Raw genomic sequence first — 57,244 nt, 5'->3', positions numbered from 1 at the left:
CGCCCGGTCCCATTCCGAACCCGGAAGCTAAGACCTGGCACGGCGATGGTACTGCACCCGAGAGAGTGTGGGAGAGTAGCACGCCGCCGCATCCATACGATAAGGAAGGCCCTTGGTCGAGCAACAGCTCCCAAGGGCCCTTCCGCATATTCCAAGACACACGCACGCGCACGCGCCACGAGCCACCCCCACGCCCCGCACGCGTCACCCCCCTCAGCCCGCCTCCGGCGGACAGCTCCCCCTCACAAGGGGAGCAGAGGCAAGGCATGCGCCCCCTTCAGGGGGAGCCGGCGGCCGTAGGCCGCGGGAAACTGAATCGGCCTTCGGCCGATACGATTTTTCCCGCGGCCTGCGGCCGCTCTGGTCTCTCCCCCACCCGGCTTCGCCGGGAGCCCCCTCGTCAGAGGGGGCTTATGCGAACGAAGCAGGGCTTAGCCTATCAATCACGCGGCGTTGATGCGCCCTAAGGCTATGGCGGTGGTCAGCACGTATGCCTCGCGCGGGTTCGTCGCATCCCAGCCGGTCGTATCGGCGGCGCGCTTGAGACGGTAGCGCACTGTGTTCGGATGCACGTTGAGCGTGCGCGCCGTGGTCTCCAGCGATCCCCCGGACGAGAGGAACGTGGACACCGTCATCATCGTCGGATCATCCGCGCCGTGACCGGCCAACGAACCATACACCACATCCACGAGTTCGCGCCGCGCATCATCATCGCCGAGTAGCGCGCGTTCCGGCAGTGCATCCTCGGCACGCAATGGTGTGAGCATCCGTTTGCGCGCGAGCGTCGTCGCACCGGAATCCTTGGCGGCCGCGGCGCCCGCGGCCGGCGCGCCCGCACCATGCCCGACGACCAGCGCGGGGGCCGCGCGCAACGTCGTCAATGCGGCGATCAACGTCGCCGTCGCACCGGAGACGCCGTGACGCACCGGTCCGAGGCACAACGGCGTCGTCGTCGCATCGAACGCGCCCGCGACCGCCGTACACGTCACATCGGGACTGACCGCCGCCTCCACGCGAATCAACGCGGCGACCACGCCGTCACGCACGCCGACCAGCGGCAGACCGCCGCCCAGATCGACGACCGCCTTCGTCACACCGCGCATCGTCGCCTCGACGGTGGCGGCGGGGCGTCCCGCAATCGCGAAACACGCGAATCCGCCGTCGAAACCGAGCACACGCAGCAACGACGCGACGCGATCGTCGGACAATCCGGACGTCAGGGATTCGAACGCGACGCGCTCCACGCGGGCGCGGGCCGAACCGTCACCATCGTCGGCTTCGGCGGCGCTCGTCAGCAGGTCCAGGAAATCAGTCATATCTCCAGTGTAGTGAGTGCGGGCGTGGCGCAGACCCCCTCAGTCGGCCTTTGGCCGACAGCTCCCCCTCACAGGGGGAGCAGAGGGAATCGCCGATTCCGCAAGGGGGAACAGGGGAATCGGCAATCAGCGGGTCTTGAAGTAGCGGAACAGGTGACGTTCTCGGATCAGGAGTGCGCCGATTAGCGCGCCCGTCATCACTCCCGCATACCCGGCGGCCGGCACGCGCAACAATGCCGTGGTGAGCACCGCCGCGTCGGTGCGCGTGTTCTCCAGCCATGTCCAGGCGAACTCCACCACGCTCATCAGCGTCGCGGCGGACGCCCACGCAGCCGTTTCGACGAGGGTCTGCACGACCATCGCCGGTTTCGGCACGCCGCAATGCAACGCGGACGCGAGCTCCAACCGTCGCCGCCATATGGAGACGAATCCGGCGATCAGCGCGACCACGCCGGCCACGATCGGTGCCCATACGGTGAGTCGCCCGCGGTACATCGCGGCCGCGTCGAACGTGCGTCCGCGCGACGTGTTCAATTGCGAGACCATCGGACGTTCCTGCGTGCCCGTCGCATCGCCGACCGTCGTGACGCGCAGCAACGATTCGATGTTCTCCGGGACCGGCCACGATTTCACCCAACACTGGTCGAACAGGCCGCCGTACCCCGCGGGGACGGGCGTGACCGCCGCATACGAGTAGCCGCTCTGCCGCCCGTCGTCCGGCCAGTCGTAGACGCCGGCGACGTCGAGCGTCCGCTCGTCGCGCAACGCGAGACGGCTGCCGGCGTGGGCGGCGAGCGGCGCCGCCGCCTCGCCCGACAGCCATACGCCGTTCACGTCGTTCAACGTCGTGGGTCTCGCTTCGCGCGCGTTCGCCGTGCTGTTGCGGAACACGCCGATCGCGCCCGGCGTCGCCTCATACGTGGGCACGCCGGTCGACGGCAACGCGGCGAACGTGAGTTTCGTCTGCGAGGCGCGCGTCGCGCCGGCCGCGATGACGCCGTCGAGCGAGGCGAGACGGTCGCACGCGGTGCCGTCGATGCGGCCCGTATATGTGATGACGGTGGTGGAACCGCCCGCGGCGACGAACGTGTCCGCCTCGCGCTGGATCTTCGTGATCGCCATGAGGTCGGCACCCGCGCACAGGAGCAGCAGGAAGGCGAGCGTCAGGGCCATCCCGCACGCGTGCGACGTGCCGGTTGCGAGATTGCGCACGGCCTCGTCGAGGACTCCGGCGAGGCGCATGCGGGGATGGGACCGTTCGCGCTGCTTCCGCGGTTGTCGTCGCGACTGCTTCGGCTGGTTCATGATGATGCTCTCCTGCTGCCGGTTACGGCCGGTTACTGCCAGTCGCCGAGATCGATGAGGTCGGTGCATGCGTCGCGCGTGCGCGGATCGTGCGTGGCGACCACGACGATCGCGCCGCCGAGCGACAGCGCGTGAAGACGCTCGTTCACCGTGGCGGCGGTGGTGAGGTCGAGTTGCGCGGTCGGCTCGTCGACGAGCATCAGGTCGGCGCCGCTGGCCACGCCGCGGGCGAGCATGAGTCGTTGCGCCTCGCCGCCGGACAGGTCGCTGAACGGTTTGCAGGCGAGTCGCGTGAGACCGAACGCGGAGAGCAGGTCGAGTGCGTGCGATTCGGCGTCGTGGCGGCTTTCGCCGCGTGCGATGAACGGGAGTGACACATGGTCGATGGCGGTGCGGTTGGCCACGCCGTGCGGATTCTGCAGCACCCAGTTGACGCGGTCACAGCCGATGCGCTCCACCGTGCCTTGCGCGGGCGCGGTCCAGCCGGCGATGATCGACAGCAGCGTCGACTTGCCGGAGCCGGACGGGCCGGTGAGCGCGTACACGTGCCGGGGGAGCAGCGTGACGGTGAGATGCCGGAAGAGCATGTCCTCGCCGGTCGGGTCGAAGGTGTGGCCCACGTCGGTGAGGACGACGCGCTTGGCGGGGGTGATGGAGTCGGTGCTGTCGGTGACGTCGGTGCTCATGGCGCTACTCCCGGCACGGCTTGCTGGTGGTGGGGGCGACGTCGACCGTGGTGAACGGGTCGACGCCGTCGGGCGAGACCATCGTCTTGCCGAGCTGCGAGGCGATGATCGTAATCGGCGTGGGCTCGCCCTTGACGCTCACGCACGCGGTGACGCCCGACGCGCGGTAGAGCGCGGACGGCGGCACGGTGATCGACTCGATCGGATTCGCGAGACGCCACGTGAACGAGACCTGGAGCGTGCCGCCTTCGCCGGTTCCGGTGCCGCCGCCGGTGCCGCCTCCGCCGGAACCGCCGCTGAGCGAGGCGAGACGGTATTCGGTGCTGGCGGCGATCGCGGCGAGCGTCGCCGCGTCGGTGATTTCGGTGGTACCGGCGGCGACGGGGAAGTCCTGGCCGTTCACGGTGAGGATGCGGTCGCCGGCGACCGCGCCCGACGATTGCGCGCCGGACGATTGCGCGCCGGACTGGGACGCGGGCAACGTGGCTTTGACGGGCGCGCCGGACGTGGCGAACAGGTCCGCGCCCTGCGTGGCCTGCCGGCCGACCGCGATCCGGCAGTCGGCGACGGTTACGGCGGAGGCGGGCAGCCAGATGAAGAACGAGGGGTCGATGGCCCAGCCGTCGTCCTTGGTGATGCGGCGTGCGCCCACATTGCCGGCGAGCGCGTTGTAGGCGACGATCGAATCCCAGACGAACCAGTCGGAATCGGGGGCGGCGTAGCCGAGCGCGCGCAACGCGTCGTTCAGCGCGCGGGCGTCCGGTCCCTGCGTGCCGCTCGCGAGACGGCGGTACGGCGGGGTGGCGGTGTTGAGCGCGAGCAGGGGGACGGCGTCCACGGCGAGCGGGGTGCTGCCCGATGCGACGGTCGCGTTCGCCGCGCAATCCGACGAGGTGACCGTGCCGGACACGGGCGAGGTGACGGTCGCGGAGGCGCCGAGCGTCAGCGTGAGCTGGACGGAACGGGAATCGTCGAACCGGGTGGATGCGACCGTCATCGAGCCGGCCGGCGTGGAGGACTCCAACGACTGGGGGATGCGCGAGCGGGTGAGCAGGAACCCGCCGGCCACTCCTGTCGACAGCAGCAGCGCCGCCAGCAGGACGATCACGGAGACGGTGACGCCGGTGCGGGCGGACTTGGACGTGGCGGCGGAGGAGGTCTTGGAGGTCGTGTTGGAGGTCGTCTTTCTGCGCATCGTGGGTGCCTCCTTGCTGATGGTCGATTCCACTGTATGGCGTTCCGGTCGTCCACCGGGAGGGGATACGTCATCCGGGAGACGACATCATCTCCTGACTGGCTGACTTAGCCGGTCAGGATCGGCATTGGCGAAGTTTGCTTTGGTAGGAGGCATCGTCGTTCTTCTCCGCGGAGAAGGGACCGGATTGGTCGGCGAGATCGGTGTCGTAGTCGTTGACGGTGTAACCGCCGTCCACGAGCCCCTGCTCGATGAGACAGGTGACGATGGTCTTGCGGATGTCCTTGTTGTCCGGATTCATCCGGACCGAAGCGACCAGGCCTCGGATGGCCGCGGTGCCGTTGCGTCGGTCGCAGGTCTGTTGGACCGTGTTGGTCCGCTCGCCCCAAGCCTTGCTTTCTTCTTCGGATAAGCCGGACGGCGGATAGACGCTTCCGGCACCGGTGGTATCGAAGTCGAAGGATCCGGGGTCGTATCCGTGGTCGATGAAGCATTGGTCGTATTGCTCTTTGAGCTCGTTCAGCTCTCCCCCGGTCACGACACCATCCTCGAGGATCGACAGACCCAGCCGATTGTCGTCGTCATTGCCGGCATCGCGCAATTCCGACCTTACGGTGTTCAGTTCCGCGGAATAACCGGTGTTGAGATCGTAGCCGTCGGTCGCCGTGGCGTTCGTGCCCGTATCGTGCCCGCCGGCCGCATTCACGGAGCAGCCGGCGAGTGTGGCGATCATGCAGATCGTGCAAAACGGCGACGGCCGCGCCATTGGAGAGGATGCTGTTCATATGCCACCCGTTTCCCGTGATGCTTCGTTGCATCACCATGCTCTCAGACGGGAGACATGACGGGAAGCGAAAACGTAATCCACTGGACGACGGGCGGACCTGACGGGCGGGCCCGACGCGCGGATACGCCTATACGCCTCTATGCCTATGGGCGAGCTCCGGCGGCGGCGATGGCGCTGCTGTCCGTTGCCGTTCCGCGTGAATCCCTTCGGAAGGTGAGGCAGAGGAAGGCGAAGCAGAAGGCGACGGGGAGCATGTGACGTTCGAAGTTGTTTGCCGGCGCGGTGATCATCACGCCCATGAGCAGCAGCAGCGGCAGATGCCAGGCGAGCGAGCGCCACCGTTTCAGGATCACCTCGGCCGCGCCGATGAGCAACGTCAGAATCACGTAGAAGTTGCCGTGCGTCACCCAGCCGAGCACCGGGATCGCGCCCCACGAGTCGGCGAACGTGGCCACGCGTTCGCGCCAGTCATGGTTGACGTATTTGAGCCACGTCGAGTTCTTCTGCACGTAGTCGCTGTCCACGTAGTAGTTCATCGACACGTACGGCAGGTCCGCGATGTCGAAGTAGCCGTAGCATTTCGCCATCAGCGCGTCCATCGCCACCACCGGGTTCGCCTTGACGATCTCGAGCCACGCCTTGTTGAAGCTCTTCATGTCGTCGGGTTTGACGGAACGCCAGCGGTAGCTCACCTTCTTCGACTGGATGCCGGAGGATTTCACCGGGTCCGCGTCCTGCGGGAAATACGCGTCGGCCATCTGGTCGAGGTTGAAGACGGGGGCGAGCTCCTTGCGCGCCGATTCCGGGATCGTCTCCGGAGCGCGTTCGGCGACGCGGGCGATCATCTGCAACTGCACGCCGTGGCTTTCGATCGGGTCGCCGCCGATGATCGCGCCCGACGAGATCGCCATCGAGATACCGCCGTGGATGAGGATCGTCGGCAGGAGGATCGCGACCACGTAGGTGGCCCAGCGGCGGCGGTCGGCGGCGATGGCGAGCACGAACTCGAAGAGCAGCACGTACCACGCGTATTTCGCGGAGATCAGCATGACGGCGTTCGCTGCGGCGAACGCGACGAGCGTGCGGCGGGGGAGACGGAGGATAAGGGGCTTGCGGGACCCCCTCAGTCCGCCTGTGGCGGCCAGCTCCCCCTCCCGGGGGGAGCGGGGGGACGAGGCGGCATTCCGGGGGGAACGGGGAGCGTCGGTTCGGGAGGCATCGGTGAGGGCGTGGAGCTCGTACCAGAAGCCGAACGCCCAGAGGAACGCGAACGCGAACAGTGGGGATTTCGTCAGCGAGATCGTCGAGAACACGGCCATCGGGCAGACGAGGAAGAACACGATCACCGCGAGACGCACGCCCGCATGAGCCGCCTCGGGCGGCAACGCCGGGCGCACGCCGCGTTCGGGACGCGCGAACGCGCGCGGGCGGAACCGGCTGCCGCGCTCCGGATGCGCGAAATCGCGCCGCGCCGTGCGCACGTCCGACCGGCGCAGCCACGGCAGGTTGAGGAACCGGTGCGCGGTCGCCGCCGTGCAGCAGACGGCGAACAGGAACTGGGCGGCGGCGAGCGCGATCACGCCCCAGTCGTTCGACCCGGTCAGATACCGGCTCGCGGCCATCGTCGACCCGTAGAAGAGGGTGAGCACGATGTTGTGCTGGTCGGTCAGATACGTCGGGTCGGCGGGCCACAGGTAGTGGGCGGTCGGGTAGATGTCCATCGGGGCGAACGAGAAGAAGCCGATGTATGGCTGCTTCAATCCGGTCCACTGGTTCCACGCCCAACTGAACTCGCGCGCCTGGCTGCGCAGGTCCGCGCCGAACGCGGCGAGCAGCGTGGTCGGCGCCCACAGCCAGCCGACGAGGAAGACGGTCCACAGCTTCCAGCGCCGGTCGGTGAGACGCACGATCCAGCGGGAGAGGAACGCCCGGGCGTGCGCCGCGATGGTGCGCACACGGGCGCACCATCGCGCGCGACGGGTGGTCGGTGCGGTTGCGGACGTCACGTCGGTGGGAACGTCGGGACGATTGCGCCGACGCAACGGCAGGATGCGGCGCGGCGTGCGCTCGCCGGTCGCGCGGTCCGTGCGCCAGCCGAGCAGCGGCTCCCTCCTGCCCACGCGCACCAGCGCGACGATGATGGCCATATAGATGACGAAGGCGAGGACACCGTACAGCGCGTTCAGCCAATGGAACGCGGCGATCGAGGAATCCGCCCAGTACAACGGGCCGACGGCCGTGCACCAGGAGAGCCACAGCACCGCCGCCACGGCCAGCGCCCACCGCGCCACGGCGCCGATGCGGTCGATGGGGCGGTACGACGTGCCCGCTGGTCCCGCGGATGCGTGGGTTCGGGACGTCGCCGATTCGGCCGGGGAAGGGGGATTCGCTGTGACATCGCTCATAGGGCAGTATTCTAGCGTCGCGGTCACCTCGCTCGGTCGGCTGCGCCGACTGTCTCTCCCTCCGCCGGCTGCGCCGGCACCTCCCTCGTCAGAGGGAGGCGGAACGGCGGGCGACCGTCAGGGCGTCGGACGGACGTCTCTCGTCAGAGGGAGGCGGGCGAGGCGGGAGGGTTTGGGATAGGCGGGGCGTATGGTGGTGGGCATGATTTCACTGTTGAAGGTCGCAGCATCGGAGCTGGAGCATACGAGGCGCATCGCGGACAAGGTCGTATCGGTCGCGGATATGGATTCGACGCACGCCGAGGCCCGGCGCATGCTCGAACGCGGCGAAATCGTGTTGGAGCGCGGCGAGGGCGAGCTGCCGGTCACCGTGATCACCGCCGACTATCTGAGCAACGCGCTGGTCAGGTTCGGACGCCAGTGGATCACGGCGCCGGGCAAATCGTTGGCGGCGACGTTCGTGAGCGTGATTCCCGAGACGGTCGCGGACGACGAGATGGTCAACGGGTGGCTGGCGATGATCGCCGAGCTGTCCCTGTTGGACGCGCTGGAGGGCGCGGTCGACGACTGCGGCGCCCGCCCGTACGACGATGAGTGCGGCTTCCAGCTCAAATGGCCGAACGACCTGTACTGCCACGGGTTGAAGCTGGGCGGCACGGTCGCCGAGGTGATGCCGCTGCACGGGGATTCCGAACACAAGGCCATAGTGTTCAGCGCGGGATTGAACCTGTTCATGCCGGCCGACCATCTGCCCACGGCTCAGGCCACGTCGTTGCAGATGAACGTGGGGCCGCTGCCGCCGGTCGACGGATTGCGCGACCTCATCATCGCGCGGTTCGTCGAGTCGATGCGGTCGCGGTTGGAGGCGTTCGTCGCCGCGCCGCTCGTGCAGTCGGGACGGTTGCGCGCCGAGATGCGACACGTGTGCTGGATGATGGGGCGCACCGTCGACGCGCAGCTCATCGACGGCAGCGCCGTGCGCGGCGAAGTGGTCGCGTTGAACGATGACGCGTCGATCAGCGTGCGCACCGAGGACGGCGAGGTGCGTGCCCTCCTCGCCAGCGAAGTGGGCTTGCTGCAGTAAGCGGTATATGACTAGGCCCCCTCTGACGAGGGGGCTGTCGAACGTAGTGAGACTGGGGGAGAGCAGAGGAGAGGCCGTAGGCCGCGGGGATATCGCATCGGCCTACGGCCGATTCCGTTTCCTCCAGCCTGCGGCCGCGGTCTCTCCCCCACCCGGCTTCGCCGGGAGCCCCCTCGTCAGAGGGGGGCCGATGCCAATGGGTGTCAGCGGAGCTTGGCGAGGCCGGCGGCGACGAGGGAGGCAACGGCGGCCTTGACGATGTCGCCGATCACGAAGCCCATCGAGGCGATGGCGACGGCCGCGATCGGCGCGCCGGTCAGCGCGGACTGGATGAGGAATCCGAACGCGTAGACGGCCACGACGCCGCCGAGGAACGCGGCCGCGAAGTAGCGCAGCGCGCCGAGGAGCGTCGCCTTGACGCCATGTTCGCCAGCCTTGCCCTTGAGCCACGCGATGACGACCACGCCCGGCAGGAAGCCGAGCAGGAAGCCCGCGCTCGGGCCGACGAGCGCCATCGTGGAGGTGCCGCCGGCGAACACCGGCAGGCCCGCGGCGCCGGCCGCGAGATACGTGGCGACCGCGGCGCCCGCCTGACGCCACGTGAGCATGAGGCCGGCGAGCATCACGACGAACGTCTGCAGCGTGATCGGCACCGGCGTGCCCGGAATCGGAATCTCGCCCGCGGCGGCGGAGACCCACATGAGCACGGCGAACAGCACCGGCTTCCAGGAGACGGCGGCGACGCGGCGCGCGATGGAGACGGACTTGGCGGCGGACGATTGCGCGGCGGGCGTAGGGGTGTTGGACTGCATGAGATGATTCCCTTCTCGTGAAAACGCGGATCCGAACGAGGGATTCCGCCCGGCCGCCGGATGGTCCGCGGCCTTCCCGGCGTTACGGTCGCGGCCCGAAACGAATACGGGATGCCGCGGCTCTCCGCCGGCGTTGACATCGAGGATAGAACCGTCAAGCTACGGTGACGTTTGTGGAAGGTGACAAAAGTCCGCGCCGGGTTTTGTGGACGTTTCGATTGAAACCGTCAGTTTTGAAGAGCAGAATCTGACGTCATGGGGCAATCCGTCAAGAAACTACTCATCGCCAACCGCGGCGAAATCGCCATGCGCGTGGTCCGCACCGCGCGTGAGATGGGCATCGCCACGGTGGCCGTCTACGCCGAACAGGACCGCGAGTCGCAATACGTGTCGCTCGCCGACGAGGCGTACCTGCTGCCCGGCGACACCTACCAGGACACGTATCTCAACGAGGACCGGCTCATCGACATCCTGAAGCGCTCCGGCGCGGACGCCGTCCACCCCGGCTACGGCTTCCTGTCCGAAGTGCCGTCCTTCGCCGCCAAGGTCGAGGAGGCCGGCGCGATTTGGGTGGGGCCGCACCACACCGCGCTCACCGAGCTCGGCGACAAGATCACCGCGCGCCGCGTCGCGCTGCGCGCCAAGGTGCCGCCCGTGCCCGGCCTGTCCGAATCGGTCAAGGACATCCGCACGCTGCTCGACTTCGCGCACACGCACGGCTACCCGATTATGATGAAGCGCACCGACGGCGGCGGCGGGCACGGCATCACCGTCGTGCGCGACGACGAGGAGCTGCGCCGCTTCTACACGAACCACGACGCGCTCGAAGGCGGCGACCTCGACGAGTACTTCATCGAGAAGTTCATCGACAAGGCGCGCCACGTCGAGACCCAGTCGGGCCGCGACAGCCACGGCAACTTCACCGTCTACTCGACGCGCGACTGCTCGCTGCAGCGGCGCAACCAGAAGCTCGTCGAGGAGGCGCCCGCGCCGTTCCTGACGGACAAGGTCGCCGAGACGCTCGTCGAATACTCCCGCCGCCTGTTCACCACCGTCGGCTACACGGGACTCGGCACCTGCGAGTTCATGGTCACGCCGAACGGCAAGGTCTACTTCCTCGAAGTGAACCCGCGCCTGCAGGTCGAACACACCGTCTCCGAGGAGGTCAGCGGCCTCGACCTCGTGCGCGAGCAGCTCAACATCGCCGCCGGCGGTGAGCTCACGCCCGCGCCCGAACCGCGCGGCCACAGCTTCGAACTGCGCATCACCTCCGAGGATCCGGCCACGAACCTCACGCCGTCCTCCGGCACGCTGGAGCGCATCGTGTGGCCGTCCGGCCCCGGCGTACGCATCGACACGGGCGTCACGCAGGGCGACACGGTGTCGCCGAAATTCGATTCGATGATGGGCAAGGTCATCGTCACCGCGCAGGACCGCGCCGCCGCCGTGGCGCGCGTGCGCCGCGTGCTCGACGAGATGGTCATCGAAGGCGTGCCGACGCCGATCCCGCTGTTCAAGGAGATCTTCCGCGACGACGCGTTCACCGCCGAACACGGCCACGCGTTCGACGTGAGCACGAAATGGCTGGAACGCACGTACCTGAACCGCGAGGCGAACGCGGCGCGCGGCGGGCAGCCGGCGTCGCTCGCCGGCGCGCCCGGCGCGGACGCGAAGGTCGCCTCCGAGACGTTCGTCATCGAGATGAACGATCGTCGCGTCAAGCTCACCGTGCCGCTCGACGTCGTCGAGAACCTGACCGGCGGCGCGCGCGCACGCGGCGCGAAACGACCCACGCAGCCGCTGCGCGGGTCCGGCTCGCACGCCGGATCCGTCGCACGCGGGCCGATCGACGACGGCGCGAAGTCCGGCGTCATCGCCTCGCCGATGCAGGCCGTCGTCACGCGCGTCAACGTGGCGGAGGGCCAGGAGGTCGCGAAGGGCGACCTGATCGTCGTGCTCGAATCGATGAAGATGGAGAACTACGTGTACGCGCCGGCCGCGGGCACGGTGAAGAAGATCTTCGTCGGCCCGGCCGACGGCGTCGAAGCCGGCGACACGCTGGTCACGCTGGACGTGGTTGGGGCGTCCGGCTCGGCCGGCGACGCCGAGGACAACGGGAAGGAGGCCACGGAATGACCGACATCGTGGAGATGCCCGCCGTGCGCGACGCCGTGAAGCAGGCCGCCGGACAGGGCGGCGCCGGCGACGGCCGCCAGCCGCTGCGCGCGGCCGTCGTCAAGGCCGCCGAACTCGCGCGTGACGCCGAGAACCGCGCGCGCGACAAGCAGCACGCCAAGCACAAGAAGACGGCGCGCGAACGCCTCGACCTGCTGTTCGACACCGGAACCTTCGAGGAGATCGGCCGCTTCCAAGGCGGCGACATCAACGCCGGGAAGGCCGGTGCGGCCGTCATCACCGGCTTCGGCCTCGTCTACGGGCGCAAGGTCGCCGTCTACGCGCAGGACTTCTCCGTCAAGGGCGGCACGCTCGGCACCGCGGAAGGCGAGAAGATCTGCCATCTCATGGACATGGCCATCGCGCTCAAGGTGCCGATCGTCGCAATCGTCGACTCCGGCGGCGCGCGCATCCAGGAAGGCGTCGCCGCGCTCACCCAGTACGGCCGCATCTTCCGCAAGACGTGCGAGGCGAGCGGCTACGTGCCGCAGATCTCGCTGATCCTCGGCCCGTGCGCGGGCGGCGCCGTCTACTGCCCGGCCCTGACGGACCTCATCATCATGACGCGCGAGAACTCCGACATGTTCGTCACCGGACCGGACGTCGTCAAGGCCGCGACCGGCGAGACCATCTCGATGGCCGACCTGGGCGGCGGCGAGGTCCACAACCGCAAGTCGGGCGTCGCGCACTACCTCGGCGCCGACGAATCCGACGCGATCGACTACGCGCGCACCGTGCTCGCCTACCTGCCGTCCAACTGCGACGAACAGCCGCCGGTCTACGCGTACGCCGCCACGCGCGCCGAACGCGAGACCGCGAAACGGCTCGCCACGCTCGTGCCCGACAACGACCGCCAGCCGTACGACATGCTCGACGTGATCCGCTGCATCGTCGACTACGGCGAGTTCGTGCAGGTGCACGAACTGTTCGCCGCGTCCGCGCTCGTCGGCTTCGCGTGCGTCGAAGGCCGCCCGGTCGGCATCGTCGCGAACCAGCCGAACGTGAACGCCGGCATCCTCGACGTGGACTCCTCCGAGAAGATCGCCCGGTTCGTGCGCCTGTGCGACGCGTTCAACCTGCCCGTCGTCACCCTCGTGGACACGCCCGGCTACAAGCCCGGCGCCGAACAGGAGCACGCGGGCATCATCCGCCGCGGCGCGAAGGTCATCTACGCGTACGCGAACGCGCAGGTGCCGCTCGTCACCGTCGTGCTGCGCAAGGCGTTCGGCGGCGCGTACATCGTGATGGGCTCCAAGGCCATCGGCGCCGACATGAACTTCGCCTGGCCCTCCTCGCAGATCGCGGTGCTCGGCGCGGCCGGCGCGGTGAACATCATCCACCGCCACGACCTCGCCAAGGCCAAGGCGTCCGGCAAGGACGTGGAGGCGCTGCGCGCGAAGTACATCGCCGACTACGAGGAGACCACCGTCAACGCGAACCTCTCGCTCGAACTCGGGCAGATCGACGCGATGATCGACCCCGAGCAGACGCGCGAGGCGATCGTCGCCTCGCTCGGCACGCTCGCCACCAAACGCCGCGTCCGCGCGAACGACAAGCACCACGGCAACCAGCCGCTCTGATCGGTCCGCTCGGCAGACCGATCAGCGCGAGGAGGAGGACAGTCCAGTGGACTGTCCGACGACGGAGCCATCCGCATAACAGAACGTAACCACAGACTTACGTAACGCAACAACAGACAAGGAACAAGCAATGAGCACATTCTTCCTCGACCAGCTCGCCGCAGGCGAGACGCCGCACGCGCTCGCCTTCGCGGGCCAGTCCACGCCGTGGCCGGTCGCGCTCGCCGACCAGACCACCGATCCGACGCTCGCCGAGGCGCTGCACGCGCACGTCGACGCCGCCTACACAAAGCTCACGCCGGTGAACGCCGACCTGCTCGCCACCACCGGCCGCCCGGTCGACCTGTTCGGCTTCACGCCGAACCCGGCCCGCCTCGGCGCGGCCGCCGACGCCACCGCCTCCGTCGAAGGCATCGCCCTCACCCAGCTTGGCGCGCTCATCGACCTCGAACACCTCGGCTACACGCTGCCCTCCGCCAAGCCGGCCGCCGTGCTCGGCCACTCGCAGGGCGTGCTCGCCGTCCACATGGCCAAGGCCATCGAACGGACCGGCTCCATCGAAGCCGCCCGCGACCAGATCGACGAGATCCTCGCCACCGCCGCCCTGATCGGCGCCGCCGGCACGCGCGCCGCCCGCGAACTCGCCCTGAACCCGCTGCACGGCGAGGCCACGCCGATGCTGTCGGTGCGCGGCGCCACCCGCGCCCAGGTCGAGACGCTCGCCGCCCGCGTCAACAACCCGCGCGGACCGATCGCCATCGCCGTGACCAACTCGGACGACCACCACGTGATCTCCGGCTTCCCGGACGACCTCGCCGCCTTCGCCGTTGAAGTCGCCAAGGAGCACAAGAAGCAGGCCGCCCTGCGCGAGGAGAAGGTGCGCGGCGGCGCCGTGTTCGCGCCCGTGCTCGAGTACCTCGACGTGACCCTGCCGTTCCACTCCCCGCTCATGAAGCCCGCCGTCGACCAGACGATCGCCTGGGCCGAGGCCTGCGGCTTCGACACCGACCGCGCCCGCGCGCTCGCCGAGGAGGTGCTGCTCAACCATGTGGATTGGGCCGCCCGCGTGCGCGAGGCCCTGACCGACACCGACCCGGCCAAACTGTGGATCGTGGACATGGGCCCGGGCTCCACGCTCGGCAAGCTCATCGGCAACGTGGTCGAAGGCACCGGCGTGGGCGTCGTCGAAGCGACCACGCTCGCCGAGCGCGCCGCCCTCTCCACGCTCGACCCGGCCGAGGCCGAGACGCTGCGCACCCAGAACTGGAAGGCGTTCGCCCCGCGCGTGGCGCACACGCCCGCCGGCGACCGCCTCGTCACCAAGTTCTCCGAGCTCACCGGCAAGCCGCCGGTGCTGCTGCCCGGCATGACCCCCACCACCGTCGACCCGGAGATCGTCGCCGCGGCGGCGAACGCAGGCTACTGGGCGGAGCTCGCCGGCGGCGGCCAGGTCACCGCCGAGGTGTTCGACCGTCACGTCGCCAAGCTCGAGGAGCTGCTCGACGAAGGCCGCACCGTCGAGTTCAACGCCATGTTCATGGACCGTTACCTGTGGAACCTCCAGTTCGGCTCCTCCCGCATCGTGCCGAAGAAGCGCGCGTCCGGCGCGCCGATCGACGGCGTCGTCGTCTCCGCCGGCGTGCCCGAGCTCGACGAGGCCGTGGCGTTGGTCGCGCAGCTCAAGAAGGACGGCCTGCCGTACGTGAGCTTCAAGCCCGGCACCGTCGACCAGATCCGTCAGGTGATCCGCATCGCCAAGGCCGTCGCCCCGACCGTCATCCTCATGCAGGTCGAAGGCGGCGCCGCCGGCGGCCACCACAGCTGGGAGTCGCTCGACGACCTGCTCACCTCCACCTACGCCGAAGTGCGCGCCTGCGACAACCTCGTGCTCGTCGCCGGCGGCGGCATCGGCACGCCGGAACGCGCCGCCGACTACCTGTCTGGCCAGTGGTCGCGCGCCTACGGCCTGCCCGACATGCCGGTCGATGGCGTGCTCGTCGGCACCGCCGTCATGACCGCCAAGGAGGCGCACACCAGCCCCGAGGTCAAGCAGCTGCTCGTCAAGACCCCCGGCATCACCGCCGAGACCGTCGCCGCGTCCGGCGCGGCCGACGACCCGTTCGCCCCCGCCGGCGAGCGCTGGGTGCCGTCCGGCAAGTCCGTGGGCGGTGTCGCGTCCGGTCTGAGCCACCTGCACGCCGACATCTACGAGGTGGAGAACGCCTCCGCCGTGTGCGGCCGTCTGCTCGTGCGCGTCATGAAGCACCCCGAGGAGCTCGAGTCCCGCCGCGACGAGATCATCGCCGCGCTGGACCGCACCGCCAAGCCGTACTTCGGCGACCTGGCCTCGATGACCTACCTCCAGTGGGCGCAGCGTTTCGCCGATCTCGCCTACCCGTGGGTGGACGACACGTACGCCGACCGTTTCCTGCACCTGCTGCACCGCATCGAGGCCCGTGTGGCCGACGTGGACTCCGGCGAGTTCGATTCGAAGCTCGACGTGACCCGCGACGACGTGATCGCCGATCCGGCGCCCGCGCTCAAGGCGCTGGCCGCCGCCTACCCGCAGGCCGCCGAACTCAAGGTCACCCCGGCCGACGAGGCGTGGTTCCCGGTGCTCGTGCGCGAATACCCGAAGCCGATGCCGTTCGTGCCGGTCATCGACAACGACCTGCTGCGCTGGTGGGGTCAGGATCAGCTCTGGCAGTCCGAGGACCCGCGCTATTCCGCGGATTCCGTGCGAGTCATCCCCGGCCCGATCTCCGTGGCCGGCATCACCACCGTCGACGAGCCGGTGGCCGACATCCTCGGCCGCTTCGAGGCCGCCGCGCTGGAACGCGCGAAGGAGTCCGGCGCTGAAGCCGAGGACGAGTACGCGACGCTCGGCGAGGCCGAAAACGCCGAGGACTTCATCCGCAAGTCGCCGAACATCTCCTGGGTGGGCCACGTGACCGACAACCCGGCCTACGGCACCAAGCTCGGCGACAAGGACTACGAAATCCGCGCCGTGGACGCCGCGAACGGCGAATACGACCTCGACATCCATCTCGACACGTATTGGGACGACGATCCGGACGGCGGCAAGTCGAAGCACGCCGTGCGCGACATCGTCATCCCGCTCACCGTGCCGACCGACGCGACCGGCGGCATGCCGATCGTCAACCGCGAACGGCTGATTCCGGACGTGTACGCGATGCTCGCCGCCACCGCCGGCATCGGCAACACCGCCATCACCGGCGACAAGCTGACCGCGATGCCGGAGATCGACGGCACGCGCGACGCCGACCGTCCGTTCGGCGAGGCGCACGCCACCTACACGTTCTCCGCGAACCTCGGCTACGACCATGAGGCGGCTACCGGCGGCGCCCTGCCGGGTACGCTGCGCGCCTCCCGCATCGCGCCGGACGCGCTCGTCGGCCCCGCCTGGCCGGCGATCTACGCGGCGCTCGGCTCCGTGTCCGTGAACGGATACCCGGTCATCGAGGGCCTGCTCAACGCCGTCCACCTCGACCATCTCATCGAACTCGAGGAGACCGAGGACGAACTGCTCAAGCACGTCGGCGAGACCGTCACGCTGACCTCCTGGGCCGAGGACTACTTCGAGTCCGCGTCCGGCCGCGTCGTCACCATCCACGTGACTCACACCGCCGCCGACGGCACGCTGCTCGCCCGCGAGACCGAACGTTTCGCGATCCGCGGCCGCGTCTACTCCGACGCGCTGCCCGTCGACTCCCCGGAGTTCGGCGACGCGAAGCACGACGAGATCGAATCCACGCCGAGGCGTCTGCTGCGCCGCGTCAAGGTGACCGCGCCGAACGACATGACCGCGTTCGCCCGCACCTCCGGCGACTTCAACCCGATCCACACCTCCAAGCGCGGCGCCGCGATCTCCGGCCTCGCCGCGCCGCTCGTGCACGGCATGTGGCTGTCCGCCACCGCCCAGCACGCGGTGCAGGCGGCCGACGAGAAGGGCGCCCACTACGAGATCGCCGGCTGGACCTACAACATGTACGGCATGGTCCAGCTGAACGACGAGGTCGAGATCTCCGTCGAACGCGTCGGCAAGGTGCGCCACGGCGGCATGGCCCTCGAGGTCACCTGCCGCATCGACGGCCAGCTCGTCTCCCGCGGCACCGCCCTGGTGCGCGCGCCCGAGGCCGCGTTCGTCTACCCCGGCCAGGGCATCCAGAAGCAGGGCATGGTGTTGGACGAGCGCGCCAAGTCGCCCGCCGCCCGCGATGTGTGGGAGCGCGCCGACAGGCTCACCCGCTCCAAGCTCGGATTCTCGATCCTCGCCCTCGTGCGCGACAACCCCAAGGAGCTCACCGCCAACGGCGTCACCTACCGCCACCCGGAAGGCCTGCTCAACCTCACGCAGTTCACGCAGGTCGCGCTCGCCACCGTCGCGTTCGCGCAGACCGCGCGCCTGCGCGAATCCGGCAGCGACATCTGGCCCGCCTACTTCGCCGGCCACTCGCTCGGCGAATACAACGCGCTGTCCGCGTTCGCCGGCGTGATCCCGCTGGAGACCGTGCTCGAACTCGTGTTCCACCGCGGCTCCACGATGCACCACCTCATCCCGCGCGACGCGCAGGGCCGCTCCAACTACCGCATGGGCGCGCTGCGCCCGAACCAGTTCGGCGTGGGCGACTCGCAAGTGAAGGCGTACGTCGAATCCGTGTCCGAGAAGACCGGTGAGTTCCTGCAGATCGTCAACTACAACCTGGCCGGCGCGCAGTACGCGGTCGCCGGCACGATCGCGGGCCTCAAGGCGTTGCAGGCCGACGCGAACCGCCGCGCCAAGGAGGCGGGCGGCAAGCCGGCGTTCATGCTCGTGCCCGGCATCGACGTGCCGTTCCACTCCACGCTGCTGCGCAAGGGCGTGCCCGAGTTCCGTGACAAGCTCGACGCGCTGCTTCCCGCGCACATCGACTACCGTGGCCGTCTCGTCGGCCGCTACATCCCGAACCTCGTGGCCACGCCGTTCGAAATGACCAAGGAGTTCGCGGCGAAGATCCTCGAGGTCGTGCCCTCCGAGCGCATCCGCGAGGCACTGGAGGACCCGGCCGTGTGGGACTCCTACGCCGCCGACGACCAGAAGCTCGGCCGCCTGCTGCTCACCGAACTGCTCTCCTGGCAGTTCGCCTCCCCGGTGCGCTGGATCGAGACCCAGTCGCTGCTCTTCCACAAGGCCGCGCAGGGCGGTCTCGGTGTGGAGGAGTACGTGGAGGTCGGCCTCGGCAACGCGCCGACCCTCGCCAACCTCGGTGCCAAGACCCTGCGTCTGCCCGAGTTCGCCGGCACCGACGTCACCGTCTACAACGTGGGCCGCGACGAAGGCCGTGTGTACATGACCGATTCGGACAGCCTCGTGCCCGAGGCGGAGCCGGAGAGCGCTCCGGCCGCTTCGGCCGCCGTCGAGGCGGCCCCGGCCGGCGGCTCCGCCGTCGCCAAGCTCGGCTCCGGCGCGGCTCCGGCTCCTGCCGCGGGTGCCGCCGCTCCGGCCCCGACTTCGGTTCCCGCCGTCCCTGCGCCCCCGTCATCGGGGGAGCTGCCGGCGCAGCCGGCTGAGGGGGCATCCGGTGCGGACGTGCCCGACCTGCCGTTCAAGGCCGCCGACGCGATCGGCGTGCTCATGGCCTACTCGGCCAAGGTGCGCCTCGACCAGATCGGCGCCTCCGACACCACCGACACGCTCACCAACGGCGTGTCCTCCCGCCGCAACCAGCTGCTCATGGACATCAGCTCCGAGCTGGGCGTGGCCAGCGTGGACGGCGCCGCCGAGGCGACGCTCACCCAGCTCGCCCAGATCGTGAACAAGGCCGCCCCGAACTACAAGCCGTTCGGTCCGGTCCTCTCCGACGCGATCCGCGACCGTCTGCGTGCCCTGTTCGGCGCGGCCGGCGTCAAGCCGGCGCACATCCGCGAACGCGTGACCGGCGTGTGGCAGCTCGGCGAAGGCTGGGTGGCCGCCACGACCGCCGCGCTCCTGCTCGACACCCGCGAGGGCTCCAGCTCGCGCGGCGGTGACCTCGCCAAGCTGCCGACCGGCGCCGCCGCCAACGCGGCCGCCGCCGACAAGCTCATCGACGACGCGGTCGCCCTCGTCGGACAGACCAAGGGCGTGGCCGTCTCCAAGCCGTCCGCCGGCGGTGCCGCGGGCGGTGCCGTGGTCGACTCCGCCGCGCTCGACGCGTTCGCCGAGAAGGTCACCGGCGCCAACGGCGTGCTCGCCGCCACCGCACGGTTCGTGCTGAACGAGCTCGGCGTGGCCGCCCCGGCGCCCGAGACCGGCGAGGACGAGAACGCGGCCGTGGTCGCGGCCGTCAGCGCCGAACTCGGCTCCGACTGGCCCAAGCAGGTCGAGCCGCGCTTCGACGCGAACAAGGCCATCCTCTTCGACGACCGTTGGGCCTCCGCCCGCGAGGACCTCGCCCGCGCCTACTACGAAGGCGACGTGGACGCGCTCGCCGGCAGCTTCATCGGCCTCGGTAAGGCCGTCGCCGCCGAAGCCCGGTGGTTCGCGGCGAAGGCCGATGACGAGACGCTCAAGTCCGCGTTCGACCGCATCGCCTCCGAGGCGCTCGAGCCGGCCTCGTCCGACGCGCAGGCCTCCCGCTTCGCGGGCGACGTGGCCGTGGTCACCGGCGTGAGCCCGAACTCGATCGCCGCCCAAGTGGTCGAGGGCCTGCTCGCCGGCGGCGCCACCGTGATCGCCACCTCGCACAGCTTCAGGCCGTCCATCAAGGCGTGGGGCCGCCAGGCGTACCGCGAGCACGCCACCGGCGACGCCAAGCTGTGGCTCGTGCCCGCGAACCTGTCCAGCTTCCGTGACGTGGACGCGCTCGTGGACTGGGTGGGCAACGTCCAGAAGAAGACGACCGGTGCGACCACCACGATCCTCAAGCCCGCCTACGAGCCGACCCTGTTCTTCCCGTTCGCCGCCCCGCCGGTGCACGGCACGCTCGCCGACTCCGGCGAACTGTTCGAATCGCAGGCCCGCCTCATGCTGTGGGGCGTCGAGCGCGCGATCGCCGGACTGGCGAAGATCGGCGCCGACACCGACGTGCAGCACAAGCTGCACGTGGTGCTGCCCGGCTCTCCGAACCGCGGCGTGTTCGGCGGCGACGGCGCGTACGGCGAGGTCAAGTCCGCGTTCGACGCGATCGTCAACCGCGCCCGCGCCGAACGCGACGCCTGGTCGGACCGTGTCACCTTCGCCCACCCGAAGATCGGCTGGGTGCGCGGCACCGGTCTGATGGGCGGCAACGACCCGCTCGTCGCCGTCGTCGAACGCCACGGCATCCACACGTACTCCACCGCGCAGATCGCGGTCAAGCTGCTCGACCTGTGCACCGCCGACTCGCGCAAGGCGGCCGCCGAGGCGCCGCTCGACGTGGACCTGACCGGCGGTCTCGGCAGCGAGCCGATCGACATCAAGGCGCTGAGGGCGGAGGCGGAGGCCGACGCCGCGGCCGCCGGTTCGGCTCCCTCTGATGAGGGAGCTGGCGCGCGCAGCGCGACTGAGGGAGAGACCGCGCCCCGTGGGCAGCGGATCAAGGCCCTCCCCACGCCGCACGTCCCGCACCAGCCGCACGTGGACCTCGCCGACTGGGAGGGCGTGACCGCCCGTCCGGAGGACGAGATCGTCATCGTGTCCGTCGGCGAACTGGGCCCGTGGGGCTCCGGCCGCACGCGCGCCCAGGCCGAACTCGGCATCCACCCGGACGGCACCGTCGACCTCAACGCCGGCGCCGTGCTCGAGCTCGCGTGGAACATGGGCCTGCTCACGTGGGCCGACAGCCCGAAGCCCGGCTGGTACGACACCGACGGCAACCTCGTGCCCGAGGAGGACATCGCCGACCGCTACCACGACGAGGTCGTGGCCCGCTCCGGCATCCGCCCGTTCGAGGAGGGCATGGGCGACGACTACAAGGACGGCGCCGACGAGGAGGAGGCCGAGGTCTACCTCGACCACGACGTCACCTTCTCCGTGCCCACCGAGCAGGTCGCCCGCGAGTACGTCAAGCTCGACGAGGCCCACACGTCCATCGCCCGCGACGACGAGTCCGGCGAATGGAACGTGACCCGCCACGCCGGCTCGATGATTCGCGTGCCGCGCCGCGCCGCCATGACCCGCACGGTCGGCGGCCAGTTCCCGAAGGGCTTCGACCCGGTCAAGTGGGGCATCCCCGCCTCGATGGTCGGCGACGTGGACCGCATCGCGCTGTGGAACATCGTCACCACCGTGGACGCGTACCTGTCGGCCGGATTCAACCCGGCGGAGATCCTCCAGGCGATCCACCCGTCGCTTGTCGCCTCCACGCAGGGCACCGGCTTCGGCGGCATGGCCTCGATGCGCAAGCTCTACCTCGACCGCTTCCTCAACCACGAGATTCCGACGGACATCCTGCAGGAGGCGCTGCCGAACGTCGTCGCCGCGCACGTCATGCAGAGCTACATCGGCGGCTACGGCAACATGATCCAGCCGGTCTCCGCCTGCGCCACCGCCGCGGTGTCGCTGGAGGAGGGCGCCGACAAGATCGCGCTCGGCAAGGCCGACTTCGTCGTCACCGGCGCGATCGACGACATCGGCGTGGAATCGGTGATCGGCTTCGGCAACATGAACGCGACCGCCAACTCCGCCGAGATGTACGGCAAGGGCATCGACGCGCGCTTCTTCAGCCGCGCGAACGACCGTCGCCGCGGCGGCTTCCTGGAGTCCCAGGGCGGCGGCACGATCCTGCTCACGCGAGGCGACATCGCGTTGAAGCTGGGCCTGCCGGTCGCCGGCGTGATCGGCTTCATCCACTCCTACGCGGACGGCGCCCATACGTCGATCCCGGCCCCGGGCCTCGGCGCCCTGGCGGCGGGCCTCGGCGGACGCGACTCGAAGCTGGTCCACGACCTCGCCAAGCTCGGCGTCACGCCGGACGACATCGCCGTGGTCTCCAAGCACGACACGTCCACCAACGCGAACGATCCGAACGAGTCCGAACTGCACAACACGCTGGCGCACGCCATCGGCCGCACCGACGGCAACCCGCTGTTCGTCATCTCGCAGAAGACCGTCACCGGACACGCGAAGGGCGGTGCCTGCATCTTCCAGGTCAACGGGCTGACGCAGCTGTTCGCCTCCGGCGTCATCCCGGCGAACGCGGCGCTCGACTGCGTCGACCCGAAGCTCGCGAAGGACGACCACATGACCTGGCTGAGGAAGCCGCTGCGCATCGGCGGCGGCGAGGACGTGTTCGGCCGTTCCGCGGCCGGCCAGCCGGTCAAGGCCGGACTCGCCACGTCGCTCGGCTTCGGCCACGTCTCCGGCTTCGTGGCGCTCGTGCACCCCGGCGCGTTCGAGGCGTCCGTCGCGAAGGTGGACGGCGAGGCCGCGCTCGAGGCGTGGCGCGAACGCGCGAACGCCCGTCTCGCCGCCGGCCAGCGCCGACTCGAGGAGGGCATGATGGGCCGCGCCGCGCTCTACGAGCCGATCGACAACCGCCGCTTCCGCGAGGACGGCGTGAAGCTCGCGGGCGGCGGCCGCTACGACGCCCATGAGGTCGAGAAGGCCATGCTGCTCGACCCGGACGCCCGCCTGAACGCCTCCGGCTACTTCGAGGCGTGATCCGGTGACGCCGTCCGGCCCCTTGGCTGAGGGGCCGGACGGCGTCGCGTCGACATCGTGCCTAGCCGTTGTGATCGGCCCCCTCTGACGAGGGGGCTGTCGGCGAAGCCGACTGGGGGAGAGACAGCGGAGTTCCCGCGGTCTCTCCTGATTGTCGTTTCGTGATATCGCCTCCTTCGTCAGAGGGAGGCTTTTTCATATTCGTACATATTCATGCATATTCGTATGCGTATCGATTCGCATGCACATCGATGGGAGGTCATCATGCCGGTGCTGGGACTCGGCCATGACGTGGTCGACGTGGCGGCGTTCGCCGAGCAGCTCGCGTTGCCCGGATCGCGCATGCGCGCGCTGTTCTCGGTGCGCGAGACGCGCCAGGCCGCGGCCCGCGCGGCGGCGAAGCACGACGGCGAGGCCGTGCATCTCGCCGCCAAATGGGCCGGCAAGGAGGCGGTCCTCAAGACGTGGTGCGAGGCCGTGGGGGAGGGGCCGTTGCCGTACACGATCGACGATTTCCCCTGGTCCGGCGTCGAGATTCTCGACGACGCGCACGGCCGCCCGCACGTCGCGCTGCGCGCCGACGTCGCACGCGCGTTGCGCGAGTCCGTGCCCCAGTCCTCCGCCTTCCGCTGGCATGTCTCCCTCACCCACGACGCCGGCGTCGCCTCCGCCGTCGCGCTCCTCGACTCATAACCCCATGGTGCGGTGAAATCCCCATGGTGCGGTGCTGCAAAACGGCCATTTTCCAACGATATGGAGATTGTGTGTTGCCGCACCATGGGAGTGATGGGCGATGGCGGACGGGCGTGGGGTGCAAACGCTGTTACCGTTGCGGCGACGCGTCTCGAAACGGTTTGACACGCCGGTTATCGAACCGGTTTGATAACACGCGCGCGCGACGATACACTGGACACCGTCATCGCATACAACCAACGACGAAGTTAGGCATCGCAGCTAAAAGGAGTCACAGATGGCCGAAACCACCGCAACCAAGTCCGCCCCCGCGACCGACGACGTGTTCGCCGCGCGACTCGCCCGCCATCACGACGAATTCGAATCCCTGTTCCGCATGCTGTACGGCGACTCGCCGGAGCTCGCCGTCTTCGAGCGCGCCATGGCCGAGGCCTACGCCGAGCGCCCCGCCGACCTCAAGGCCCTCGACATCGAGCGCGAGAAGGACCCCGAGTGGTACAAGCGCGGCGACATGTTCGGCATGACCATGTACACCGACCTGTTCGCGGGTGACCTGAAGAAGCTCGCCGGCAAGATCGACTACCTCAAGGAGCAGAAGCTCACCTATCTGCACCTCATGCCGCTGCTGAAGATGCCCCACCCGGACAACGACGGCGGCTACGCCATCGAGGACTTCGACACCGTCGACCCGTTGCTCGGCTCCAACGAGGACCTCGCCGCCCTCACCAAGAAGCTGCGCAAGGCCGGCATCAGCCTGTGCCTCGACTTCGTGATGAACCACACCGCCTCCTCCCACCGCTGGGCGAAGGCCGCCGAGGCCGGCGACCCCGAATACCAGGACTACTACTTCTGCTACGACGACCGCACCATCCCCGACCAGTACGACGCCGTCGTCCCGCAGGTCTTCCCGAACACCGCGCCCGGCAACTTCTCCTGGAACGAGAAGATGGGCAAGTGGGTCATGACCCAGTTCTACCCGTTCCAGTGGGACCTCAACTACCGCAACCCGAAGGTCTTCACCGCGATGATGACCTCCGTCATGCACCTCGCCAACCTCGGCGTCGAGGTGTTCCGCCTCGACGCGGTGCCGTACATCTGGAAGCAGTTCGGCACCAACTGCCGCAACCTGCCGCAGGTCCACACCATCGTGCGCATGATGCGCATGATGCTCGAGATCGTCTGCCCGGCCGTCGTCCTCAAGGGCGAGGTCGTCATGGCCCCCAAGGAGCTCGCCGCCTACTTCGGCACCCCCGAGCGCCCCGAATGCCACATGCTGTACAACGTGTCCATCATGGTGAACCTGTGGGCCGCGCTCGCCAGCGGCGACGTGCGTCTGCTCAAGCGCCAGGCCGACAAGCTCAACGCCCTGCCGGACAACTGCTGGTTCGTCAACTACCTGCGCTGCCACGACGACATCGGCTGGGGCCTCGACGAGGACGAGGAGGTGCGCCTCGCCATCGACCCGCTCAAGCACAAGGAGTTCCTGTACCACTTCTACGAGGGCACCGTGCCCGGCAGCTGGGCCATGGGCGAGCTGTACAACTACGACGAAGCCACCAAGGACGCCCGCAGCTGCGGCACCGCCGCCTCCCTGTGCGGCGTCGAGAAGGCGCTCATCACCCACGACAAGCCCGCCTACGAGAAGTCCATCGACCGCGACCTGCTGCTCCACCGCGCGATGGCGTTCCTGCGCGGCTTCCCGATGCTCAACTGCGGCGACGAGATCGGCCAGCTCAACGGTTGGGACTACAAGGAGGACCCGGACCGCGTGGCCGACAGCCGCAACCTGCACCGCAGCAAGTTCGACTGGAAGAAGGCCGCCGAACGCCACACGTCCGGCACGCTCCAGAACCGCCTGTGGGAGGGCATGGAGTCCCTGCGCGAGATGCGCGACGACCCGTGCTTCGGCCCGGACGCGTGGGTGACCACGTGGGACACCCACGACGACGCGATCCTCGCCGTCCTGCGCAAGGAGGGCGAGCGCACGATTGTCGGCCTGTTCAACTTCACCGACGCCGACACCTACGCCGTGCTCGACAGCACCGCCGACGTCACGCTCCCCGAGCGCGTCGACCTCAAGCCCTACGAGGCGAAGATCATCGTCGCCCACGAGTGAGCGCTCCCCGAATCGTCGTCGCGGGGTGACGCCGCACGCGCCGCTCCACGACGTACCATCATCGGCATCGTGTCCTGTTCCTCTCGGACGCGATGCCGTCCCACCTGTGGCCCCGGCCGCGCGGATCCCCTTCCCGCGCGGCCGGGGCCATCCATATTCCGGCGGCGATCCGGGCGGCGGGTCCGGCGATCCCGCGACGGTGGAAGAACCAGGTCATCGCCCGTCGCCGCGCGCTACAGTCGCGTACATGGGAATCATCGGGAACGATGCGCGCATGCCGCGCACGGAACAGGTCGCCGACCGCGTCGTCGCCGTCGACGAGACCGGATCGACGAACACGCTCGCGCGCGAGCTGGTCGCGTCGGGGAAATTCGCCGGGAAGACCGTCACCGTCGTCGCGGCCGACCGGCAGACCGCCGGACGCGGCCGCCTCGACCACACGTGGGAAAGCGCGCCGGGAGAGTCGTCCACCGTATCGTACGTCGTGACCGTGCCACGCGCGCTCGCCGTCGACGGGACGGTCAACGGCTGGCTGCAGATGACCGCCGGCCTCGCCACGCTCGACGGATTGCGGGCAGCGCTCGCGGAGGTCGGCGCGAAGCCGTTGCGCGATGCGGAATCCGGCGACGACGACGGTGACGACGGCGGTGTCGCGGCCGCCGGCCGTCTCGGACTCAAATGGCCGAACGACATCTTCGTCGGCGGCCTGAAACTCGGCGGCATCCTCGCCGAACTCGTGCCGTTGCCGGAACGTCCCGGAATCCCGGAATCCGACGACGTCGCCATCGTCTTCGGCGTCGGACTGAACCTCGCCGTGCCCGCCGACTGGCTGCCCACGCCGCAGGCCACGTCGTTGCAATTGCACTACGCGCCGTTGCCGTCGGGGGAGGAGATGCGCGACCGGATCGCCGCCGGGACCGTCGTCGCGCTGCGCCGCCGTCTCGCCGCGTTCGCCGCCGGGCCGCGCGACGCGGCGGCGGCGTTGCGGCGCGAGACGGCCGGCGTGTGCGTCACGCTCGGACGCCGCGCCGTCGCGCACTTCACCGACGGAAGTTCGCTGGAAGGCGAGGCCGTCGCGCTGAACGACGACGCGTCGCTCACGATCCGCGACGACGCCGGCGTGACGCACGTCGTGCGCACCGCCGACGTCGGCGTGCTGCCCGCGTGACCTGTGACGACGACACGACGGTGCCGCGCGGGTTGTGCGTCGCGCGGCCTTGTGTATAATGGCACGAGTTGTTTTATCGGAGTGATTCGATGAGACGATGCGCGGATGTAGCTCAATGGTAGAGCCTCAGTCTTCCAAACTGATTACGCGGGTTCGATTCCCGTCATCCGCTCCACTAAGAGCCGACGGGATTCCGCCGGCTTTCTGCGTTGTGAGGGGTGCATTCGAACTGTTCCGAATGCGTATCTTTGTTGCGAGGGGTACCTGATTCCGGATATCCCGGGTACGTGTGGCTTTATATCGGGGTTCATACTCGGGAAACTGGTCTGGAGGCACCCCTCGTAAGCCAGATGGATGTCCGTGACGCGTTCTTCTCCGGCGGCTTGCAGTATCGTGGACGGAAGAAAAACGGCGCGCGCCGTGGTCGGGCGCGACGGATGTGAAGGAACGACGGCAAGCGAGGCGGTATATGGCGGACGAGAGCGAACGCAACGAGGCCACCGAGATCGTGGACGGCAGGGTCGAGACGGTCGAGGTGTCGAAGCATCCGGAGGCGACGATTCCCGAGACCGACCTGTCGCTCGCGGACATCGAACGCGGACGCTCCCACCCCGTGCGCTGGGCCGTGTACGCCGTGGCCGTGCTCGTCGCGATCATCGCGCCGTACTGGTACGGGCGCGCGCTCGCCGTCAACGACACCGCGTGGCTGACCGCGCACCTCGACGAGTTCACGCCGCAGGGCATGACGTTCCTCTCGTGGACGGTCACCCTGACGGCCATCGCCATGCTGGGCGTCGCGATCGTCGACTCCGGGCGGTGGATCTGGCGCATCCTGTTCGTGATCGGGCTCGCCGCCGAACAGTTCGTCGCCGGCGTGGCGCTGCTCAGACTTGACTTCTGGTATTCGACGTACGTCGTGTACGGCGAATCGGCGACCGTCGCGAACGCGGCCAACCTCGGCATCATCGCCGCCGGATTCGGCGTGGCCGTGTTCGCCGTGATCTGGGTGGGTCTGCTCGTCGTCATCAGGAAGGAGTCGCCGCTCAACGTGCTCACGCGCAGCTGGGCGTCGTTCATCCTGTTCTTCGTGATCGAGGTGGCGGCGCTGCTCGTCGTCATGTTCGGCGGGCTGCTCTCCACCGTCGCCGCGTGATTCGTGGCGCGGACGGGCGAGGCGTGTTCGCCGTGCGCGTGACACGCACGTCCGCGCCGTGTCCTATAGTTTCCATTTGGCGTAAATCGCCCGCGGATAGAGAGCGCTCCACGCACCGAGCATGGGGCACCGCGCAACGACCATAAGGAGGATGCCGTGGCACTTACGGCTGAAGAGAAGTCCCAGATCATCAACGAGTTCGCGACGCACGAGGGCGACACCGGCTCCCCGGAGGTCCAGGTCGCGCTGCTCTCCAAGCGCATCTCCGACCTGACCGAGCACCTGAAGAAGCACCAGCACGACCACCACTCCCGTCGCGGCATGCAGATGATGATCGGTGACCGTCGCTCCCTGCTCGACTACCTCAAGCGCAACGACATCAACCGTTACCGTGCGCTGATCGAGAAGCTTGGTCTGCGTCGATAGTACAGACTTCCGCCCGGGCGCCTTACGGCGTTCGGGCGTTTTACATACGCCTGCCAAACGGCAACACAACCGAAGAGGGGACGGATTCGAGAGGACGGGCCGCAAGGTGCGGCCGACGAGAGAATCCGGTTTACGAATCGTGAGTTGACACGAGGGCGCGGCCGGGGGTCGCGCATGGCGACGGCGGGAGGCTCGATCGGAGGTCCGATCGGATGGGGCCGCGCCGCCGGAACGAAAGCGAATGTAAGAGCCTGGCCCGGCTGAAGATGGGCCGCATGGTTGTAGGAAAAGACAAGACAAAGGAGGAACCCTGATGGAGGGTCCCGAAATCAAGGCCGCAGAGGCCATCATCGACAATGGGTCGTTCGGTAAGCGCACGCTGCGCTTCGAGACCGGCCGTCTCGCCCAGCAGGCTGACGGCGCCGTCGCCGCCTACCTGGACGACGACACCATGGTGCTGAGCACCACCACCGCCGGCAACAGCCCGAAGGAGAACTACGACTTCTTCCCGCTGACCGTCGACGTCGAGGAGAAGATGTACGCCGCCGGCAAGATCCCCGGCTCCTTCTTCCGCCGCGAAGGCCGCCCGTCCAACGACGCGATCCTGGCCTGCCGCATCATCGACCGCCCGCTGCGCCCGCTGTTCCCGCACACGCTGCGCAACGAGGTGCAGGTCGTCGAGACGATCCTGTCCGTCAACCCGGACGACGCGTACGACGTGGTCGCCCTCAACGCGGCCTCCGCCTCCACCATGATCTCCGGCCTGCCGTTCTCCGGCCCGGTCTCCGGCGTGCGCCTGGCCCTCATCGACGGCCAGTGGGTCGCCTTCCCGACCTGGTCCGAGCGTGAGCGCGCCGTGTTCGAGATCGTGGTCGCCGGCCGCGTGATCGACAACGGCGACGTCGCGATCGCCATGATCGAGGCGGGCGCCGGCAAGAACGCCTGGCACCTCATCTACGACGAGGGCCAGACCAAGCCGGATGAGACCGTCGTGGCCGAAGGCCTCGAAGCCGCCAAGCCGTTCATCAAGGTCATCTGCGAGGCCCAGAACGAGCTCAAGGCCGCCGCGGCGAAGGAGACCCGCGAGTTCCCGCTGTTCCCGGAGTACACCGAGGACCTCTACAACCGCATCGACGAGATCGCCCACCAGGACCTCGACGAGGCGCTGACCATCGCGGAGAAGCTGCCGCGTCAGGAGCGCATCCACGAGATCAAGGAGCACGTGCGCGAAATCCTCGCCAACGAGTTCACCGACATGGACGACGCCGAGAAGGACAAGGAACTCGGCAACGCGTTCAAGGAGCTGCAGCGCCAGATCGTGCGCCGCCGCATCCTCACCGAGGACTACCGCATCGACGGCCGCGGCCTCAAGGACATCCGCACCCTGTCCGCCGAGGTGGACATCGTGCCGCGCGTCCACGGCTCCGCCCTCTTCCAGCGCGGCGAGACCCAGATCCTGGGCGTCACCACGCTGAACATGCTCAAGATGGAGCAGCAGCTCGACTCCCTGTCCGGCCCGCAGTCGAAGCGCTACATGCACAACTACGAGATGCCGCCGTACTCCACCGGCGAGACCGGCCGCGTCGGCTCCCCGAAGCGCCGCGAGATCGGCCATGGCGCCCTCGCCGAGAAGGCCCTCGTGCCGGTGCTGCCGAGCCGCGAGGAGTTCCCGTACGCGATCCGCCAGGTCTCCGAGGCCATCGGCTCCAACGGCTCCACCTCCATGGGCTCCGTGTGCGCCTCCACCCTGTCGCTGCTGGCGGCGGGCGTGCCGTTGAAGGCCCCGGTCGCGGGCATCGCGATGGGCCTGGTCTCCGGCGACGTCGACGGCCAGCACATCTACAAGACCCTGACCGACATCCTGGGCGCCGAGGACGCGTTCGGCGACATGGACTTCAAGGTGGCCGGCACCTCCGAGTTCATCACCGCCCTGCAGCTCGACACCAAGCTGGACGGCATCCCGGCCGACATCCTCGCCGCCGCGCTGCAGCAGGCGAAGGACGCCCGCACCACGATCCTCGAGGTCATCAACGAGTGCATCGACGGCCCGGCCGAGATGAGCGAGTTCGCCCCGCGCATCATCACCACCTCCGTCCCGGTCGAGAAGATCGGCGAAGTCATCGGCCCGAAGGGCAAGATGATCAACCAGATTCAGGAGGACACCGGCGCCGAGATCGCGATCGAGGACGACGGCACCGTCTTCATCTCCTCCGAAGGCGGCGAGGCCGCCGAGAAGGCGAAGCAGATCATCGACTCCATCGCCAACCCGCATGTGCCGGAAGCCGGCGAGACCTACAACGGCAAGGTCGTCAAGACCACGTCGTTCGGCGCGTTCGTGAACCTCACGCCGGGCACCGACGGCCTGCTGCACATCTCCCAGATCCGCAACCTCACCAACGGCGAGCGCATCGACCAGGTTGAGGACGTGCTCAAGGAGGGCGACACCGTCGAGGTCGTCGTCCAGGGCGTCGACGACCGCGGCAAGATCTCCCTCGCGATCCCCGGCTTCGAGGATCAGGAGAACAACGCGCGTCGCGGCGGCGACCGTCCGGCCCGCGGCGAGCGCGACGACCGTCGCGGCTCCCGCGGCCCGCGTCGTGACCGTGACGACCGTCGCGACCGCGACGACGATTTCGATGATCGTCCGCGTCGTCGCCGTTCCGACGACCGTGACGACCGTCGCGATGATCGTGATTACGATGATCGTCCGCGTCGCCGTCGCGCCGAGCGTGACTACGACGATCGCGATCGTGATTACGATGATCGTCCGCGTCGTCGCCGTTCCGACCGTGACTACGATGACCGCGACGACCGTCGCGTCTCCCGCGCCGACCGTGATGACGATCGTCCGCGTCGTCGTCGTTCCGATCGTGATGACGACCGTCGCTCCGACCGTGACGACCGTCGCGGCGGCCGTGGCCGTGGCGGCTACGACCGCAATCCGCGCTACGCGACCGACGAGAACTATGACGAGTACCACGCGGACCGCATCGAGCGCACCGAGCGCCCGCGCCGCCGCGTCCGTCGCGACTTCGATCCGTTCGAGGACTGATTCGGACTGATCGGACTGTGGTCGCTGGTTCTCTCTCGGCCCCCCTCTGACGAGGGGGCTGTCAGACGAAGTCTGACTGGGGGAGAGACCTGAACGCAAAACGAGGGGTGGATGCCGACCCATATGTGGACCGGCATCCACCCCTCGTTTGTTCTCCCGCGTATGTCGACCGCGCTACAGCCCGGCCTCGGCGAGGGCGTGGTCGATGTCGCGGATGAGGTCGTCGGTGTCTTCCAGGCCGACGGCGAGGCGGAAGAATCCGCGATGGAACTCCTCCGGGTACAGGTACTGACGTTCGTCGTCCTCGCCGAGGAACACGATGAGGCTTTCGTCATGGCCGAGCGAGACGGCGGACGTGATTACGTTGAGCTTGCTGACGAACCGGTTGTGCCCGTCATGGTCGGTGTCGAGCCCGAACGAGAGGACGCCACCGAAGCCCGCGTCCGGGCGGGCGAGCTGTCGCGCCGCCACGTCGTGGTGCGGATGCGATTCGAGTCCCGGATAGGCGACGAACCGCACTTGCGGCAACGATTCCAGATGTTTCGCGATGGCCAGGGCGGAGGCGTTGTGCTGGCGCATGCGCAACGGCAGCGTGACGGATCCGCGGTTGATGAGCCACGCGTTGAACGGCGAGATGATGCCGCCGTAGTTCACCTGGTAGGTGAAGCGGATCTGGTCGGTGAGCTCCTTGCAGGTGGCGATGGCGCCGCCGAGCGCGTCGCCGTGTCCGTTGATGTATTTGGTGAGGCTTTCGATGACGATGTCCGCGCCGAGGTCGGCGGGGCGCACGTTGAACGGCGAGTTGAACGTGTTGTCGACGGACAGCAGCGCGCCGGCGTCGTGCGCGAGCTTGGCCGCCGCCTCGATGTCCGTGACCTTGAGGGTCGGGTTGGCGGGCGTCTCGATGTGCACGAGCTTCGTGTTCGGGCGGATCGCGTCCGCGATGTTCCGCGGATCGGACGTGTCGACGATCGACGTCTCGATGCCGTACTTCTCCGGCAGGATCTGGTTGAGCAGACGGTAGGCGGCGATGTACGTCGTGTCGGAGAAGATCGCGTGGTCGCCGCGGTTCAGCAGCGTGGTGAACGTGGCGGCGAGGGCGGCGACGCCGGAAGCGAGCACGACCGCGTCCTCCGTGCCTTCCAGGTTCGCGAGCTTCGCCTCCAGATAGCGCTGGTTCGGGTGGCCGTTGCGCGTGTACAGGTTCACGTCGGAGCTGGACCAGTTGATGTCGGAGGGGTCGTAGGGCAGGGCGTAGGCGTTCGCCAGCGTGATCGGACGGCGGATCGCGCCGGTCTCGGCGTCGACCCCGTTGCCGAGGTGGATGGATTTGGTCGCGAACCCGAGGGGCGTGCCGTCGAAGGATTCGCCATGATGTACGAGATCTGAGGTCATGGTTTCGGTTTACCAGCCGCTCGTCTCCCGCGCGAGTGCGCGTGGTCGGCGGGAATCCGCGGAATCGCAAGGTTTGATAGCCTCCCATAGGAAGAACCGTGCCCGATTGCGGTGCTCGCGCTTCTCCACGCGGGGAATCCCTCGCGCTCCGGGCCCATGGTGCGGCGAAAACCCCATGGTGCGGAAAACCGCTCATGGTGCGGTGGCGGGAAACGTTGGTATTCCGCCGTTATGGAGATTATGTGTTGCCGCACCATGGGAGTGTGGTCGGCGGTGACACGCCGGGCGGGGCGATGACCGGTGGATATCTACCGGTTTGTTGCGGGGCGTGGAAGAATGGGTGCAAGCGGTTACGGATGATCGCGGACGATTTGCGGGACATGGGCGCGTGGGTGCGGCCGTGTCCCCCGAGCGAAGGAGCGGGCCATGGGCGGTGCAGCGGTGGCGATAGTGATTGTGGTGGTGATTCTGGCGGTCGTCATCGGACTGGTCGCGTGGACGATCGCCGCCTATAACGGCCTCGTGCAGTTGCGCAATCGGGTCGGCAACGGCTGGGCGCAGATCGACGTGCAGCTGAAGCAGCGCGCCGACCTCATCCCGAACCTCGTCGAAACGGTGAAGGGGTATGCGGCGCACGAGTCCGGCGTGCTCACGCAGGTGACGGCCGCACGCGCCGGCGCGATGGCCGCCGCGGCCCCGGGCGCCACGATCGCCCAACGCGCCGCCGCCGAGAACCAGCTGTCGCGCGCGTTGCTCAACCTTACGGCCACGGCCGAGGCATATCCGCAGCTGCAAGCCAACCAGAACTTCGTGAACCTCCAGAACCAGCTGCAGGCGCTCGAGCAGAAGATCGCGTACGCGCGCCAGTTCTACAACGACGTGGTGATGAAGTACAACACGCGCATCGAGACCGTGCCGAGCAACATCATCGCGGGACTCTTCCACTTCACGCAGGCGCAGTACTTCGCCGCCGACGAGGCGAGCCGCGCCGTGCCGCAGGTGAGGTTCTGACCGGCGGCCGTACGGAACGGGGCGACAAGCTCGTGAAAGGAGGTGGACGACGATGCGCAGACGACTGATCAACGCCGTGTTCGGCGCGCTGATCGCCACGGCCGTCCTCGTGGGCATCCTCGTCATCAGCCATGTCGGCGGCGTCGACGGTGCGACGATGAGCTACCGGACCATCGACTACACGGCCGTCGCCACCGCCGACGGCGATCTCAAGGTCACCGAACACCTCGACTACAAGCTCAAGGCGCGCGAGGACGAGGACGGCCACACCAAACGCTGGAAGCAGCTCTACTGGCAGTACACGCTCGACCCGGAAAAGCTCACCGACATCACGGACATCAGCGTGCGCAACGCCACTACCGGCGAGACCTACACGCGCATCGAACCGCGGAACCCCGACCTTGTCGGCGACGGCACGTGGGACATCGAATACGCGAACCACTGGTACATCGCCGACGTGACCGACGGCGCCGACGACCCGCAGCCCTACGAACCCGGGGAGGACGGGCTCGCCACCGGCTACGGCGCGCCCAAGACCATCGAGATTGGCTGGAACATCCCCGCCGTCAAGGAGACCGACAGTCTGAGATTCGACGTCTCGTTCACCATGCACGACGTCGCCACGAAACACCCGGACGTCACCACCTTCCAATGGGAGCCCATCGAAACCAGCAACCAGGTGCCCGCCGGCGTCGTCACCGGCGTGGTGCGGTTCCCCGAAGGCGTCACGAAAGCCGACGCATGGAGCTGGCTGCACACCGAAAGCGTCAGCGGGACCAATACGGACGCCGAAGGGCGCACCGACGACGGCACCCTCCGCTTCACCGTCCACGACCTCAAGGCCGGCGGCTACATCAACGTCGTCGCCGCCTACGATTCCGAGCACGCCGGCACCGTGAAACGCTCCGATCCCCATATCGGGCTCGCCCGACTCAAAGCGGATGAGAAAGCCAAGGAACAGGCATGGCGGGACCGGCAACGCGGCACCGCCCGACTCCGCCTCGCCACATGGGCGGGCCTCGCGCTCGCGGCCGTCGCGCTCATCGCATGGGCGCTCGCCGCCGTGTTCCGCACGCGCCGTCTCGCCGGCTACCACGGCTCCATCGAATACTGGCGTGATCCTCCCGGCGTCAGCCCCGCCTGCGCCGCCCGCCTCATCGACGCGGTCGACACGCTCCCGTCCGGCAAGACGGGGAAGACCGACGACCGTGCGCTCGCCGCGACCGTGATGGCGCTCGCCGTGAAGAAGGCCATCGCCATCTACCCCGGTTCCGCCGACCTGTACCGCGGCATCGATCTGAGCCGGGCGGACGCGGTCGGCATCTCCCGCATGATCGGCGCCGACCTGGGCAGGATCAACGCCGCGCGCTCCACCAGCACCATCGTCATCCTGCCCGCCGCACTCGGCGCGGGGCGTCCGGGGCTCGGCCTGTGCCGCTCCGAATCCGCCTGCTTGGACCTGCTCATCGCCATCTCCTACCGCGTGGGAGGCCCGGTGTTCGATCTCATGCAGATGCGCGCCGCCTGCAGGAAATGGAAGGACGGCTACAAGCCGCTCGGCGGGTTCGCCGCAGCCGCGGAAAGCGAGTTCATCCTGCTCGACGCCACCCGGTCGACCGTTCCCAGCTACGCGACGCCCGGCATCCTCCTCGTGCTTCTCGGCTGCGCGCTGCTCGTCACCCCGGTCCTCACCTCGAACATCGCCGTGCAGCTGTGCGTGGGCGCCCCGTCGTTCTTCACCGGCGTGTTCACGTTCCTGGCCAGCGCGCCCCTCACGCTCACCGCGCGCGGCCAGGACCTCGGCGGCAGATGCCTGGGGCTCAAACGCTATATGGAGGATTTCTCCGACTTCACCGACCGCGGCGCGGCCGACCTGGCCCTATGGGACTGGTACATGGTGTACGCGGCAGCGTTCGGCATCTCCCGGCGCATGGTGGCCGAACTCGCCAAGGCATACCCCGAGGTTGCCGACCCCGATTGGCTCGACGCGAACGGTTCCGGCTCCCTCTGGTATTGGAGCTACCGTCCGTACCGGTGGCGGAGCCGCCATGACGGTGCGGACACGTCCGGCACGTCCGGTTCCCCCATCGGCGCGGACGGATTCGGCGGGCCGGGCTCCGGCGGCTTCATGTTCGGCGGCGACTCGTTCGCGGCCGGTCTGGGCGACATCGGTTCGCAGCTGAGCTCCGGATTCGCGTCCGTCTCCTCCACGATCTCGGCCGCGGCGCCGTCCTCCGACGGCGGTTTCGGCGGGAGCGGCGGTGGAAGCGGTTTCGGCGGAGGCGGCGGCGGGTCGGGCGGCGGCTCCGCCGGTGGTCGCTGATTCGCGGAACGCCGCGACGGGATGCCGCGGGATATGAACGGATGCGACGGGACACGCCGTACCGGTGGGATGATGGCGTACGGGCATGGAATCTCGAAGATCGGGGGCGACGGGACATGGCGACACGACATGGCAGGACGATGCGGCGGTCCGTCGGAAGACGGATCGGCGGCGCGCTGGTCGGCGGCCTCATCGTCGGGGCCTTGGTCTTCGCCGTGATGTTCGCATCCGTCCACTTCGCCGTCCGGACCTCGCCGATCGGCTACCGCAGTCTCGACTACGAGATGGCGGTGCAACCCAACGGCGACCTCAAGGTCACGCAGCACATCGACGTGAGGCTCGACAAGCGCGACGGCGACGATCCGTGGAGACAGCTCTTCCAACGCTACGAGATCAACAGTTTCGATCTGACGGACATCACCGACATCTCCGTGCGCGACGCCGATACCGGCCAGACGTACACGCAGGAGGATCCGATCTCGCCGACCGACGTTTCCGCCGACGCCCGATGGGACCGCTACCACGCCGGGCACTGGTACATCGCCGACACGGATGCCCCATGGACGGACACGGGCCCGCAGGCGTACACGCCCGGCCGCGACGGGCTCCCCATCTACGACGACCCCACGGAGTATCAGGACTACGCCAAGGTGCACGGACTCGACGACTCGCCGACCAAAACCGTGGAGATCGGATGGAACATCCCCACCACCGTGAAGGCGCGCAGCATGCGCTTCGACGTGACGATGACCCTCGTGGGCGCCGCCACCCTCTACCAGGACGTCGCATCCTTCCAATGGGAGCCGATATCCATCGACAACACAATCCCCATCGGCGCGGTGACCGGAACCATACGCTTCCCCGAAGGCGCCCGCGCGTCGGATTCATGGGGGTGGCTCCACTCCGCGGGAGTCTCGGAGATGTCGCGCGACACGGACGGAACCCTGCGGTTCGCCGTGCGCAACGTGAAGGCCGGGCGGCCTCTCGACATGGTCGTCGCCTACGACGCCGACGTGGTCCGGGACACCTTCCACGGCACGCGCGGCAGCCAATACAGGCCGGTCGGCACCTGGATACGGCACGATGACTGGGCGCAGCTGCCCTCGCTCAAACGGGAGGAGAGCGAGCGGGAACGGCAATGGCACGACCGTCAGCGGCGTAAGGCGACGACATGGGGCGTGGTCGCGGCGATCGGCGCGGCGCTCGCCATCGTCATGACGGCGTTCGCGCTGCGCGCGCTGCTCCGTTCGCTTCATCCCATGCCCGGCGGATCCGGCGACCCCGATGACACCACCGCGCCGGACCTCACGTATGTGCATGAGCCGCCGGATATCAGTCCGATCGGCGCCGCACGCATCGCGGAGATCCTCGGGCTGCCGGGGAAGGGCATGCCCGAAGGGCGTCGCCTGGCGGCCACCATCCTCGACCTCGCGCGCAGGGAAGCGATCGAACTCCGCACCGGTCCGGCGCAGGCCGTGACCATCACGATCCCGTCGCCACGCCGGGAGCACCACGACGGACCGCACCTGCGCCCGTACGAAGACAAGGCGCTGCTCCTGCTGGAAGGCGTTGCCGGACGTCTGGACCGTGACACGTTCGACCTGGACGAGATGCGCGCCGTCTGCAACACATGGAAGGACGGGGCCAAACTGCTCGACGACTACGAACGGGCCTGCAGACGCGAATGCCGGGGTCTCGGCGCTTCGGAACGCTCCGGGCGGATCGTCGGCGCGCTCGCCGCCGTCACCGGACTGTACGGCGTGGTCGCGGCGATCGTCGCCTGGAACGTCACCGGCGATCCCGCATCGGCGGCCATGTTCGTCGTCCCGTCGATCGCGATTGCCGTCGCCGCGGTGACGATCTGTCCCGACGAGACCCTCACCCGCAAGGGGCGGCGGTACGCCCGCCGGGTGTACGGGCTCTACCGCTATCTGGAGGATTCCGGCGGTTCCGCCGATCGTGACTCCGCCGATCGCGACTCCACCGATCGTGACGCCGCCGATGCGGCGTTCCGGGACCGTCTGCTCGTGTACGCGACGGCCATGGGAGTCTCCGGCAAGGTGATGCACGGGTTCGCCGGGGCGTCCGGCGCCATCGGCGGCATCGGCGCGCAGCTGCGCGATCAGCTCGCCAGGGTCGCCGTCGCGATTTGGGCGGCGTCATCGGCAGTGTCGTCGACGTCGTCATCATCGGGCAGTGGTTCCGGCGGTGGTTCCGATGGCATCGGGAGCGACGTCGGCGATGCCGGGAACGGCGGGTTCGACGGCGGGTTCGACGGGACGGACGGCGGTTCCGGCGGCGGATCGTTCGGAGGCCGGTGAGATCCACGGTGAGATCCACGCGGATGCCTACGCTGGAACCGGCATGACGCGCGTCCGCCGCCTCACGGCCAACGAGAGAACGTGAGGCGTGACGGGCGCGACGACGACCAGCCAAGACGGGAACGCAAGGAAGGAGCGCACCATGGCGCTGTACCGCAATCTGGGACCATTCTCCACCACCGCGATCGGCCACGGCGAGATGCCGCTGACCATCGAGAACAACCGCGGGCACGAGGTCGGCATCGAAACGCTGCACGCCTCGCTTGACGCCGGCTGCCGCCACATCGACACCGCGTGGGCCTACTACACGCCCGGCGAGGAGGAACAGACCGGCGAAAAGCTCGTGCGCGAGGCGCTCGCCACGTGGAAGGGGCCGAAGAGCGAGGTGACCGTCGCCACGAAGATCGGTCTGCGCCGCGCATGGGAGGGCGACAAGCCGGTCTGGCCGCGCGACGGCAAGCCGGAGCATCTCATCGAATACGGCAAGCAGTCGGCGATGGCGCTCGGCGTCGACACCATCGACCTGCTCTACCTGCACCGCCACGATCCGGAGGTGCCGTACAACGAGTCCGTCGAGGCGCTCAAGCAGCTCGTCGACGAGGGCGTGGCCCGCGTGGCCGGCGTGTCCAACGCGTCGATCGAACAGATCGACATCGCGCGTTCGATCCTCGGCGACAAGCTCGTCGCCGTGCAGAACCAGTACTCGCCGATCCATCTGGAGACGCAGGACACGCTCGACTACTGCGCGAAGCTGGGCCTCGTGTTCGTGTGCTGGAGCCCGCTCGGCGGCTACCGCCACCCGTACGACGAATCCAAGTTCGACCCGTTCCGCGAGGTCGCGGCCGCGCACGGCGTGAGCTACCAGCAGGTCACGCTCGCGTGGGAGCTCGCCAAGGGCGACCACATGTTCGTCATCCCCGGCGCCCATCGCCCCGAGACGATTCTCGACTCCCTCAAGGCCGACCAGCTCGAACTCACCCCGGACGAGATGGCCAAGCTCGGCTGATTGCCGGTCTCATACCAATCCGGCCAGTACCTGCGCCGCCCCGGCGAACTCCTCCGGGGTGGTGTAGGCGTAGCTCAGGCGCAGGGCGTTGTCGCCCTCGAAATCGTAGATGTCGCCCGGATTGAGCAGCACGCCGCGCTCGGCGGCCTGCTGGAACAGCCGTCCCATGCGCACCGGCTCGTCGAACGTGAGCCAGATGTAGAACCCGCCGTGCGGCACGTTCCAATGCGCGCGCCCGGCGAACAGCCGTTCCAGCGTCTCCAGCGCCGCGTCGCGCCGGCGGCGCAGTTCGGCGCGCAGACGCCCCAGATACTCCGTGTACAGCCCGCTTGTCAGGAACCGAGCGAACACCCATTGGCTGAGCGTGCTCGCGCCGTAATCCATCTGCATCTTCACGTCCGCGAGCCGGTGCACGATCCGCTCGTCGGCCACGATCCATCCGATGCGCAATCCCGGTGCGAGCGCCTTCGACGCGCTGCCCAGCGTGATCACCATGCCCGTCCCGTCATAGGATTTGAGCGCGCGCGGCGTGGACCCCTCGAAGACGAGATCCTGATACGCGCAATCCTCGATGATCGGCAGCCGGTGCGCCACGCACGCGTCGATGAGCGCGCGTCGGCGCTCCTCGGGCATCGTCACGCCGGTCGGATTGTGGTTCGTGGGAATCGTATAGAGGACGGCGTCGCCGGCGTGCTCGTCGCGTTTCGCCATCCGCTGAGGTCCGGCCGGCGCGTTCGTCTCCGTCGCGGCGGACAACAGTCCGTCCAGCGCGTCCACGTCGAGACCGTCGCCGTCCATCGGCACGCCGGCGAGCCGCATGCCCGCCGACTGGAACACCTGCAGCGACTTGATGTAGCTCGGCGCCTCCGCGTAGACGGTCGATCCGGCGGACAGCAGGCTCACCGAGATCATCTGCAATCCCTGCAATGCTCCCGAGGAGACGAGCACCTGTCCGGGGCGGCAGTCGACGCCCCAGTCGCGCATGTGCGCGGCGATCGCCTCCCGCAGCACGTCCAGACCCTCTGGCGGCGGGTAGCCAAGCGCGTCGATCTCGGCGGCCGCCTCGCCGGCCACGCGCCGCCACATGTCGCGCGGGAAGAGCCGTGGGTCGATCTCCCCGGTGCCCAGACGCGTCTTCGTGCGGTCGAATTCGAGCCGGTTGATGGTCTGGATGGTCGCGTTGTTCGCCTTGAAGAATCCGGATGAGACGTAGTCCGCCCAGTCGGGCGCGCCGGGCAGCATCAGCGACCACGTGTTGCTCGCGATGCGCGTGCCGGCCCCGTGGCGCCCTTCGACGATGCCGTAGTCGGCGAGCTCCTGGACGGCGGCGATGATGGTGGACCGGTTCACGCCGAACGATTCGGCCAACGCGCGCTGACTGGGCAGCCTCGCGCCGATCGGCCACGCGCCGGAGGCGATGCGCCCGCACATGTAGTCGACGATCTGCTCGGTGACGGGCGTGGGACTCGTGCGGTCCGGGGCCCAGTCGATGTCGAGCGGCGTGGTACGCGGCATATGCGGCTCCTTGGTGGCTTGTCGGGTGTGGATGTTCCGCTTTGCCTCCCCTCTGACGAGGGAGGTGGCATCGCGCAGCGATGACGGAGGGAGAGACCCCGGCCGTGGGCCGGTGGGGGAGGCGGATTCCGCGCCCCCTTCAGGGGGAGCTGGCGGCCGCAGGCCGGCTGAGGGGGTGTTTGGTTGGGTGGTAAATGCTTGCCTTGGCTGGTTGCCAAGTGTAATCGGTTGCGTAGGATATGGCAACGGCATTGGAATGATGCGGATTGCATGGCATGTGATTCGCATATGGCTGGTTGGCTGAACTGTGTTTGGCTAGTTTTGGCTGGGTGTGGATTGCCCAGCCAAAACCAAAAAGCCGGTTGAGGGGCTGCCGTGACTACCCCTCAGACGGCCTGCGGCCGCCAGCTCCCCTGACAAGGGGAGCCGAGGGACGGGTGGAACCGCGCGTGACGCGGGTGCCGGCCGAGGGAACGAGGAACGAGGATGGGACTGTATATTCAAGGGCTCACGATGGGATTGGCGTACATCGCGCCGATCGGCATGCAGAACCTGTTCGTCATCAATTCGGCGTTGACGCGCACGCGCCGCAACGCGCTCATCACCGCGCTCATCGTCATCTGCTTCGACATGGCGCTGAGCCTGTCCTGCTTCTTCGGCGTGGGCGCGCTCATGCAGGCGCACCCGTGGCTGGAGAACATCGTGCTCGGTCTCGGCGGGCTCGTCGTCATCCGCATCGGCCTCGGCCTCGTCCTCCCCAAGCGTCGCACTACCGAACGCACCGCCGTCTCCGCTCCCGCCGGCGGGAGCTCCCGCGAAGCGGGTGAGGGTGGTCCGGCCGCAGGCCGCTCATCCGCTCCCGCCGCGGACCGTCCGGAGACCGCCCATCCCGCCGCCCGTCTCGGCGCACGCGGACTCATCGACACGATCGGCACCGCCTGCGCGGTCACCTGGTTCAACCCGCAGGCCATCATCGACGGCACGCTGATGCTCGGCGCGTTCGCCGCCACGTTGCACGCCGGGCAGACCACCCCGTTCATCACCGGCGTGGAGACCGCCTCCGTGCTGTGGTTCCTCGGCGTCACGCTCGTCGTCAACGCGTTCGCCCACAAGTTCAGCCCGAGGATCATCGACGTGCTCAACCGCGTGTGCGGCGGCGTCATCGCCCTCTACGGCGTCAAACTCCTCGTCGACTTCGCCCTCGCCGTCCTCTGACGCCGCCCCGCGCCCGCCCCGATTCGTCTCCCCGCGGGCCGCTACACTGTTGGGGTGATGAATACGAATGGCAACAACCCCCTGCGCATGCGCCGCAAGCCCGAAGTGCTCGCCCCGGCCGGCAACCTGCGCGGACTCAAGACCGCCGTCGACTACGGCGCGGACGCCGTCTACTGCGGCGGCAAGGCGTTCGGCATGCGCAGCGCCCCCAGGAACCTCAGCCTCGAGGACTTCGAGGAGGGCGCTCGCTACGCGCACGAGCGCGGCAGCCGCGTCTACGTGACGCTCAACGTGCTGCCCCGCAACGCCGAGGTCGAGGCGATGCGCGACTACATCGGCCAGTTGAAGGGCACCGGCATCGACGCGATGATCGTCACCGACATCGGCGTGATGATGATGGCCCACCAGATCGCCCCCGACGTCGAGCTGCACGTCTCCACCCAGGCCGGCGTCACCAACTACGGCGCCGCGCAGGCGCTCTACGAGTTCGGCGCGCGCCGCGTCGTGCTCGCCCGCGAGATGGACCTGCAGGCCGTGCGCGACATCCGCGCGCGCATCCCCGACGACATGGACATCGAATGCTTCGTGCACGGCGCGATGTGCATGGCGTTCTCCGGCCGCTGTCTGTTCTCCAACTACCTGACCGGCCGCGACGGCAACCACGGCGAGTGCGCGCAGCCCTGCCGCTGGAAGTACTCGATCGTCGAGGAGAAGCGTCCCGGCCAGTACTTCCCGATCGAACAGACCGAGGAGGGCGCGTACCTGTTCAACTCGCAGGACATGTGCATGCTCGACCACATCGACGACCTGATCGACTCCGGCGCCACCAGCCTCAAGATCGAAGGCCGTTCGAAATCCGCGTACTACATCGCCGCGATGACCAACGCGTACAAGACCGCCGTCAACGAATACATGGTTCAGCGCGGCTTCGAGACCGCGGACGGCGACGTCGTCAAGCCGTTCCGCGACCGCGTGATCCGCCCCGGCGACCCTGATTTCGCGAGCACCGCCGACGACGCGATCGAGAAGAACGCCGACCGCGCGTTCGCCGGCGTTCCCGGCGAGCCGCCGGTCGAAGGCGACTCCGAAGACGCCCCCGCCTCCGCCGTCGCGCCGTCCAGGACCGAGGACGCGGCCGCCCGCTCCGCCGGCGGCGCGCAGCTCGACCAGCTGAGCTACAAGGCCCGTTCCGCCCGCCGCAAGTCGAACACGCGCGAGGAGGTGCTGCCCGAAGGCTGGCACCACGCGAAATGCCGCCCCGCGCCGCACGTCGAACTGCCCGGCTGGCTGCTCGACGAACCCGACAAGGTGGCCCACCGCGACTACTCCACCGGCTTCTACTATCCGGAGCGCAAGGTGACGCAGAACACCAACCGCTCCGCCTACTTCCGCGCGTGGATGGTCGTCGGCGAAGTGCTCTCGTGGAGCCCGGAACGCGGCGGCCGCGCGACCATCATGAGCCGCAACAAGATCGAACCCGGCCAGGAGGTCGAATTCCTGCTGCCCGGCGAGGCCCCGCTCGCCTACACGGTGCCCGGCACCGGGCTCGAGGACGCGGACGGCGTGCCCGTCGCCGCGATCAACAACCCGGCGCACGTGTTCTCGCTGCCATGCCCGCACGAGGTGCCCGAGAACGCGGCCATCCGCTCGCGCACGAAGAAACCCACGCTGAAGGCCGAATGACCATGCACCCCTCGCAACGAAGTCCGATCCCGAAAACCGGGGAAATCGACAGCGGACCCGCCTGCGAGGGGTACCCACCCCAAGGAGACACCATCATGAGTGAAATCGACGAGACGATCCTCGACTCGAACCAGATCAGCTCCACCGACAAGGCGGGCCGCCCCATCCCCGTCACCATCCCGATCGCGCTCGCGCCCGGCGTGACCGTCGTCTACACGACGCGCCTCGGGGGACTCTCGACCGGCGACTTCGGCAACCTCAACCTCGGCGGCAAGTCCGGCGACGACCCGGAGGCCGTCCTTTCGAACCGCATCGCGCTCGCCGAGGCGGTCGGCGCACGCCTCTCGCTCGTCTCGCAGGTCCACTCCGGCAAGGCCGTCGACGTGGATGAGGCGTTCGAGATCAACACGCCGTTCGGCTTCGACGTCTCCGGCACACGCACCGGCGAGGCCGCCGCCGAAGCGACCGGCGAGCCGACCGAACCGACCACGCCGACCGAGCCGTCCGCCGCAGCGGCCGATGCCGCGCCGCACGTCGTCGAGGCCGACGGCCAGGTCACCGCACAGACCGGCGTCGCGCTCGGCATGTTCGCCGCCGACTGCCTGCCCGTGCTGTTCGCCGACCCCGTGAGCGGTGTGATCGGTGCCGCCCACTGCGGCCGTCGCGGCCTCGAACGCGGCGTCATCCAGTCGACCGTCGACCTGATGGCCGCCAAGGGCGCGAAACCGGAGAACATCGTCGCCACGCTCGGCCCGTGCATCTGCGGTGACTGCTACGAGGTGGGCGACGAGATCGCCGACACGTTCGTCAAGCGTTTCCCGCTCACCAAGACCGCGACGCGCTTCGGCGGCGCCGGCATCGACATCGCCGAGGCCGCGCGCATCGACCTCGCGTTCGCCGGCGTGCACCGCATCGTCGATTCGATGCCGCGCATCCACGCCGCCACCGAATACCTGGAGGAGGACGCCGAACTCGCCGAACTGTGCCGCGCCGACGGCGAAGGTCCGACCGAGTTGTCCGCGCGCATCGCGGCCATCCGCCACAGCATGTGCACGCTCGAGAATCCGCTGTGGTACTCGCATCGCCGCGCCGCGAAGGCTGGCAAGCGTCACGAGGGCCGTCTCCTCGCGCTCATCGTGCGCCACTGAGCCGTCGTCCCGCATAACGCCCCGCGCCCCGCGTCCGGCGGATATTCCGTGCAGATGCGCGTGTGATTTCCGTCACCGTGCCGGGGCGCGTTCTACGGTGGAGGCATTATGACTGAGAGAGAGAATATGAACCAGCCCGCGCCCGTCGTGGCGGTGGTGCTCGCCGCCGGATTCGGCACGCGATTCGACCCCGACAACCCCAAGCAGCTCGTCTCCGTCGGCGGCAAGCCGATCGTGTGCTGGAGCATCGAGGCGTTCGAGCGGTGCGCGCGCGTCACCGACATCGTCGTCGTCGTCAACCCGAAGGTGCGCGGCGAGGTGGAGCGGCTCATCGGCGAGGCCGCCTACGGCAAGGTGCGCGTCGTCATCGACGGCGGCGAGGAGCGCGTCGACAGCACGGCCGCCGCGCTCGACATGCTCGCCGCGGCCGGCATCCCCGACGAGGCGAAGATCCTCATCCACGACGCGGTGCGCCCGTTCGTCTCGCAGGAGTCGATCGACGGCTCGATCGACGCGCTCGACGAGTTCCGCGCCGCGACCGTCGCGTTCGCGTCCACCGACACCGTGCTGCTCACGCGCGACCTCGGCGACCGCAAGGTCGTCGCGAGCGTGCCGGACCGTCCGGACACGTACCGCGCGCAGACGCCGCAGTCGTTCCGTTTCGCGACGATCCGCCACGCCTACGAGCTGGCCGCCGCCGACCCGGACTTCCATCCGACCGACGACACGCGCGTCGTCGTCGACTACATGCCCGACGAGCCGGTCGCGATCGTCGCCGGCAGCGAGACGAACCTCAAGATCACGACGCTCGCCGACATCCCCGTCGCCGAGCGCATCGCCGCCGACCTCACGCACCACATGACGCGCGAGGAGGCGAAGGCGCGCATGCACGCCATGTTCGCCGGCGCCGCCGCCCAGATGCACCGCCGCTGAGCGCGCGTCGCGCGTCGCGGCGTCGCGGCGGCGGTGCGCGTGCGCGACCGGCCGGCCGCGGACGGGTACACTGGGTGCCATGCAACAGCTCAGTGTCGTGATCTCCGGCTTCGACCACTATGACGACGTCCGCGTCAACCCGTCCTACGAGGTTCCGAAACTGCTCGCCGAACGCGGCGTCGACGGGCTCGACGACGTGGAACTCAGCATCCGCGCGGTGAGCCTGCCCGTCAGCTTCGCCAAGGCGTGGCCCACGCTGCTCGCCGCCATCGAGGAGGCGAAGCCGAACATCGTCATCGCCACCGGGCTCAAGCACGCGGCACGCGGCGTGATGATGGAACGTTGCGCGACCAATCTCATGGACGCCGCCAAGCCGGACGCCGACAACGTGGCGCCGCGGCGCAGGCCGATCGATCCAGACGGTCCCGCCGCCTACTGGACGCGACTGCCGCTGCGCGCGATCATCGCCGATTTCGCGCACGACGGCATCCCCGCGACGTTGAGCTCCGACGCTGGCACGTTCGTGTGCAATTCGCTGTTCTACAACCTGCTCAACTGGGCGCACGGGCAGGAGCGCGTGCTCGCCGGATTCGTGAGCTTCCCGCTCGTCAACGAGTCGCCCCACCCGCAGCATGGCCTGCCGCTGCGCCAGCTCGTCGCCGCCGGCGGCGACGTGGTGCGCGAGACGGTGCGCTACTACCGCCGGCCCAGTTCCAAGGAGATCCTCATCGCGTGACGTGCGCATGGTGCGTGCGTGTGGTGCGTGCGTGCGTGACGTGCGCGGTTGCGTGACGCGCCGGCATCGAACGAAAATGGATGATGCTGTGTGCATTACGGACGTGTTCAGCCTGTTCCCAGCCGCGATGGGATACGATTTTGCTCGATATGCCCGTAGGGCAAGGGTAGAGCGACGTGATGGAGCCGAAAGGATCAGACATGGATCAGTTCCCGATCGTGTTGAGGGGTTACGACAAGGACAAGGTGGACGAGGCCTTCGCCGCCGCGCAGGAGCGCGTGCGTCAGGCGCAGCGCACCCTCGCCGGCATGCGCGAGCAGATCGCGGCCGACGACGACCGCATCCTGCAGCTGCAGGCGCAGCTGGAGGAGGAGAAGAAGCGCAAGCCCACCAAGAACAGCTTCGCCTCGCTCGGCGCCAACGCGCAGCAGATGCTCGCCTCCGCCGAACAGACCTGCTCCGAACTGCTCGAACGCGCCAAGGCCGACGCCTCCACCACGCGCAAGGCCGCCCAGGCCCAGGCCCAGACGCTCATCAACAACGCCAAGCTCGACGCCCAGCACATCGTCGGCGACGCCAACCAGAAGGCCTCCTCGATCCTCGACCAGGCCAACAACGAGGCCGAGACCATCACCACCACCGCCCGCAACGACGTCGCCCAGCTGCGTGCCGAGACCGCGAAGAACGTCACCGAACAGCGCCAGACCGTCGAACTCGAACTGCGCAACTCCCGTGAGGAGCACAACAAGAAGCTCGCCTCCGAGCGTGCCTCGCAGGAGCGCGAGCTGTCGGACCTCAAGGCCACCGCCACCGCGCAGATCGCCGCCCAGCGCAAGAGCACCAACGAGGAGCTCTCCCGTCTCAAGTCCGAGGCGAACGACCAGATCGAGGCGGCGCTCGCCGAGGCGAACAAGAAGCTCGCCGACGTGCGCGAGCAGGTCTCCAAGATGATGACCGACGCCCAGCGCAAGGCCGGTGAGATCACCGACGAGGCCAAGTCGAAGGCGCAGGAGATCACCGACGACGCCGAAGTGCACCGCACGAAGACCATGAGCCAGGTGAACGCCGAGGTCGAGCAGATCCGCACCGACATCGCCGCCCAGCAGGAGGAGGCCACCAAGAAGGTCAGCGAGCTGCTCGACAGCCTCGAGGAGCGCCGCACCGCCGCCAAGGACGAGGCCGACAAGCTCATCAGCCAGGCCAAGACCGTGCGCGAGGAAGCCGACTCCTACGCCGCCGCCAAGCGTTCCGACGCGGACGCCCAGGCCGCCGCCATCCTCAAGAAGGCCGGCGAGGAGGCCGAGACCCAGATCGAGGAGCGCCGCACCGCCGCGCAGGTCGAGCTCGACGGCCTCAAGAAGAACATCAAGGAGCTGCAGCAGCGCGAGGCGCAGATCACGCAGCGCGTCACCGAGCTGCGCTCCATGTTCACCAACGTGTTCTCCGGATTCCTCAACGACCAGGCCGCCGCTCCGGACGTGCCGGTGAACAACGCCGTGGCCGACGGCCAGCAGGCCGACGGCGACGCCGCGCCCGCCGACGCCCCGGCCGGGAACGCCGCCGGTGCCGATGAGGTCGACGACATCCCGGAGATCACCGACGGCGACGCCGGCGACCAGCAGCAGCCGGCCGCGCAGGACGCGCAGGGCGCCGGGCAGCAGCAGTAGCGGCGGTACCGGCAGACGGCGATAGGAGCCCCTGCATGCCGACCAGTCCGGTCGGCATGCAGGGGCTCCCGTGTTTCCGTCATCGCCATACGTCGAGTAAGCTGGTCCCGGTTGTTATCCGCCCACAAGGAAATCAAGGAGATAATCGGACATGACTGAACTGCATCCGTTGAGCACCGACGCGTTGGACACCCTGCGTGAGGAGTTCGACGCCGACGGCACCAACCGTATGGCGATGAACGCGGTGACCGCCGCCGGCATCGACACCGTTGCCAAGAACTACGATCGCGCGCGCCTGCTGCAGCGCCGCTTCTCCACCGTCGTGGACAACGGCGAGGCCACCCACCAGGACCGCTCCGGCCGCTGCTGGCTGTTCAGCTCCCTGAACGTGGCCCGCTTCGTCGCGAAGAAGAACCTGAACGTCAAGGAGTTCGAGTTCTCCCAGAACTACGCGATGTACTACGACAAGCTCGAGCGCGTCAACTACTTCCTGCAGGACGTGGCCGCCCTCGTGCGCGCCGGCGAGCCCGCCGACTCCCGTCTTGTCCAGCATCTGCTCGCCGACGTGATGGGCGACGGCGGCCAGTGGACGATGGCGATGAACGTCTACAAGAAGTACGGTGCCGTGCCGAAGGACCTCTACCCGGAGACCGCCTCCTCGAAGAACACGGGCGCGATGAACACGCAGCTGCGCCACATGCTGCACACCGCCGTCGCCCGCATGTTCGCCGCCGAGGCCGCCGGCGAGGACGCCCGCATCGACGAGGTCATCACCGAGGCCCGCGCCGCCGGCCACCGCATCCTCACCATCCACCTGGGCGAGCCGCCGGTCTCCTTCGATTGGGAGTGGACCGACGCCGACGGCGAGTTCCACCGCGACGGCGAGATCACGCCGCAGGAGTTCTGGAAGAAGTACGTGGGCTCCGCCGATTTGGAGAGCTACGTCTGCCTCGTCGACGATCCGCGCAAGGAGCACCCGAAGGGCCGCAAGATCGCCATCGAGCACCTCGGCAACGTGGCCGGCGGCGACGCCACCGAATACCTCAACGTGCCGAACCAGTTCATGAAGGACTGCGTGAAGAAGATCCTCGTCGAGCAGGGCATCCCGGTGTGGTTCGGCGCCGACTGCCACCCGTTCATGGACCGCGAGTCCGGCGCGTGGGCCACCGACCTGTTCGAGTACGGTTCGATCTACGACTTCGACTTCGACCTCGACAAGGAGGAGCGCGTGCGCTTCGCCGACTCCGCGATGAATCACGCGATGGCGTTCGCCGGCGTGGACGTCGCCGAGGACGGCGCCACCCGCCGCTGGCGCGTCGAGAACTCCTGGGGCACGAAGATCGCCGACAAGGGCTACTTCACGATGAGCGACGATTGGTTCACCGAGTACGTCTACGAGGTCGCCGTCCCCAAGGCGCTCCTGCCCGAGGAGTACCTCAAGGCCCTCGAAGAAGACGCCATCTCCCTGCCCGCATGGGATCCGATGGGCGCGCTTGCCTGAAAGGCAAGCGCGCCTGAGCCGACATGCCGTATAGCGAACAGCCCGGTGGGCTGTTCGTAGGCATGGCCCGCGGTCGTGAGACCGCGGGGAACGGCGAAGGCAGATCTGAGTCTGCCGAAGGCAGTCAATAATTGCAGGGCGCACTCGCGTGAGAAACTCGGCCCCCTCTGACGAGGGGGCTCCCGGCGGAGCCGGGTGGGGGAGAGACCGCGGCCGCAGGCCGCAGAAGAACGGAATCGGCCTTCGGCCGATGCGATTTTCCCGCGGCCTGCGGCCGCTCTTCCTCTCTCCCTCCGTCATCGCTTCGCGATGACACCTCCCTCGTCAGAGGGAGGCGATGGCAGCTGGCCTCACATCAGCTCGCCTGTCGGCTCGCACATCGCCTACAAACGCCTCCGGCGTTCGCTTCACGGCGAGGTCCCGTCAGGGGGAGCCCGATAACCCGCCGATTCCGGCCGGCCGTTCCACGAAACGGCCGGCCGGTTTCGCATTTCGGGCACGGCACACTACAGTGAAGTGGTCGCCGCACGGTGCGGCGCGTATCGCGCATCGCATGTCGCATGCGCATATATCGAATGACTCATGGTCAAGAAAGGAGAGTCGGCATGGCAGCACTTCGTGGTCCGGACAGTTCCGAGGACGCGCGTCGTTTGGGGGAGCAGGCCGTCTTTCCCGAGACCGTCGACGTCAACATCCGCCAGCTCGACCCGATTCCCGCGCCGCGCGCGTTCCTGAGGGAGCTGCCGCTCACCGACGAGATGAGCGAGCTGGTGCTCACCTCCCGCCAGCAGATCCGCGACGTCCTGCACGGCCGCGACGACCGTCTGCTCGTCATCGTTGGCCCTTGCTCGATCCACGATCCGAAGGCCGCGCACGAGTACGCGGAGAAGCTCGCCGCCGTGAACCGCGAGCTCAACGACCGCCTGCTCATCGTCATGCGCGTGTACTTCGAGAAGCCGCGCACCACAATCGGCTGGAAGGGCCTCATCAACGACCCGGACCTCGACGGCCGGTTCAACATCCGCAAGGGCATGTGGCTGGCGCGCAAGGTGCTCACCGACGTGCTCAACCTGGGCCTTCCCACCGCGACCGAATGGCTGGACCCGATCACCCCGCAGTACATCTGCGACCTGATCAGCTGGGGCGCGATCGGCGCGCGCAACACCGAATCACAGGTGCACCGCGAGCTCGCCTCCGGCCTGTCGATGCCGGTGGGCTTCAAGAACGCGACCGACGGCTCGATCAAGCCGGCCGCCGACTCCTGCTATGCGGCCGCGTTCGAACATCATTTCCTGTCGATCAATCTGGACGGCCGCGTCATCTCGGCGGAGACGAAGGGCAACCCGGACTGCCATCTCGTGCTGCGCGGCTCGAACCACGGCCCCAACTACGACAAGGCGTCCGTCGCCCAGGCGCTGGAGGACCTGAGGAAGTCGAAGGCGTCGGGTCCGAGCGAGCATGGTCTCGTCATCGACGCGGCGCACGGCAACTGCGGCAAGGACGAGGTGCGCGAGGCCGAGGTCGTCGAGGAGATCGCGCAGCGCGTCGCCGAAGGCGAACCGGGCATCCTCGGCGTGATGATGGAGAGCTTCCTCGTCGCCGGCCATCAGAAGCCGGCGCCGCTCGACCAGCTCGTCTACGGCCAGTCGGTGACCGACTCCTGCGTGCCGTGGGACCGCACCGAGGAGCTGCTGCATACGCTCGCCGACGCGGTCGCCGCCCGTCGCGCCTCCCGCTGAACCCATCCGCCGCACTCTCCCGCCGCGGGCGATATCCGCTATCCTTGGGCACTGGATATGTGAGCCAAGGGAGAAGCGATCGTCATGCAGCAACAGCAGCCACTCAACAAGCCGGAGGATCTGAAGGCCATCCGCGAGGCGATGGATGCGGGCAAGAACCCGCTCGTCGCCACGGACGTGCCGCGCTGGGAGGACCAGGTCGGCGTCAGCCGCATCGTGAACCGGCGCGTGCTGGAGTTCGAGGTGCTGCCCACCCCGGCCCAGGTACTCGCCGACCTACCGCTCGGCCCCGAGGCACAGGAGATCGTCGCCTATTCGCGTGACGAGATCCGCGCCTGCCTGTACGGGCAGGATGACCGTCTGCTCGTCGTCGTCGGCCCGTGTTCGGTGCACGATCCGGCGGCGGCGCTCGACTACGCGCGTCGTCTCGCCAAGCTCAAGGACGAGCTCGACGGCCAGCTGCTCATCGTCATGCGCGTGTACTTCGAGAAGCCGCGCACCACCGTCGGCTGGAAGGGCCTCATCAACGATCCGGACATCGACGGCTCGTGCAACATCCGCAAGGGCCTGCTGCTCGCGCGCAGGACGCTGCTCGGCGTGCTCGGCGAGGGCCTCGCCGCCGCCACCGAATTCCTCGAGCCGACCAGCCCGCAGTTCATCGCCGACGCGGTCAGCTGGGGCGCGATCGGCGCGCGCAACACCGAAAGCCAGGTGCACCGCCAGCTCGCGAGCGGGCTTTCGATGCCGATCGGCTTCAAGAACGCGACCGACGGCTCGGTCAAGGCCGCGTCCGACTCCTGCTTCGCGGCCGCGCAGCAGCACACGTTCTTCGGCATCGACCATCTGGGCCGCGCCGCCGTCGTCAAGACGCTCGGCAATCCCGACTGCCACGTCGTGCTGCGTGGCGCAAGCTCCGGCCCGAACTACTCGCGCGAGGACATCGCCGCCGCGTTGGAGACGATCCGCAAGCGCATGCCCGCCGACTCCGCCGCCGCACACGGCGTGATCGTCGACTGCTCGCACGGCAACTCCGGCAAGGACGAGCATCGCCAGGCGCAGGTGGTGCGCGAGATCGCCGCGCGCATCGCCGCGGGGGAGCAGGGCATCACCGGCGTGATGATGGAGAGCTTCATCGAAGGCGGCAACCAGCCGGCCGCGCCGCTCGACCAGCTCGTCTACGGCAAGTCGATCACCGACAAGTGCCTGAGCTGGGAGGATACAGAGGCCCTGCTGCGCGAACTCGCCGAAGCGGTCGCCACGCGCCGCTGGCGGTGAAGGGGGCCGGGGTCTACCCCTCAGTCGGCCTGCGGCCGCCAGCTCCCCTGTCAAGGGGAGCCGAAGCTTGGCGATGTCAAGGGGAAGCGAAGCTTGGTGATGCCGAGGGATAGCCAAAATACGTGGAACACGGTCCACAATGTGAGCAGTCTCACCGCGGGGTCCGGACGGCGAGTAGACCAATAGGCAGCACAGCGGTGTGCGGACGCCGCTGCAGCCACAAGCCGCCAGCCCGCGCTCCGCGCACCCTGCCGATTCCCCGCGGCGCGACGCATACCGCGCATGGCCCGCGGGGATGAATCCGAGAGATTCATTCAAGAGGGGTTACATCACATCATGTCCGCAACCGCAGTCGCATCCACGGCAACCTCGGCGAAGAAGGACTCCGTTCCCGAGATCATCGCCGCGTCGATGGTGGGCACCGCCATCGAGTTCTACGACAACTACTGCTATTCCATCGCGTCCGCCAGCTACTTCGGCGCGATCTTCTTCCCTGCCGCCACCAAGGCCAACCCGGCCATCGGCACCATGCTCGCGTTCCTCACGTTCGCTGTGTCCTTCCTCGCCCGCCCGTTCGGCTCCATGCTGTTCGGCCACTTCGGCGACAAGATCGGCCGCAAGACCACGCTCGTCGTCGCGCTGATGACGATGGGCATCTCCACGTTCCTCGTCGGCTGCCTGCCCAGCTACGACCAGTTGGGCGTGCTCGCCATCATCATCCTGTGCATCTGCCGTGCTTGCCAGGGCGTCGGCCTCGCCGGCGAATGGTCCGGCGCCGCCCTCGTCGCCACCGAGAACGCCCCGGCCCACAAGCGCGCCCTGTACGGCTCGTTCCCGAACCTCGGCGCCCCGATCGGCTTCTTCTGCGCCTACGGCCTGAACCTGCTGCTCGACTCCACGCTCGGCCCGGAGACGATGCAGGCCTGGGGCTGGCGTGTCCCGTTCCTGTGCTCCGCCGTGCTCGTCGCCATCGGCCTGTACGTGCGTCTGCGCATGACCGAGACCCCGATCTTCCGCAAGGCCGTCGCCAACGACCGCGTCGTCAAGCACCCGCTGCGCTCGCTCGTGCCGTACTGGAAGGAAGTCCTTCTCGGCACCTTCGCCATGGGCATCACCTACACGCTGTTCTACGTGCTCGGCACCTGGTCGCTGAGCTACGGCGTCAAGGTCATGCAGCCGGCGTTCACGCAGAACGAGTACCTCGCCATGCAGATGACCTCCGTGGTCTTCTTCGCGATCTTCATCCTCATCTCCTGCGTCTACTCCGACCGCATCGGCCGCAAGAAGGTGCTCATCACCACCACCGCCCTGACGCTCGTCTTCTCGCTGTTCGCGATGCATCTGCTGCAGCACAACGTCGTCACCGTCATGGTGTTCCTGTGCGTCGGCTTCGCGCTCATGGGCTGCCTGTTCGGGCCGTGCGGCGCCTACCTGCCGGAGCTCTTCCCGACCAACGTGCGCTACTCCGGCGCGGGCCTGAGCTACAACCTCGCGGCCATCCTCGGCGGCGCGTTCGCCCCGTCCATCGCCACCGCCCTGGTGCAGTCGACCGGCTCCGTCGTGTCCGTCGGCTGGTACATGGCCATCATGGCCGCCCTCGCGCTCGTCGCCCTGTTCCTCATCAAGGAGAGCAAGGACAAGGACTACGAGGCCTGAGTCCATCCGATCCGCGGTACCCCCTCAGTCGGCTTCGCCGCCGGCTCCCCCTGAAGGGGGCACGGAGAGAGGTCTGACCATAATCTCCCCTATGCTCGGTTGCGGAAACGCACATCGAGCATAGGGGAGATTTCGTATGACCGGCAAGCATATCGCGTCCGCCGCGGCGGCATCCACCAGGACCATCGCGATCATCGGCGCGCTGGACGAGGAGGTGGCGCTCATCGCCGCCGCCCTCGAGCACGTCGAGCACGACCACGCCGCCAGCCTCGACGTCACGCGAGGCACAATCGCCACGAACAAGGGCGAGGAGCTCGCCGTCGTCGCCACCGTGGGCGGCATGGGCCTCGTCGCCGCCGCCGCGACCACGCAGCATCTCATCAGCACATACGCGCCGGACGCCGTCGTCTTCTCCGGCATCGCCGGCAACCTCAACCGCGAACTGCACGTCAACGACGTCGTGCTCGGCGGCACGCTGCGCTTCCTCGACACCGACATGCGTCTCGTCGGCCAGTGGAAGCCCGGTACGCCGGACGAGCCCGTCACCGAATTCCACTCCGACGACCACCTGCTCCACATCGCCGACGAGGCGCTCGACGCGGCCGGCACGAAGCACATCACCGGCATCATCGCCTCCGGCAACTACTTCGTCGACTCGCCCGAGCAGGTGAGCCGCGTCATCCACGACACGGGCGCCGACGCGGTCGAGATGGAGGGCGCGGCGGTCGCGCAGGTCGCCGCGCGCAACGACGTGCCCGCGCTCGTCATCCGCGCCCTGTCCGACAACGCGGACACCGACTACGAGGTCTTCAAGGAGTTCGACATCAGCGAATACGCGGACACCGCCGCCGCCCTCGCCGTCGACATCCTCAGGCGCATGTGAGCCCACGTCCCGCGGATGTCCGTTTTTCGCCGGAAAAAATGAACATCCGCTGAACTTACGTAGTCCTGCGTGAATCCTACGTGTTCTCCCGCTAGTCTGGAGGGGCAAACGTTTTCGGCCGGCCATCGCGTCGACGTCCCGTCGCGCGCCGCCGGCCTCCCGTCAGTGAGGTGGAACATGGTCTGGTGGCAGGTGCTCGTTCTGGTCGTCGTCGCGCTCGTCGCGGCGGTCGCCGCCTACCGCGACGGCATGGAGCGGGGCGAGCGCGTGGGGCGCGAGTCGCGCCCGCACGTCGCCGCCCCGGTCGACCCCGACGACGTGCTGTTCGGCGGCGAACCGTCGGTGCGCGCGCGGGAGGAGGCGTTCGTCGCGGCGATTCCCGAAGCGGTGATTCTCGTCGACGGCGAAGGCATCGTCCGCTACATGACGAAGGACGCCGCCGAATTCGGGATGAACGAGTCGCGTCATCTTTCGGACGACGACGCGCTCGGCATCCTCGCGCGCGTCGCCGCGGACGGCAAGACGCGCGAACGCGAGATCGAACTGCCCGTCGAGGGCGTGCACACGCTCGCCGGCGTGAACGGCGATTCCGGGCGCGGCGTCGAGGCGGGCAAGGCGATGCCGTCGAACATCCGCTATCTCAGGGTGCGCGTGAGCGCGATCGGCGACGACCTGTACGCGGTCCTCATCAGCGACATGAGCGAGCAGCGCCGGTTCGAGGCGATGCGACGCGACTTCATGACGAACGTCTCACATGAACTGAAGACGCCCGCCGGCGCCATCTCACTGCTCGCCGAGACGATCGGCGACGCCGCCGACGATCCGGACGCCGTGCGCTACTTCGCCGGACGCGTCTCCAAGGAGTCGACGCGACTGACCGAACTCGTCCACCGTCTCATCGACCTGCAGAAGGCGCAGGACGCGGCCGGCGTGCTCGACCCGAAGCGTCTCGGCGTGCTTGCCGTCGCGCGCAAGGCCATCGCCGAGAACCAGGTGCAGGCGGACGGACGCCACATCGCGCTCGAACTGCACTATGACGGCGTGCAGGTGCCGGTCGACGCGCCCGGACCGGGGGAGAGGGACGCGATCGTCTCCTGCGACGAGGACTCGATCACCACCGCCGTGAAGAACCTCGTCGAGAACGCGATCCACTATTCGCCCGAACACACGACCGTGCGCATCGCCGTGGGCGCGCGCGACGGCAAGGTGCGCATCCGCGTCATCGACCAGGGCATCGGCATCCCGGCGGAATCCATCGACCGCATCTTCGAGCGCTTCTACCGGGTCGATCCGGCGCGCTCGCGCGCGACCGGCGGCACCGGTCTCGGCCTCGCCATCGTCAAGCATTGCGTCGCCGACTGCGGCGGCACCGTGTCCGTGTGGTCGCATGAGGGGGAGGGGTCCACGTTCACGATCGAGCTGCCGCTCGACGCGGACCAGACGCCGCTCGCCGGTCCGGCCGCGGACGGTGCGGACGCTACGGACGCTACGGACACCGCCGGTGTCGCCGATGCCGCGGACGTTGCGGATGATCGGGGAACGGACGCCCGGAAAAACGTAGTCGGCAATGATGGTGGTACTGATGATTCGCATGATACTGGGAATCACACCGAAAACGACGCGTAATTATTACGTAGTCGAGATTGGAGGCGGATGAACCGT

34 protein-coding genes, 1 tRNA gene, 1 rRNA gene and 2 pseudogenes are annotated in these 57,244 nt (G+C 68.3%); 29 read left to right on the top strand and 9 right to left on the bottom strand.

The genetic code is table 11. The annotated features are described in order from the left end of the window. Positions 1–92 (top strand): 5S ribosomal RNA (rrf, locus tag AC1AYX_RS07220); the annotation flags it as partial. Between the two features lie 351 nt (positions 93–443). On the opposite strand, the gene AC1AYX_RS07215 is transcribed toward rrf, so the two are convergent. The 6 genes from AC1AYX_RS07215 to AC1AYX_RS07190 form a co-directional block, all read right to left on the bottom strand. Next, a complete protein-coding gene (locus tag AC1AYX_RS07215) occupies positions 444–1,316 on the bottom strand; it encodes a helix-turn-helix domain-containing protein (protein WP_476502871.1) in 873 nt (290 codons plus the stop codon). A gap of 126 nt (positions 1,317–1,442) precedes the next feature. Beyond that, the gene (locus AC1AYX_RS07210) at positions 1,443–2,621 is read right to left on the bottom strand and encodes a hypothetical protein (protein ID WP_476502870.1); all 1,179 of its coding nucleotides are present in this window, start codon (positions 2,619–2,621) and stop codon (positions 1,443–1,445) included. A 32-nt stretch (positions 2,622–2,653) separates the two neighbouring features. Beyond that, a complete protein-coding gene (locus AC1AYX_RS07205) occupies positions 2,654–3,307 on the bottom strand; it encodes an ATP-binding cassette domain-containing protein (protein WP_476502869.1) in 654 nt (217 codons plus the stop codon). 4 nt (positions 3,308–3,311) lie between these two features. Beyond that, a complete protein-coding gene (locus AC1AYX_RS07200) occupies positions 3,312–4,502 on the bottom strand; it encodes a hypothetical protein (RefSeq protein WP_476502868.1) in 1,191 nt (396 codons plus the stop codon). Between the two features lie 115 nt (positions 4,503–4,617). Next, a complete protein-coding gene (locus tag AC1AYX_RS07195) occupies positions 4,618–5,235 on the bottom strand; it encodes a hypothetical protein (protein WP_476502867.1) in 618 nt (205 codons plus the stop codon). Positions 5,236–5,432: 197 nt separating this feature from the next. After that, complete coding sequence (locus AC1AYX_RS07190; RefSeq protein WP_476502866.1) at positions 5,433–7,694, bottom strand: DUF6020 family protein; 2,262 nt, start codon at positions 7,692–7,694, stop codon at positions 5,433–5,435. A 202-nt stretch (positions 7,695–7,896) separates the two neighbouring features. Between AC1AYX_RS07190 and AC1AYX_RS07185 the strand changes: the two genes are divergently transcribed. Further along, a complete protein-coding gene (locus AC1AYX_RS07185; protein WP_476502865.1) occupies positions 7,897–8,778 on the top strand; it encodes a biotin--[acetyl-CoA-carboxylase] ligase in 882 nt (293 codons plus the stop codon). Positions 8,779–8,981: 203 nt separating this feature from the next. On the opposite strand, the gene AC1AYX_RS07180 is transcribed toward AC1AYX_RS07185, so the two are convergent. Beyond that, on the bottom strand, positions 8,982–9,590 hold the full coding sequence (locus AC1AYX_RS07180; RefSeq protein WP_476502864.1) for a biotin transporter BioY: 609 nt from the start codon (positions 9,588–9,590) through the stop codon (positions 8,982–8,984). Positions 9,591–9,845: 255 nt separating this feature from the next. On the opposite strand from AC1AYX_RS07180, the gene AC1AYX_RS07175 reads away from it, so the two are divergent. From AC1AYX_RS07175 to AC1AYX_RS07125, 11 genes and pseudogenes are all read left to right on the top strand, one after another. Then, a complete protein-coding gene (locus AC1AYX_RS07175) occupies positions 9,846–11,726 on the top strand; it encodes an acetyl/propionyl/methylcrotonyl-CoA carboxylase subunit alpha (RefSeq protein ID WP_476502863.1) in 1,881 nt (626 codons plus the stop codon). Further along, entirely contained in the window at positions 11,723–13,345 is a 1,623-nt protein-coding gene (locus AC1AYX_RS07170) for an acyl-CoA carboxylase subunit beta (RefSeq protein WP_476502862.1), read from the top strand. The genes AC1AYX_RS07175 and AC1AYX_RS07170 overlap by 4 nt, the downstream gene beginning before the upstream one ends. 130 nt (positions 13,346–13,475) lie before the next feature. Beyond that, a pseudogene (locus tag AC1AYX_RS07165) lies at positions 13,476–18,846 on the top strand (fatty acid synthase subunit beta domain-containing protein); the annotation flags it as partial. A gap of 2,051 nt (positions 18,847–20,897) precedes the next feature. Next, positions 20,898–22,967 (top strand): annotated as a pseudogene (locus AC1AYX_RS07160) (beta-ketoacyl synthase N-terminal-like domain-containing protein); the annotation flags it as partial. Between the two features lie 264 nt (positions 22,968–23,231). Beyond that, positions 23,232–23,660, top strand: coding sequence for a holo-ACP synthase (locus tag AC1AYX_RS07155; protein ID WP_476502861.1), 429 nt, complete (start codon positions 23,232–23,234; stop codon positions 23,658–23,660). Positions 23,661–23,937: 277 nt separating this feature from the next. Beyond that, complete coding sequence (locus AC1AYX_RS07150; protein WP_476502860.1) at positions 23,938–25,776, top strand: alpha-amylase family protein; 1,839 nt, start codon at positions 23,938–23,940, stop codon at positions 25,774–25,776. Between the two features lie 274 nt (positions 25,777–26,050). Next, on the top strand, positions 26,051–26,944 hold the full coding sequence (locus AC1AYX_RS07145) for a biotin--[acetyl-CoA-carboxylase] ligase (protein ID WP_476502859.1): 894 nt from the start codon (positions 26,051–26,053) through the stop codon (positions 26,942–26,944). Between the two features lie 101 nt (positions 26,945–27,045). Next, a tRNA-Gly gene (locus tag AC1AYX_RS07140) sits at positions 27,046–27,119 on the top strand. 294 nt (positions 27,120–27,413) lie between these two features. After that, a complete protein-coding gene (locus AC1AYX_RS07135; RefSeq protein ID WP_476502858.1) occupies positions 27,414–28,097 on the top strand; it encodes a hypothetical protein in 684 nt (227 codons plus the stop codon). Positions 28,098–28,253: 156 nt separating this feature from the next. After that, complete coding sequence (gene rpsO / locus AC1AYX_RS07130; protein ID WP_034527929.1) at positions 28,254–28,523, top strand: 30S ribosomal protein S15; 270 nt, start codon at positions 28,254–28,256, stop codon at positions 28,521–28,523. 313 nt (positions 28,524–28,836) lie between these two features. Next, entirely contained in the window at positions 28,837–31,575 is a 2,739-nt protein-coding gene (locus AC1AYX_RS07125) for a polyribonucleotide nucleotidyltransferase (protein WP_476502857.1), read from the top strand. Positions 31,576–31,749: 174 nt separating this feature from the next. On the opposite strand, the gene AC1AYX_RS07120 is transcribed toward AC1AYX_RS07125, so the two are convergent. Then, positions 31,750–32,970: a trans-sulfuration enzyme family protein gene (locus AC1AYX_RS07120; protein ID WP_476502856.1), complete on the bottom strand. Its 1,221-nt coding sequence runs from the start codon at positions 32,968–32,970 to the stop codon at positions 31,750–31,752. 426 nt (positions 32,971–33,396) lie between these two features. On the opposite strand from AC1AYX_RS07120, the gene AC1AYX_RS07115 reads away from it, so the two are divergent. The 4 genes from AC1AYX_RS07115 to AC1AYX_RS07100 all read left to right on the top strand — a co-directional run bounded on the left by AC1AYX_RS07115 (position 33,397) and on the right by AC1AYX_RS07100 (position 39,631). Then, a complete protein-coding gene (locus tag AC1AYX_RS07115; RefSeq protein ID WP_476502855.1) occupies positions 33,397–33,981 on the top strand; it encodes a LemA family protein in 585 nt (194 codons plus the stop codon). Between the two features lie 52 nt (positions 33,982–34,033). Then, complete coding sequence (locus AC1AYX_RS07110) at positions 34,034–36,304, top strand: DUF2207 domain-containing protein (protein ID WP_476502854.1); 2,271 nt, start codon at positions 34,034–34,036, stop codon at positions 36,302–36,304. Between the two features lie 116 nt (positions 36,305–36,420). Next, positions 36,421–38,625 carry a DUF2207 domain-containing protein gene (locus AC1AYX_RS07105; RefSeq protein WP_476502853.1) on the top strand — a complete coding sequence of 735 codons (2,205 nt, stop codon included), beginning with the start codon at positions 36,421–36,423 and terminating at the stop codon, positions 38,623–38,625. A 142-nt stretch (positions 38,626–38,767) separates the two neighbouring features. Further along, positions 38,768–39,631, top strand: a complete 864-nt coding sequence (locus AC1AYX_RS07100; RefSeq protein WP_476502852.1) for an aldo/keto reductase — start codon at positions 38,768–38,770, stop codon at positions 39,629–39,631. Positions 39,632–39,640: 9 nt separating this feature from the next. On the opposite strand, the gene AC1AYX_RS07095 is transcribed toward AC1AYX_RS07100, so the two are convergent. Beyond that, complete coding sequence (locus AC1AYX_RS07095) at positions 39,641–41,146, bottom strand: aminotransferase-like domain-containing protein (protein WP_476502851.1); 1,506 nt, start codon at positions 41,144–41,146, stop codon at positions 39,641–39,643. A gap of 486 nt (positions 41,147–41,632) precedes the next feature. Here AC1AYX_RS07095 and AC1AYX_RS07090 point away from each other — a divergent pair, with 486 nt between their 5' ends. From AC1AYX_RS07090 to AC1AYX_RS07035, 12 genes are all read left to right on the top strand, one after another. Continuing rightward, positions 41,633–42,361, top strand: a complete 729-nt coding sequence (locus AC1AYX_RS07090; RefSeq protein WP_476502850.1) for a LysE/ArgO family amino acid transporter — start codon at positions 41,633–41,635, stop codon at positions 42,359–42,361. Positions 42,362–42,418: 57 nt separating this feature from the next. Then, positions 42,419–44,044, top strand: a complete 1,626-nt coding sequence (locus tag AC1AYX_RS07085) for a peptidase U32 family protein (RefSeq protein WP_476502849.1) — start codon at positions 42,419–42,421, stop codon at positions 44,042–44,044. 95 nt (positions 44,045–44,139) lie between these two features. Next, positions 44,140–45,192, top strand: a complete 1,053-nt coding sequence (locus tag AC1AYX_RS07080; RefSeq protein ID WP_476502848.1) for a purine nucleoside phosphorylase YfiH/LACC1 family protein — start codon at positions 44,140–44,142, stop codon at positions 45,190–45,192. A gap of 108 nt (positions 45,193–45,300) precedes the next feature. Beyond that, positions 45,301–46,125: an IspD/TarI family cytidylyltransferase gene (locus AC1AYX_RS07075; protein ID WP_476502847.1), complete on the top strand. Its 825-nt coding sequence runs from the start codon at positions 45,301–45,303 to the stop codon at positions 46,123–46,125. A gap of 79 nt (positions 46,126–46,204) precedes the next feature. Continuing rightward, a complete protein-coding gene (locus tag AC1AYX_RS07070) occupies positions 46,205–46,861 on the top strand; it encodes a pyroglutamyl-peptidase I (RefSeq protein WP_476502846.1) in 657 nt (218 codons plus the stop codon). A 200-nt stretch (positions 46,862–47,061) separates the two neighbouring features. Beyond that, the gene (locus AC1AYX_RS07065; protein WP_476502845.1) at positions 47,062–48,528 is read left to right on the top strand and encodes a cell division protein; all 1,467 of its coding nucleotides are present in this window, start codon (positions 47,062–47,064) and stop codon (positions 48,526–48,528) included. 151 nt (positions 48,529–48,679) lie between these two features. Beyond that, the gene (locus AC1AYX_RS07060) at positions 48,680–50,029 is read left to right on the top strand and encodes a C1 family peptidase (RefSeq protein WP_476502844.1); all 1,350 of its coding nucleotides are present in this window, start codon (positions 48,680–48,682) and stop codon (positions 50,027–50,029) included. Positions 50,030–50,634: 605 nt separating this feature from the next. Continuing rightward, the gene (locus tag AC1AYX_RS07055) at positions 50,635–51,768 is read left to right on the top strand and encodes a 3-deoxy-7-phosphoheptulonate synthase (RefSeq protein WP_476502843.1); all 1,134 of its coding nucleotides are present in this window, start codon (positions 50,635–50,637) and stop codon (positions 51,766–51,768) included. A gap of 84 nt (positions 51,769–51,852) precedes the next feature. Beyond that, the gene (locus AC1AYX_RS07050; RefSeq protein WP_476502842.1) at positions 51,853–53,043 is read left to right on the top strand and encodes a 3-deoxy-7-phosphoheptulonate synthase; all 1,191 of its coding nucleotides are present in this window, start codon (positions 51,853–51,855) and stop codon (positions 53,041–53,043) included. A gap of 336 nt (positions 53,044–53,379) precedes the next feature. Beyond that, positions 53,380–54,699, top strand: a complete 1,320-nt coding sequence (locus tag AC1AYX_RS07045) for an MFS transporter (protein WP_476502841.1) — start codon at positions 53,380–53,382, stop codon at positions 54,697–54,699. A gap of 136 nt (positions 54,700–54,835) precedes the next feature. After that, positions 54,836–55,582, top strand: a complete 747-nt coding sequence (gene mtnN, locus AC1AYX_RS07040) for a 5'-methylthioadenosine/S-adenosylhomocysteine nucleosidase (RefSeq protein WP_476502840.1) — start codon at positions 54,836–54,838, stop codon at positions 55,580–55,582. A 177-nt stretch (positions 55,583–55,759) separates the two neighbouring features. After that, positions 55,760–57,208, top strand: coding sequence for a sensor histidine kinase (locus tag AC1AYX_RS07035; protein ID WP_476502839.1), 1,449 nt, complete (start codon positions 55,760–55,762; stop codon positions 57,206–57,208). Positions 57,209–57,244 lie beyond the last annotated feature (36 nt).

Source organism: Bifidobacterium sp. LH_419 (assembly GCF_056356955.1).
The sequence above is the reverse complement of the archived record's forward strand: the minus strand, read 5'-3'. Positions and strand labels throughout refer to the sequence as shown.

Excerpts from the sequence above, each read along its gene's own strand:
- AC1AYX_RS07215 (WP_476502871.1), bottom strand. The coding sequence starts at position 1,316 with ATGACTGATTTCCTGGACCTGCTGACGAGCGCCGCCGAAGCCGACGAT.
- AC1AYX_RS07210 (WP_476502870.1), bottom strand. The coding sequence starts at position 2,621 with ATGAACCAGCCGAAGCAGTCGCGACGACAACCGCGGAAGCAGCGCGAA.
- AC1AYX_RS07205 (WP_476502869.1), bottom strand. The coding sequence starts at position 3,307 with ATGAGCACCGACGTCACCGACAGCACCGACTCCATCACCCCCGCCAAG.
- AC1AYX_RS07200 (WP_476502868.1), bottom strand. The coding sequence starts at position 4,502 with ATGCGCAGAAAGACGACCTCCAACACGACCTCCAAGACCTCCTCCGCC.
- AC1AYX_RS07195 (WP_476502867.1), bottom strand. The coding sequence starts at position 5,235 with ATGATCGCCACACTCGCCGGCTGCTCCGTGAATGCGGCCGGCGGGCAC.
- AC1AYX_RS07190 (WP_476502866.1), bottom strand. The coding sequence starts at position 7,694 with ATGAGCGATGTCACAGCGAATCCCCCTTCCCCGGCCGAATCGGCGACG.
- AC1AYX_RS07185 (WP_476502865.1), top strand. The coding sequence starts at position 7,897 with ATGATTTCACTGTTGAAGGTCGCAGCATCGGAGCTGGAGCATACGAGG.
- AC1AYX_RS07180 (WP_476502864.1), bottom strand. The coding sequence starts at position 9,590 with ATGCAGTCCAACACCCCTACGCCCGCCGCGCAATCGTCCGCCGCCAAG.
- AC1AYX_RS07175 (WP_476502863.1), top strand. The coding sequence starts at position 9,846 with ATGGGGCAATCCGTCAAGAAACTACTCATCGCCAACCGCGGCGAAATC.
- AC1AYX_RS07170 (WP_476502862.1), top strand. The coding sequence starts at position 11,723 with ATGACCGACATCGTGGAGATGCCCGCCGTGCGCGACGCCGTGAAGCAG.
- AC1AYX_RS07155 (WP_476502861.1), top strand. The coding sequence starts at position 23,232 with ATGCCGGTGCTGGGACTCGGCCATGACGTGGTCGACGTGGCGGCGTTC.
- AC1AYX_RS07150 (WP_476502860.1), top strand. The coding sequence starts at position 23,938 with ATGGCCGAAACCACCGCAACCAAGTCCGCCCCCGCGACCGACGACGTG.
- AC1AYX_RS07145 (WP_476502859.1), top strand. The coding sequence starts at position 26,051 with ATGCCGCGCACGGAACAGGTCGCCGACCGCGTCGTCGCCGTCGACGAG.
- AC1AYX_RS07135 (WP_476502858.1), top strand. The coding sequence starts at position 27,414 with ATGGCGGACGAGAGCGAACGCAACGAGGCCACCGAGATCGTGGACGGC.
- AC1AYX_RS07125 (WP_476502857.1), top strand. The coding sequence starts at position 28,837 with ATGGAGGGTCCCGAAATCAAGGCCGCAGAGGCCATCATCGACAATGGG.
- AC1AYX_RS07120 (WP_476502856.1), bottom strand. The coding sequence starts at position 32,970 with ATGACCTCAGATCTCGTACATCATGGCGAATCCTTCGACGGCACGCCC.
- AC1AYX_RS07115 (WP_476502855.1), top strand. The coding sequence starts at position 33,397 with ATGGGCGGTGCAGCGGTGGCGATAGTGATTGTGGTGGTGATTCTGGCG.
- AC1AYX_RS07110 (WP_476502854.1), top strand. The coding sequence starts at position 34,034 with ATGCGCAGACGACTGATCAACGCCGTGTTCGGCGCGCTGATCGCCACG.
- AC1AYX_RS07105 (WP_476502853.1), top strand. The coding sequence starts at position 36,421 with ATGGCGACACGACATGGCAGGACGATGCGGCGGTCCGTCGGAAGACGG.
- AC1AYX_RS07100 (WP_476502852.1), top strand. The coding sequence starts at position 38,768 with ATGGCGCTGTACCGCAATCTGGGACCATTCTCCACCACCGCGATCGGC.
- AC1AYX_RS07095 (WP_476502851.1), bottom strand. The coding sequence starts at position 41,146 with ATGCCGCGTACCACGCCGCTCGACATCGACTGGGCCCCGGACCGCACG.
- AC1AYX_RS07090 (WP_476502850.1), top strand. The coding sequence starts at position 41,633 with ATGGGACTGTATATTCAAGGGCTCACGATGGGATTGGCGTACATCGCG.
- AC1AYX_RS07085 (WP_476502849.1), top strand. The coding sequence starts at position 42,419 with ATGAATACGAATGGCAACAACCCCCTGCGCATGCGCCGCAAGCCCGAA.
- AC1AYX_RS07080 (WP_476502848.1), top strand. The coding sequence starts at position 44,140 with ATGAGTGAAATCGACGAGACGATCCTCGACTCGAACCAGATCAGCTCC.
- AC1AYX_RS07075 (WP_476502847.1), top strand. The coding sequence starts at position 45,301 with ATGACTGAGAGAGAGAATATGAACCAGCCCGCGCCCGTCGTGGCGGTG.
- AC1AYX_RS07070 (WP_476502846.1), top strand. The coding sequence starts at position 46,205 with ATGCAACAGCTCAGTGTCGTGATCTCCGGCTTCGACCACTATGACGAC.
- AC1AYX_RS07065 (WP_476502845.1), top strand. The coding sequence starts at position 47,062 with ATGGATCAGTTCCCGATCGTGTTGAGGGGTTACGACAAGGACAAGGTG.
- AC1AYX_RS07060 (WP_476502844.1), top strand. The coding sequence starts at position 48,680 with ATGACTGAACTGCATCCGTTGAGCACCGACGCGTTGGACACCCTGCGT.
- AC1AYX_RS07055 (WP_476502843.1), top strand. The coding sequence starts at position 50,635 with ATGGCAGCACTTCGTGGTCCGGACAGTTCCGAGGACGCGCGTCGTTTG.
- AC1AYX_RS07050 (WP_476502842.1), top strand. The coding sequence starts at position 51,853 with ATGCAGCAACAGCAGCCACTCAACAAGCCGGAGGATCTGAAGGCCATC.
- AC1AYX_RS07045 (WP_476502841.1), top strand. The coding sequence starts at position 53,380 with ATGTCCGCAACCGCAGTCGCATCCACGGCAACCTCGGCGAAGAAGGAC.
- mtnN (WP_476502840.1), top strand. The coding sequence starts at position 54,836 with ATGACCGGCAAGCATATCGCGTCCGCCGCGGCGGCATCCACCAGGACC.
- AC1AYX_RS07035 (WP_476502839.1), top strand. The coding sequence starts at position 55,760 with ATGGTCTGGTGGCAGGTGCTCGTTCTGGTCGTCGTCGCGCTCGTCGCG.